Here is a 57,671-nt window from a genome sequence, read left to right as displayed (position 1 = left end):
TGCTGAAGATCGGCGAGCCGAAGGCGGGCGAAACCGTGGTCGTCGCGGCGGCGAGCGGCGCGGTCGGCGCCGTCGTCGGGCAGATCGCGAAGCTGAAGGGCTGTCGCGTGGTCGGCGTCGCGGGCGGCGCGGACAAATGCGCGTATGTGACCGACACGCTCGGCTTCGACGCGTGCGTCGACCATCGTGATCCGGCGTTTGCGGGCAAGCTGAAGGACGCCTGCCCGAGCGGCATCGACGTCTATTTCGAGAACGTCGGCGGCGCCGTATTCGATGCGGTGTGGCCGCTGCTCAACGACCATGCGCGCGTGCCCGTGTGCGGCATCATCGCGCACTACAACGACACCGCGCCGCCGGCCGGCCCCGACCGCCTGCCGGCGCTGGTCGGCACGATCCTGCGCAAGCGCATCCGGATGGAGGGTTTCATCATCCTCGATCACTATGCGACCGGTTATGCGCCGTTCCTGAAGGACATGAGCGAATGGGTCGCGCAGGGCAAGGTGAAGGCGCGCGAAGACGTGATTCCCGATCTGGCCGATGCGCCGGCCGCGCTGATCGGCCTGCTCGCCGGCAAGAACTTCGGCAAGGTCGTCGTACGCGTGGGCCCGGACGAGCTGGCGTGATCCGCCCAGCCTGTGCCGCATGCCGGCGTCGCGCGACGCCGCATGTGCGATTCTCGATTCCGTTTCGAAAGGAGTGAAACCATGGCGCTTTACGTGATGGCCTCGTTGTTCCCGAAACCCGAGCACGCGCAGGCCGTCGAGGCCGAATTGCGCAGCATGGTCGGCAAGACGCGCGCCGAGCCCGGCAACCGCCGCTACGACCTGTTCCGCGAAGCCGGCGACTCGCCGAACCTGCATCTGTTCGAGATCTACGACGACCAGGCGGCATTCGATGCGCATCTCGCCAGCGCATACTTCGTCGCGTTCCGCGACAAGTCCGCAGACTGGTTTGCCGCGCCGCCCGTGATCAAGGTGCTGTCCGGCATCGACGTGGCCGAGTAATCGAGTAACCGAGCAGCGGCCCGCTTTCGCCCGGGCCGCCCGCAGCAGCCGTCGCGCAGCGTGCGGCGGCGACGACGACACGGCGCGCCGGTCGCGCCGCTTCCCCCAATACCCCGGCCCCGGAGGCTGAATGCTTACCCTCAACATCAACGGCGAGACCCGTACGGTCGACGCCCCCGACGACATGCCGCTGCTCTGGGTCCTGCGCGATCTCGTCGGCCTGACCGGCACGAAGTTCGGCTGCGGGATCGCGCAATGCGGCGCGTGCACCGTGCATCTCGACGGCGTCGCCGCGCGCTCGTGCGTGCTGCCGGTCGCGGCCGTCGCCGGCCGGAAAATCACGACGATCGAGGCGATCGGGGCCACGTCGGCCGGCCAGAAGGTCCAGCAGGCATGGCGCGAACTCGACGTCGTGCAGTGCGGCTACTGCCAGTCGGGACAGGTGATGACGGCCACCGCGCTGATCGCGTCGAACCCGAACCCGAGCGACGCCGACATCGACGCCGCGATGGCCGGCAACATCTGCCGCTGCGGCACCTATCACCGGATTCGCGCGGCCGTAAAGCAAGCCGCGAAGGGGGCCTGATATGTCGCGAGGACTGATCGAAGCAGGTCGGGCCGGCGCGGGCGTGTCGCGCCGTTCGTTTCTCCGGCTCGGCGTGTCGCTCGGCGCCGCTGCGGGAGGCGGGCTGCTGCTCGGCTTCAGCGTGCCGGCGGCGGGCGACGATGCACGACGCTCGGTGATCGGCGGCGACGCCGCCGAACCGGCACCGGCCGGCGTATTCGCGCCGAACGCATTCGTGCAGATCGATCGCACCGGCAAGGTCACGCTGGTGATGCCGAAGGTCGAGATGGGGCAGGGCGTCTATACGGCGCTGCCGATGCTGATCGCCGAGGAGCTCGAGGTGCCGCTGTCGAGCGTCACGCTCGACCATGCGCCGCCGAACGAGAAGCTGTTCCTCGATCCGCTGCTGGGCGGCCAGCTGACCGGCGGCTCGACATCGGTGCGCTACGCGTGGGAACCGCTGCGTCGTGCAGGCGCGACCGCGCGCACGCTGCTGGTCGCGGCGGCCGCGAAGCAATGGAATGTCGTTCCGGCGAGCTGTCGCGCGGAGAACGGCGAGGTGCAGCATCCGCCGAGCGGCCGGCGCGCATCGTACGGGCAGCTTGCCGACGCCGCGGCGAAGCTGCCGGTGCCGGCCGACGTCGCGCTGAAGAAGCCGGCCGACTTCAAGCTGATCGGCACGCCCGCGAAGCGGCTCGATTCGCCGGAGAAGGTCGACGGCACCGCGCAGTTCGGGCTCGACGTGCGCCTGCCGGGCATGCTCTACGCGGTGATCGTGAACAGTCCGGTGTTCGGCGGCACGGTCGCGAGCGTCGACGATACGGCCGCGAAGCGGATCCCCGGCGTGCGCCAGGTCGTGCGCGTCGACGATGCGGTCGCGGTGGTCGGCGATCACACCTGGGCGGCCAAGCGCGGCGCATCGGCGCTCGTCGTGAAGTGGAACGAGGGCGCGGGCGCGAAGGTATCGACGAAGGACCTTTTCGCGGATCTCGCGCAGGCGGCGGCGAACGGCAAGGGCGCGGTCGCGCGCAAGGACGGCGACGTCGCGAAGGCGTTCGCGGACGCGAAGACGCGCGTCGACGCGGTGTACGAGCAGCCGCTGCTCGCGCACGCGACGATGGAGCCCGTGAACTGCACGGTGCACGTGCGCGGCGACGGCTGCGAGATCTGGGTCGGCACGCAGGTGCCGACGCGGGCGCGCGATACCGTGCAACGGCTCACGGGCCTGTCGCCGGATCGAATCGTCGTGCACAACCATCTGCTCGGCGGCGGATTCGGCCGGCGGCTCGAGACGGACATGATCGGCCAGGCCGTGAAGATCGGCAAACAGGTCGGCGCGCCGGTGAAGGTCGTCTGGACGCGCGAGGAAGACGTGCAGCACGACATGTACCGGCCGTGCTACCACGACCGGATCTCGGCCGGCCTCGATGCGAACGGCAAGCCGATCGCGTGGCAGCACCGGATCGTCGGCTCGTCGATCATGGCGCGTTTCGCGCCGCCCGCGTTCAAGGACGGCGTCGATCCCGACGCGGTCGAGGTCGCGGCCGAATTGCCGTACGACCTGCCGAACCAGCTCGTCGACTACGTGCGCCAGGAGCCGCGCCACGTGCCGACCGCGTTCTGGCGCGGCGTCGGCCCGACGCGCGGCACCTTCGTCGTCGAGAGCTTCATCGACGAGCTGGCCGCGCAGACCAAGACCGATCCCGTGCAGTATCGCCGTGCGCTGCTCGACAAGACGCCGCGCGCACGCAACGTGCTCGACGTCGCGACGAAGGCGGCCGGCTGGGGCAGCGCGCTGCCGAAGGGGCAGGGGCGCGGCGTGTCGGTGATGCATGCGTTCGGCAGCTTCTTCTCGATCGTCGTCGACGTCGCGGTCGACGACGGCGAGGTGCAGGTCAAGCGCGTCGTCTGCGCGGTCGACTGCGGGATGTTCGTCAACCCGAACACGATCGAGGCGCAGGTGCAGGGCGGCATCATCTTCGGGATCACCGGCGCGTTGTACGGCGAGATCACGATCGAGAACGGCCGCGTGATGCAGAGCAACTTCACCGACTACCGGATGCTGCGGATCAACGAGACGCCGCCGATCGAGGTGCATCTCGTGAAGAGCGGCGAGGCGCCGGGCGGGATCGGCGAGCCCGGCACGGCCGCGACGGCGGCGGCGGTAGCGAACGCGATCTTCGCGGCGACCGGCAAGCGGCTGCGCAAGCTGCCGGTCGGCAACCAGCTGAAGACGGCCTGATGCGGAGGACACGAACCATGCAAAATCTCGCTCAGACTCGCGCCGCCCGTGCGCTTCATGCATCGCTGGCCGTGCTCGCCGGCGCCTGCGCGCTGGCGGCCGGCACGCTTGCGCACGCAGCGACACCCGACGCCGCGCTCGTCGCGCGCGGCGCCTATCTCGCGAAGGCCGGCGACTGCGTCGCGTGCCACACCGCGCCGCGCGGCACGCCGTTCGCCGGCGGCCTGAAGATGGTCACGCCGATGGGCGCGATCTATACGACCAACATCACGCCCGACCCGGATACCGGCATCGGACGCTATACCGAAGCCGAGTTCTCGAGCGCGCTGCGCGCAGGCGTCGCGAAGGACGGCCATCATCTGTATCCGGCGATGCCGTATCCGTCGTATGCGAAGCTGAAGGACGACGACGTGAAGGCGCTCTATGCCTACTTCATGCACGGCGTCGAACCGGTAAAGCAGGCGAACCGGCCGTCCGACATCCCCTGGCCGCTGAACATGCGCTGGCCGCTCACGCTGTGGAACATGGTGTTCCTCGACACGACGCCTTACGCGGACAAGCCGTTCAAGGACGCGACGTGGAATCGCGGCGCGTACCTCGTGCAGGGGCTCGGGCACTGCGGGTCGTGCCATACGCCGCGCGGCGTCGGCTTCCAGGAGAAGGCGCTCGACGAAAGCGGCGCGGCGTTCCTGTCGGGCGCCGCGATCGACAACTGGTTCGCGTCGAACCTGACGGGCGAGCACAACACCGGGCTTGGCCGCTGGAACGAGGCCGACGTCGCGCAGTTCCTGAAAACCGGCGCGAACCGGCATGCGACCGCGTTCGGGTCGATGGTCGGCGTGATCAACCACAGCACGCAGGCGCTGACCGACGACGATCTCGGCGCGATCGCGCGCTACCTGAAAACGCTGCCCGCGGCGGGCGGCACGGGCGCGCCGCCGTACCAGTATGACCCGAAGGCGACGCAGGTGGTGCTCGGCCGGCCGGCGAACGATCCGGGCGCGAAGGTGTATAACGCATACTGCCTGCATTGCCACGGCGCGAACGGACAAGGCTACGCGCCGCTGCTTGCGCCGCTCGCCGGCAATCCGAACGTGCTGGAGCGCGATGCATCGTCGCTGATCAACGTGACGTTGAACGGCAGCGACACGCTCGTGATCGGCGGCGTGCCGTCCGCGTATCCGATGCCGGCGTTCTCGAACCAGCTGAACGACCGGCAGATTGCCGACGTGCTGACCTTCATGCGGGCCGGCTGGAACAACGGCGCGCCGGCGGTGCAGGCGGCCGAGGTCGCGAAGCTGCGCAAGGCGACGGCGGCCGCGCAGTGAGGATCGGCCTGCCGAAAGATGGACAACGGGCCGCAGTCCGGCGACGATGTCGGACTCGCGTGACGCCCCGTGACCGCGCTCGCGCGCCGCGCGCGACGCGAGAACCGGAGCACCGCGGGCGATACGCCCGCACCGTACGCCGCCGCGCACCTGGTGCGCCGGCGGCGTTCCCGATAACCGGCGTGCCTTCGTTCGCGACGGCGCGCTTTTTCGACGCAAAGCAGAGGTGTCTGGATGGCTAACGTGACTTATACGGATACGCAACTCCTGATCGACGGCGAGTGGGTCGACGCCGCGAGCGGCAAGACGATCGACGTCATGAACCCGGCGACCGGCAAGGTGATCGGCAAGGTCGCCCACGCGGGCATCGCCGATCTCGATCGCGCGCTCGCCGCCGCACAGCGCGGTTTCGAAGCATGGCGCAAGGTGCCCGCGCACGAGCGCGCGGCGACGATGCGCAAGGCGGCCGCGCTGGTGCGCGAACGCGCCGACGCGATCGCGCAGCTGATGACGCAGGAGCAGGGCAAGCCGCTCGCCGAAGCGCGCATCGAAGTGCTGTCGGCGGCCGACATCATCGAATGGTTCGCCGACGAAGGCCGGCGCGTATACGGCCGGATCGTGCCGCCGCGCAACCTCGGCGCGCAGCAGACGGTCGTGAAGGAGCCGGTCGGCCCGGTCGCGGCGTTCACGCCGTGGAACTTCCCGGTCAACCAGGTCGTGCGCAAGCTGAGCGCCGCGCTCGCGACGGGCTGCTCGTTCCTCGTGAAGGCGCCGGAGGAGACCCCGGCGTCGCCGGCCGCGCTGCTGCGCGCCTTCGTCGATGCCGGCGTGCCGGCCGGCGTGATCGGCCTCGTCTATGGCGACCCGGCTGAAATCTCGTCGTACCTGATCCCGCATCCGGTGATCCGCAAGGTGACGTTCACCGGCTCGACGCCGGTCGGCAAGCAGCTCGCCGCGCTCGCCGGGCAGCACATGAAACGCGCGACGATGGAGCTCGGCGGGCATGCGCCGGTGATCGTCGCCGAGGACGCCGACGTCGCGCTCGCGGTAAAGGCGGCCGGCGGCGCGAAATTCCGCAACGCCGGGCAGGTCTGCATCTCGCCGACGCGCTTCCTCGTGCACAACAGCATCCGCGACGAATTCACGCGCGCGCTCGTCAAGCATGCGGAAGGGCTGAAGGTCGGCAACGGCCTCGAAGAAGGCACGACGCTCGGCGCGCTCGCCAATCCGCGCCGGCTCACCGCGATGGCGTCGGTCGTCGACAACGCGCGCAAGGTCGGCGCGAGCGTCGAGACGGGCGGCGAGCGGATCGGCTCGGAAGGCAACTTCTTCGCGCCGACCGTACTCGCGAACGTGCCGCTCGAAGCGGACGTGTTCAACAACGAGCCGTTCGGCCCGGTCGCCGCGATCCGCGGCTTCGACAAACTGGAAGACGCGATCGCCGAAGCCAACCGCCTGCCGTACGGGCTGGCCGGCTACGCGTTCACGCGTTCGTTCGCGAACGTGCACCTGCTGACGCAGCGCCTCGAGGTCGGGATGCTGTGGATCAACCAGCCGGCAACGCCGTGGCCGGAAATGCCGTTTGGCGGCGTGAAGGATTCCGGCTACGGGTCGGAAGGCGGGCCGGAAGCGCTCGAGCCGTATCTCGTCACGAAGTCGGTGACGGTGATGGCGGTCTGACGGGGCGTGTGATTGCACGCACGCGTCGCGGTTCGTGCGGCGCGTGCGTTGCTTGTGGGTGGTTTGTTGGGCGCCGTTGTCGGGGGAAATGATGTCGCCCAATAGAATATTTTATTTTACATAACGTGAATTATCGTCGGATTGGATGTTAGAGCTTTTTAGTAATGTCCGGTTTGAGCTCGTTAGAAATGTCTGATCCCGGCTCCTGAGCCCGTGCCATGCTACGTGCTGGCATCGCCGGGAGCCCAACATGAACGGACGTGAACTAGTCACGGCAAGCATGCGCGAACTCGAACGGGTCAAGGTCATCGAGGCAGTCGTCGAGGGGCGCCTGAGGTGTGGTCAGGCGGCTGAGCGATTGCAGCTCAGTGCACGGCAGATCAGCCGGCTGTGCCGACGATATGAGGCGGCAGGTGTAGCTGGCCTGGTATCGGTCAAACGCGGGATGCCAAGCAATCGGGCGTTACCGATTGATTTGCGCGCGCGGGCTATGGCACTGGTGCGGGAGCATTACGCCGATTTTGGTCCGACGTTGGCCTGCGAGAAGCTGTACGAATGCCACGGCATCCGGCTTGGCAAGGAGACGGTGCGGCGCTGGATGTATGACGCCGGGCTATGGATTCCGCGCAAACAACGTCCGCCGAAGGTTTACCAACCGCGGGCGCGGCGCGCATGCCTGGGTGAACTGGTGCAGATCGATGGCAGCGAGCATCCATGGTTCGAGCAACGAGCGCCGCAATGTACGCTGCTGGTGTACGTCGACGACGCAACGAGCCGGCTCATGATGCTGCACTTTACGCAGACGGAGTCGACTTTCAGTTACTTTGAGGCGACGCGTTCTTACCTTGTGCGCCATGGCAAGCCAGTGGCGTTCTATAGCGACAAGGCCAGCATGTTCTACTGTAAAGGCCATACTGCGACGCCAGGCAAAGGCGTGACGCATTTTGGTCGAGCGATGTACGAACTGAACATCGACACGTTCTGCGCGAACAGCAGTTCGGCCAAAGGGCGTGTCGAGCGTGCGCACCTGACGCTGCAGGACCGATTGGTCAAGGAGCTACGATTGCGCGGGATCAGCACGGTGGCGGACGCCAACGCGTATGCGCCCGCCTTCATCGCCGCCTATAACGCTCGGTTCGCAAAGTCGCCGCGCAGCGACTTCGATGCACACCGGCCGCTGCGGGACGATGAGAATCTGGACACCCTGTTGACCTGGCGCGAAACGCGTTGCGTAACGAAATCACTGACGGTGCAGTACGACCGGGTGATCTACCTGCTGGAGGACACGCCGGCCAACCGCAGCTTAGTCCACCGGTATATCGAGGTTTGGGAGTATCCGGACGGGCGGATCGAACTACGGGCCGACGGTGCTGCCCTGCCCTATGTTCGTTACGACAGACTCTCGGAGATCGATCAGGGCGCGGTGATCGAGCATAAGCGGCTCAGGCACGTATTGCAGCTCGCTCAGGCGATTCAGGCGCAACGCGATAACCGGCGGATCTCGGGATCGCCCGTGGCGTTCCAGTGCGCACCGCGGCACCGTTACCCGGTACCAGGAAACAACGCTCATTCACGCAAACGGACGTCGAAGCGGCCATGCTAAGCCTCTCGCCTCAAGTACGCGAGACACACCAACTCGGCGGTCCGCGCGAGCACGCTGACCGGCCGTAAGCGCCCTGCCAGTTCAAATGCCGCCTTCCTGACACTCATCGGTCAACTGCGGAGAGACAGAAAACACACCACAAAGCCGGACATTTCTATTGAGCCAACAAGCAGACATTTGAATCTGGCCTCGACATGGATGTAGGTCCCAAGTTCAGATGTCGTGTTTCCGCTAAATAAAAATGTCGTGTTTTGGCTTGTAGGTTGATCGCCAACACCCCTCAGGGAGCGCCGGCGATGAACGTGACTGGGACGATCACCATGACGATGCGGGAACTGGACCGATTCAAGGTCATTCAGGATGTAGCCGACGGCAAGCTCAAGCCGTGGCGTGCGGCCGAACGGCTGGATTGGCCGCGGGACGGCAAAAATCCTGGACCGGTATATGCCTCAATTCCGAGACTCTTCCGGTATTCGACCGGGCATCAGCCCTTGCGCCTGTGCCCGGGACAGCCGGCTTTGAATGCGCGTTCCTGTCCTTCTGGATTCGACGCTACACGACGAACCGGATCGCGCTGTTCTCGATGGCAGCCTGGTTGCCGTATTGCCAAGTGATGTTGCGGTGTTCATGTCCGATCGGCAGACCCGAATAGATCGGCAGGCCGAAGCCGCCCAGCACGTCGACAAGCATCTGCTCGAGCGTGAAATCCGCGCCGTCCGGGATCGGGCAGCGCGTGAATTGCCCGAGCACGAACGCACGGGCTCCGTCGAACGCGCCGCTCAGACGCAGTTGCGTCAGGCTGCGGTCGAGCCGGTAGCCGAACTCCGTCACGTCCTCCAGCAGTACGATCGCGTCGCGTGAGCGAAGCGACCAGCGCGTACCCGCGACGCTCGCGAGTACCGTCACGTTGCCGCCGCACAAACGTCCCCGCACTGCACCAGGGGCGCCGGACAAATGCCGCAGACTCAACGCGGCGCGTTCGTCGCCGCTCAGCACAGCACGAATGTCGGCGCGCGTCGCGTCGTCGACCTTGGTCGCCAGACTGTGAAATGTCGGACCATGCAGCAAACGCAGGCCGGGCCGATCCGCGAGTGCGCAGAACAGTGACGTTGCGTCGGAAAATCCGATGATCGTCTTTGGCGTTGCGATCTCGTCGGGCAAGTGCTCAAGCAGATGCGCGCAACCGAATCCCCCGCGCGCGAGCCACACGATCTCGATCGACGGATCCATCAGGGCGCGCCGCAGGTCGTCCGCGCGCTCCTCGGCGGTACCGGCGAAATAGCGGTAACGGCTGCCGAGATGCGCGCCCGCCCTGACCTCGAAGCCCCAACTTTCGACGAGCGCAATGCCACGCGCGATGCCTTCCGGATCGGGCACGCCCGCAGGCGCGACCACGCCCACTACCTTGCGTCGCGATTCCATTCGATGGCTACCTTGATGATGGAGAACCTGCCGAATATACCCGACACCGCTTGCCAACGGCTCGGCCTTGCAACGCAGCGTGGTGCGCGCGGGGATGACGATCGCCGGCGTCCGCGAAACCGCTGCGTCGCCAGCGCCGCTTGAGAATCACCGTCGCAGCAAAAGCAAACAGCCCGTCAACCATTGATGCGTGGTGTACGGGCCGTCGCAGACCGGTTTGATTCTCCGGGAGCGATCTACAGCATCTCGAATGCGCCGCCTCAGGTCGTCACGGGAGTATCCGTGAAGAACTGCCGATACCAGTCGCGCAACTGAAACAGAGGCCCGTCACCGTCGCATAGCAGCGGCGCCGTTCTGTAGATCTTCCTGCGCCATAACACCACGTCCTGGTCGAAAGCGTCGTGCGCGAACTGTGCATACTGCCGCGCGATTTCGTCGGTATCCGGAAGACTCGGATCCCGTTGAATCTTTATGCCGTAGCAGACGTCCACATATTCAGTATCGACAGGCGTATGAATGTTCACCTGCTTGCTCGCGTACGTCCCGTCCATCGAGACATGCATCACCGCGGGCCCGTAATAGGTCGCTTCCGTCATGAGTGTCTGCCCGAGCGTCGGGTGGCCGCCAATCTTCGATCGCTGCGACGCGACGTGACCTTCGAAATTCACGGCGATCTCTTCGATCGGCGATCCGTGGACATACGTGAAGTGCGGCGCGTCCACCAGATTCTCGATAATCTCCTTGCCCTGGGTCCGCACCCGCCAACGCTTGAAATACCATCCGGTCCACCCTTGCTGCCCATTCATGGCCGGATCCACCGGTAGCTCCCACGTCGGAGGGCCGCCCGCCGGATCGAACCACATATGAACGATCTGGTTGACTTCGCGCACCCGGTAGGAAGCAAGAGCACCCTCCTTTGCCTTAATGGGTATGCGTTTGGCATACGGAACGTCGACGCAGGCGCCAGTCTGCGAGAACTTCCATTCGTGAAACGGGCAGACGATCGTGTCACCCACACAGCGGCCGTCGCCAAGATGGGCGCCCAGATGCGGACAGAATGCGTCGAGGATCGACACGATGCCGTTCTCACCCCGAAACGCGACATACTCGTTGCCGAAGTAGCTCAGCGACTTGATCTCGCCGACCTTGATCTCGTCCGAGAATAGTACTGCGAACCATCCTCGCGGATATTTTCCAGAGAAAAAATCTTCAGACACGTCCCCTCCTTTACTTGCTCTGACTCTCGGAGAACGAAAGCGCCGGAACAGCACGGACTTTCATCGCGAAATGCATCACGAACTGGTTCTAGTGAAATGCCAACCGCGAGCATAGCGAGTCGGCATTTGCGAAATGATTCTTGCGTAATTGGCCATCTTTTGATCCGATTTGATTAGGGGAAAATTTGAAGGTGAGCCTGACGCTGCGATACACTGAGACAAGAGTCTAGAGAACGCCGAACCTCAAGAAAATGAGTTTATTTGCACTCCAACATGCAAAAACGCACACCCGGCGCGGTTAAATGGGACGACCTGCGCTATTTCCTCGCCGTCGCAAAATCCGGTTCGTACTTGGCAGCTGGAAAGGCGCTCAGCGTGGACCGAACCACGGTCAGCCGGAGAGTCGATGTCCTGGAGAAAACCATCGGATGTCAGCTTTTTGTGCTGGACGACAGCGGGTTCCAACCCACCCCCGCTGGACGCGCAGTGCTTGCAGTCGCGTCTCAGATGGAGCAGGAAGCAAGCGTTTTGGCAGCAGTCATGCAGCGAACGCTAGGCGGTGTCGAAGGAACTGTTCGACTCGCAATGTCGGCCTCCCTTGGCGACATCTTCATCTCGGACATCGTCGCGTTTCACCAGCAGAATCCCTTCGTGAATATCGAGGTGAGCAATGTCAGTGATCCGCTCACACAGGTATTGGAACGACGTGCGGATATGGGAATCTGCGTATCGTACGAGCCGCCGTCCAGGGTCGACAGCGTGCCCCTCGGCGAAGTAGAGATCGCTGTCTACCGTGCTGTCGGGTATTGTGGTTCGGACGCACAGGAAACGTGGATCGGTTGGGGAGACGATATTCCCAAGCCGTTTGTCGACTGGCTCAAGGACTACGCGCCAGACGGTGCTCGCGTGAGCACAAAGGTCAATTCGTGGGACGCGCTTCGCAGTGCGGTCTTGTCTGGCGGCGGCATCGCGCCTCTATGGTGCATGCTCGCCGACCGGGAACCCGGACTCAAGAGAGTTTCACCGGATGCCCGGAAGCACTATTTGACGCTTTGGCTCACCGCCCACGAAAGTTCGAAACGGACAGGTGCGCAACAGGCGGCTTGGGTGTTTCTTGCCGAACGACTGCGTCGAAACCTGACTGCGATCGGGGCATCGTAGACTTCTCGCTGGACAGCATCGGCGAGCACGCGCACATTGCGAAGACCGTTGATAACCGCTTTTGCAAAACCGCCGCGAGATGAACCCGGCAACCGAAGCCGTCCCCTTGACCTTAAAGTTCCCTTCAAGGTTAGCCTCTTGCTTGTCGTCATTGAGACAAAGTCGCAAAGGCAAAGGACATGCAAACGATATTAGGGGCGAACGGCCAGATAGCAACCGAACTGGCCCGGGAACTGCGGCGCAGCGATACGGCCGACATACGCCTCGTGAGCCGCAATCCGCGCAAGGTCAACGCGACCGATACGCTGGTGTCGGCCAACCTGCTTGATGCGCGCCAGACCGCCGAGGCGGTGAAAGGCAGCGACATCGTCTACTTCACGGCCGGCCTGCCGCCGGACACCGAGCTGTGGGAGAAACAGTTTCCGGTCATGTTGAAGAACGCGCTGGATGCGTGCCGGGCGGAAGGCGCCAGGTTCGCCTATTTCGACAACACCTACATGTACCCGCAGGACAACCGGCTGCAGACGGAGTCGACACAGTTCGCGCCGGTGGGCCGCAAAGGCAAGGTGCGCGCAGCGATGGCCTCGATGGTGCTCGAAGAGATGGCACGCGGCGACATTCCGGTGCTGATCGGCCGCGCCCCGGAATTCTATGGCCCGGGCAAGACGCAGAGCTTCACGAACGCACTGGTCATCGACAGGCTCAAGGAAGGCAAGAAGCCGAAGGTGCCGTTGCGCGACGACACGCGGCGCACGCTCATCTGGACGCCCGACGCGAGCCGCGCACTCGCGGTACTCGGCAACACGCCGGACGCGTTCGGGCAAACCTGGCATCTGCCCTGCTGCGACGATCGCCCGACATACCGCGAGTTCGTCGACATGGCGAGCCAGGCATTCGGACAAAAGGCCGCCTATTCGATCGTCGGAAAGTGGGCCTTTTGGGTGGCGGGTGTCTTCTCCCCTCAAGTACGTGAAATCAGGGAGCTTCTGCCCCGTTACGAACAAGACAACCTGTTCGATTCCACGAAGTTCAAGCAACGGTTCCCCGAGTTCAAGGTGACGAGCTATCGAGCGGGCCTTGAAAAAATTCGACGGGAATGAGCGGAGGGACGGGCAACTTTTGGGCCGCTAAGCCGGCAAGCTGACTGAAGCCAAAATCACTCCGCTCCGCCACCACCCACAACGCCATCGATCTCGGTCCCGGCGATCCCGTACTTCGCCATGCGTGCCCGATGATCGGGCGACCCGAGATACGCGCGCAACTGCACGTTGACGGCTTGCAACAGGCCCTGGTTCTCCTTGCTGAAAGAAAATGCGCCCACCGGCGCCTTTCCGGACGCGTCCGGAGCATGCGCGACCGCCTCCAGTTCCGGATTCGCATCCGCAATGCGGCGGTTGCCGATCGCAGTCGCCGCAAACGCATCGATCTTTCCGGCCAGCAATGCGGCGACGGCATCGGGCTGATCCTTGAACAGAACGATCTGCGCATCGCCGACGCCCGCCGATTTCGCGGAATCGATCTGAACCTGTCCCGGGATCAGCCCCAGTCGCACGTCGGGCCGCTTCGCCACCGCATCGTAGCCGGTCAGCGCCTTCGGATTGCCGCGGCGGACCACGAAGCCGTCGCCGAGCGACCAGACCGGCAGACTGAACGCGACTTGCCGCGCGCGGGCGGTCGTCACGAAGATCGGCACATTCATGTCCCAGCGCCCTTCGCTGACGCCGGGCAGCAGTTCTTCGAACGCCGTCAATCGATGGTCTATGGTCGTCACGCCGATGGCTCGCAGCACCACGTGCGCGAGTTCGATGTCCGCACCGGTGGCGGATCCGTCGCCTCCCGTCCAGTAGAACGGCGGCTCCTCGACATACGCGAGACTGACTTTCATGATGTTCCTCCTGTAATCAGCGGGTCGATATTGCTCAGGCGGCCACTTCATCGAGCGCAGCGGAAAGCGCGGACAACGCATCGCCGAGGCGCTCGGGCGGCAAGTAGCCGAACCCGAGCCGGAACACGCGATCGCTTTCGCCGAACCAGCTACCGGCGGCAAGCTGCAGCGCGTACTCGGGCAGGATCGCCCAGACGCGTGAAACGGCATCGTCGTCCAGCGCATCGGCCCGCAGCCGCACGCAGCACATCGCGCCGGCATCCGGCCTTACCCATTCGATCCGCCGCGCCTCGCGAGCACACCAGTCGGCCAGTTCGTCGAGCGCGCGGGCAAGCAGGCGCCGCCGAGGCCCGAGCACCGCTTCCCGATGATCCAGCACGACTGCCGCGAGCGTCTCGTCGAGCACCGAACCCGAGATCACCGTGTTCATCTTGGCGACGATCAGCCTCGCGCGCAGATCCGGGTCGGCCACCGTGAGCCAGCCGGTTCGCAAGCCGGGCGCGCCGAGCGCCTTCGATACCGACGCGCCGGTGACGATCCGTGCGTCGAGACCGGCAACGCTGTCGATCACTGGCGCGTCGCCGTAGCTCGCCTCGCGATAGGTTTCGTCGACGAACAGAATGGCTTCGGGGGCGCGGCGCGCCATCAGCCCCAACAGTTTCTCGATATCGGCGTGCGAAGTCTGGACGCCGGACGGATTTTGCGGTGACGCAAGGCTGATTAGTTTCGTTTTCGGCGACAGGCTCGCCTCGATTCGCGCGAGGTCCAGCCGGTAGCCGCTTTCGAACGTCGAACGCACCTCCCGCACCGTCACGCCGGCGCCGAGCAGGCTGTCGCGGCACGGCGGGAAACACGGCGTGACGAGTACCGCCTCGTCGCCGGGACGGCAAACCTCGAATGCCAGCAAAAACAGTCCGAGCGCCGCGCCCTGGGTCGTGACGACCTGTTCGGCCGGAACCCTGCAACCTCGCGCAATCGCGTCGCGAAGTAGGTCGGCGCCGGCCGACTTGCTGTAACCGAGCTTGAGCGCGCGAATCGATTCGATGCCGGCCATGTCGAGCACTTCCCCGACCGTCAGGTCCTGTGACGTGCTCTCGGCCAGGTTGAACGGTCGGTTCACATCGAGCAACGAAATGATGTCGTTGCAAGGAAAGCGCCCTCTCCACTCGCCCGCCGTGGGTCCGTCACGTCCCGTCCGGAACGTCATATCGGAATCCTGACGAATCGTTTTCATGCGAATGTCTCCCGCTTGCTGTGAATATGCGGTGCCGCACGATCCGCTGCCTGCGGCTGCGCGCGCGAAGTATGCCGATTCCTATGCCATCACATCCGACGATGCGATTGCGACCCGTGCATCGTAGCGCGCCGGCAAAAACCATAACAGTCACAATTTCGTGAGGATGGACCATCACAATTCGACTTGTCGCGCGACGGATGACGGACCGATAATCGCGACGTGTCCCGATGCCAACCCACGCCATGGAAACGTCCTCTCCGTACCGCTACCAGCAGCTGGCCGATTTCATCGTCGGGATGGTCGACAAGGGCGCGCTTGCGCCGGGTACGCGCCTGCCGTCGGTGCGCGCATTCAGCGAACAGCATCGCATCAGCGTGTCGACGGCGCTGCAGGCGTACCGGCTGCTCGAGGATCGCGGCATCCTGGTCGCCCGGCCGCAATCGGGTTTTTATGTCGCGACCGCGCGACGCGGCACGCTGGCGTTGCCCTCGACGCCACGTGCGCGCGCCAGGGCGTCGACGGTGTCGATCAGCGGCGCCGTCGCGGGGCTGCTCGAACATGCAGCCAACTCGGCGCTCGTTCCGCTCGGATGCGCGGTTCCCGACCCCGCGCTACTGGAGTCGAAGCGGCTCGATCTGGCGCTGGCGCGCGTCGCGCGACAACAAGGCGTGCGCTACAACGTCTATTCCCCGCCGTACGGCGACCCGCGCCTGCGGCAGGAAATCGCAAAGCGTGCGATGCGGTTCGGGCACGCGCTTGCGCCGGACGACGTCCTCGTCACGAACGGCTGTACCGAAGCGCTGACGCTTGCCCTCAGCGCGGTGGCGCGGCCCGGCGACACGATCGCCGTCGAGTCGCCGACGTATTTCGGGCTGCTGCATACGCTGGAAGTCCTGGGCCTGAAGGCACTGGAACTGCCGACCGACCCGACACGCGGCATCGACATCGGCGTGCTTGCCGGCTGGCTCGAAACGGGATCGGTGTCGGCCTGCGTGCTGTCGTCGACCTTCAGCAACCCGCTCGGCGCGACGATGGCGGAAACGGACAAACGCGCGCTTCTCGAATTGCTGGCCACCCATCGCGTGCCGCTGATCGAGGATGACGTTTACGGCGATATCCACTTCGGCGGCAAACGGCCCACGCCTTTCATCGCGCTCGATGACGGCGCCGACACGATCTATTGCAGTTCGTTTCCAAAAGCCTCGCGCCGGGCTACCGGATCGGCTGGATCGCTGCGGGAAAACGCATGCAGCGGGTGATGGAGCGCAAGCTCGCATTCAGCCTTTGCTGCCCCGCGCTGGCGCAGGCGGCGCTCGCGGAATTTCTCGCGAGCGGCGCCTACGATGCGCATCTGCGGCGCCTGCGCCGCGTGCTCGAGGAGAATCTCGCGCGCATGACCGACGCGATCGAGTCGAGTTTTCCGCCCGCGACGAAGGTAAGCCGGCCCGCCGGCGGGTTCGTGCTGTGGCTCGAACTGCCGAAACGCTTCGATTCCCGCATGCTGTTCGACGAAGCACTCGAACACGGGATCTGCTTCGCGCCCGGCGACGTGTTCTCCGCGAGCCGGCGCTTCCGGAACTGCATGCGCCTGAGCGCCGCCTACGCGTGGAGCAGCCGCATCGAAAACGGCGTCCGCCAATTGGGACAACTCGCCGCCCGTCAACTCGATCGCTGACAATCGAGGACGCTGCCCGCGTGCGAATGCCATGCGAACACCGCCCCCCTTACCCCACAATCACCGTCTGCCCCGGATCGATCTGCGCGGGATTCTGCGCAAAACTCCGGTTGAGCTGCAGGATCTCGTCGAGCGCGACCTCGATCCGTCGCTCGCTCGTCATCTGCTGCTGTTCGTCGGCGGGCACCTTGGCGGCCGCGAGCAACGACGACTCGTGACGTTCCGCGATCGTCCACAGTGAATCGCCGGCGACGACGGTGACGGTCTGCGGCGTGGTCGTCGGCGGCTGCGCCGGTTGCGACGGCTGCTTCGACGGCTGCGCGCCGGGCGTCGTCGGCGTTGCGGACGTGCCAGGCCGTGGCGTCGCAGGCGTCGTCGGCACAGCTGGCACCGTTGCACCAGGCGCCCCCGACGGCGCCAACGACGCCCCCGGCGTCGGCGTCACACCGCCGTTCGTCCCCGTCGGCTTCGGCGAACCCGCCGGCGACTTGTCCTTGTCGTCCGACGTCGCCGCCACCACCAGATTGACCCCTTGCACGACGCCGAAAATCACCACCGGCGCCAGCGCGATGGCGGTCGGCACGCGTTCCATCCACGGCGTCGCATTCGGGAAATGCGTATTCAGGCGCCCGGCGCCCAGCAGGATGCCGGACGCCGTCGTCAACGCGCCGGTGGGGTCGCCCGTCATCATCGTGTGAATGCCGCTCGCGACGCTGGCGGCCGATGTCACGTAATCGCCGACCGCGCTCACGGTACGCGCGATCTGGCTGCGATTCTCCGCATTCACGCCGCGCAGGCTGCCCGCATAGACGATGCCCGTATAAGCGCCGGAGAACAGCCCGCCGAGCGCCTGCCCGCCGGCCAGCCAGTTTCCGTGCACGAGCGCCTCCGTCGCGTTCATCGCGACCGAGCCGGCATAGCCGCTGAGCGCGAGCAGTCGGCCGACGCGGCCGACCATGTGTCGCGGGCTGCCGTGATGCAGCAGCTTCAGCGACGTGCCGCCGACCACGCCCTGCATCTGCGCGAGCATGTCCGCGGCGATCGCCTTCGTATGCGTGACCGTGTCGTCGAACGACAGCAGCTTGTCCGCGTTCAGCTTGCGCAACTGCGCCGCCTTGGCCTTGCCTTCGCGCGCGATCTGCTCGAGTTGCGCACCGCGTCCGTCCACGTCGAAATGATTCGCCCGCAATTGCGTCTGCATCCCGTGCACGAGCCGGTCGACGACATGGTCGAACACGCGCGGGTCGCCGTTCTTCAGGCTCGCGACCGTACCGTGGTGCAGCGCCTGGAACAGCCGCCCGACCCGCATGCCGACAGACAGCGAATTGGTCGCCGTGCGCCCCGATTCCCGCCCGAGCGTGACCAGCCCGCCCACCCCGATGACATCGATCGCACCCGCCACCCCGATATCGACGGCGACCTGCTGCGACGACTGCGGCTTGTCGCCATCGAGCATCCGCTTGTGTACGCGCAGCGCATACAGCTCGGCCTGCCCGCGCTTGTCGTCGGGAATCTTCACCTGGCCGAGCTGCGCGGCCTCCCGGCGGCTCGCGCCAAGCGGCTTGGTGCCGTCGTTGATCAGCGCCGGCGCGCGCACCACCGAGCGCCAGTATTCGAGCGGCGCGTCGGCTGTCGCGACCTGTGCTTGCGACCGCGTGGTCACGCGCTTGGGCACACCGGCGCCGTACTTCGTCAGCCAGCGCTCGCCGAACGCGCGTGCGCGCTGTTCCGTGCCGTTGCGCGGCGCGTTGCCGTCGGCGTTCCAGAGCGGCGTCGCATACTCGATCGTCGCCTTGCGAGCCTGGTTCAGCAGCACGGTCGTGTTGCCTTCGTAGAGCCGCTTGCGCAATGCCGCCACGTCGGCCGGCGTCATCCCGTCCGCGGCGCCGATCCGTTCGACTTCCGCGAACAGCAACTGATGCTGGTTCGCGAGCGTCTGCCGGTCGACGCGCTCGAACACGCGCGTCAGCGCATCCGCGCCGTGCAGCCGGCCGATCACGTCGGGACGGCCGCGGTATTCGACGATCAGCTTCGCAAGCGCCGCGGTGAGCGGCTGGTTGCCGATGAAATCCGCGCCATGCGTGCCGTACGACAGGCCCATATGCACCCACTTGAGTGCGTCGCGCTCGAGCACCGCGCGCAGCAGCGTCTCGTGGCCGCCGCCCGGCACCGATTCCGGCACCGCGTCCCAGCCGTGGAACGTGACCATCACGTTCGGCGCGACGATGTCCGGGTTATCGTTCGCCCACTTTTCGAGCGCGCTGAAGAGCCGCACGTAGTCGTGATACGTATCGTTCGTACCCGACTGGAACCGGTAGTCGGAGCCGGACACGAGCGCACGCGACGGCGCGGTTTCGAGCCGGATCGCGAAGCCCGATTTCGCCGCCTCGTCGAGCCAGCGATGCAGGTGCGCCAGGTCGTCGAGCGCCAGCGGCTTGCCGTTCGAGCCGGGCGCGGGAAGAATCCTGCCGTTCTCGCCGTCGAAGACGGTATTTTCCTGCTCGCCGAGCGCATCCACGGCGCGCAGGAACTCCGGATCGTGCGCCTTGCCGAGCGCCGCCGCGAGCGAATGCGGATCGATCACGAGCGTGACGATCGGCATCACGCCGCCGTAGCGTTCGACGAGCTGCGTCATCAGCGCCGGATCGTCGCGCAGCGAGAATGCGCGCGCCATCGGCACCATCCGGTCCTGCAACTGCGGGTCGGAGCGCGTGAAGATCTGCCGGATCCGCTTGTCGGCGACGGTCGCCGCGCCGAAGCGGCGCGTGCGCGCCTGGAGCTTGCCGGGAATCGGCAGGAACCGCGACGCCGACGTCGACACGTCGCGCGCGACATACAGCTTGTTGAGCAGCGTGCGCCACATGCCCGCGTCGACCATCACGGCCTGCGGCTCGCCCTTCAGCACGAGGTTCACGTCGCCGGATCGCTGCGCCTGCTTGTTGAAGGCCTCGATCTGGTCGTGCGTCTCGAAGTAGTCGCCGGTTTTTGCGGCACCGTTGCGCAGGCTGTACTCGATGGCCGTGGTCGACGCGAGGCCCGGCTGGTACGGTTCGATCGACAGCGTCCGGGGCTTCGCGCCGGCGGACGGTGCGCCGCGACGCATCCGCTGCAGTTCGCCGCGCACGTCGTTGTAGGTCTGCCGCGTGCGCGCGGCCAGCGCGCGGAATGGCGCCGACTGCCGCCTGCGCGCCTCCGCGTCGCTCAGATGTTCGGCCAGCGCCTGCGCGCGCGTCTCGAGCGCCGCGATGCGCGTCGGCCGCGCAGCCTTCAGGAAGGCACGCGGCGGCAATCGCGTCAGCAGGAAATGAAGGTCCGCGCCGAAACGGTCGTCGCCGATCGGCATCTCGTCGAGCGACACACCGCGGTGACTCGCGTTGTTCGCGTGGCGAATGGCGTCGAACCAGCGCATCTCGCCGTCGCGCGCCGAGATCACGCCGACCGGATCGCCGAGTGCCTCGGCCACTGCGCCGTCGGTCCTGAACACGTAGACGACGTGACGTTTTCCGTCCACCGCGCCGTTGCGGATCGCGCTCAGCAGATGCTGTGCGTTGTTGCCGCTGAAGTCGATCGCATGGAATGCCGACGCGTCCGACGGCAGCAGGTGCGGATCGACGAGCGGCGACGTCGAAGCGGCGGACGCTTCCCCGCCCGCTTCCGCACCCGCCTTCGCGCGTGTCGGCGACCAGCGCACCGGCACGAGCGACTGGAACACGTCGCCGGCCTTGCGGCGCGGCGGGGTGTCGATGGCGGGGTCCTTCGCGGGCTTGAAGCCGCCGATGCGGTCGACGGTCTCCGGCTTCACGTCGCTGACCACGAAGCGGATCCCGCGGCGCGGCGAGCGGCCGACCGGAATCCCGCCGCGGCGCTGCCGCCGGAACACCGTGCGCAGATCCTGCTCGGGAATCTCGGTGTCGCCAAGCGGCGCCTTCTCGTAGTACTTCCATTCGTGGTTCGTATTGCGCGCCGCGTAACCGAGCACCTTGCCGGTCTCGTCGTCGACCACGTGAATCCAGCGGCGCTCGCCTTCGACCGCCGCCACCGCCTGCCGCGGTCGCTTGAAAACCGGCGCGTCGTGCAGCTTCGCCACGTCGGCGGCGAGCGTCGCGTCGATCGTGCGCCCCGACGCCGCAACGGACCACGACGACCGGCCATCCTGGCTCTTGATCTTCGACGGGCCGCCGAATCGCATCAGCTCGTCGTGCGCGACCGGCGATACATAGAAATCGTAGCCGCGGCGCGCGTTGCGCCCCTTCGCGCCGGTCTTCGCGAGCGCCTTGCGCAGCGCAGACGGCACGCGCCCGCCGTCCAGCATGCGCACCGGGCCCGGCACGCCATGCTCGTCGGTTTCGAGCACCGCGACGAACGTCGGCGACGCATGCTCGGCGTCCTTGGCGGGCCGCGCCGTGTGCTCGGTGATCAGCACCTGCGCGTTGCGGCCGAGCTTGCGCCCGAGCCCGTCGAGCGTCGGCGCGTGCGCGCCGTCGACCCGCGTCAGCGTGCGCCGCTCGAGGCTGTCGAGCCATGCGGCGGCCTGGGCCTCGCGCGCTTCGGCAACTGCGGTCGAGGTACCGCCTTCGGGCACGGCCGGTGCCGCCGCATGGCCGGATACGGTGGCCGGCGACGCGCCGGCCGGTTCGTTCGCAGCGCCTGCGAGCCGGCCGCCCGGCCCTGCCGCGCCGAGCGTCGGCCAGGTCGGGTTGCCGTCGGCCGCGCCGAGCGCACGCATCCCGCTCGCATGCACGGCCGCATAACCGTCGGGCAAGCCGCTGCGATCGACGCCGACGAGCCGGTACGACACGGCGCCGGTCGCCGCGTCGCGCGTACGCACGACATACGCATCGGCGCCGGCCGGCTTGAACAGCTCGCCGTCGGGCGTGGCAATGCGCACCGCATTCGCCGGGTCGTGGCCGAGCGTCGACAGCAGCACGGCATCGCTCGGCGCGGCGGCATCGACGGCCGCGCGGTTGGCGGCCACGCGCGCGGCGACGCGCTGCTGCGCCGTCAGCTCCGGCTGCACGAAGGCGGTTTCGTCCGGCAGCGCGTCGGCCGGCACGTACGCGTAATCGGCCGCCCCCGCCTGCACGGCATCGAATGCGCGTTCGAGATCGTCGTGACCGACACGCTGCGCACCGGGCGGCAATGCGCGTCGCTCGGCGGGCGACGGGTCGTGTCCCGCACGCGCCACCCTCGTCTCGGGTACCGTGCCGCTGAAGCGGAACCACCCGTCTTCGGGATCGATCGCGCCGAAGTCGGTGCCGCTGCCGAGCGTGATGCTGCCGTCGCGCGTCATGAATTCGACGCGCAGGTTCGTCAGGCCCGCCGCCTCGAACGCCGTCATCACGTCGTCGATGACGCGGGTCGGTTCGGGCTCGTCGAGGAAATAGCTCGGCCAGTGCTGGCTCACCGTGCCGCCGGCGCGCGTCACGCGGGCGGCGTCGCCGATCACGCCGGGCCGTTCGGCCAGCGCGCTGCGGAACGGATGATCGAGCGTCACCGATTCGAACGTCCCGTCCGGAATCGGCGTGAAATCGTAGGCCGGGTCGGCGAAGGTCGGGTCGGGCACGCGTGGCACGGTCGGGCGCGCAGCCGCATCGGGAATCGGTCGCGCCGCGCCGTGCGCGTCGGACGACGCTCCGGTCGACGCGCCGTCCGCGACGAGCGCGGGGCGCCCCGCGCGCGCGGGATCGCCGCGAAACACCTGCATCGGGAGACGATCGCGGTCGACCTGGCCGATCAGGCGCGTCTCGTGCACGGCCACCGAACCGTCGTGCCGAACCATCAGGATGTCGGGCGGCGCCCACACCGACGTCGGTCGCCCGGTCAGCTCGGACAGCCGCTGCGCAAGCGCCGTGGCGAACGTCGCGTTCGCGGCGCGCACCTGGCCGGGCGCGACGCGCAGCGGATCGTGCCGGGTCGAGCCGCCGAAGCACGAATACAAGGTCACGTCCTGCCCCGGCGCGAGATGCGGCGCCACCCGCGCGGCCACCTCGTCCGGCGTCAGCGGCCGGCCTTCGGGGCCCTGCATCACGTCGGCCGAGATGCCGTGACCGAACACCACGTGATGACCGGGCGGCGACATCAGCCCGCGCCGGCCGATCGCGTGCAGCCGGTCGCTTTCCGGCATCAGCATCGTATCGACCGGGCGCAGGAATTCGGGATGCAGTTTCGCGTCGATGCCCGTCACGTCGTCGAAGCCGGGCTGCAGCACGGACTGGCCATGAACCGTCGTCGTGACGATTCCTTCGTTGGCGATCCGCCGATCCGTATAGACGCCGCTGTCCGGCCGATAGGTTTTCTGCGGAATGCCGGACAGCCCGTCGTCCGGCTCCGCTTCCTGCGCCTCGCGCGCGGCCCATTCGTCGGCCTTGAAGACCCGGCCGGTGTCGACGTCGGCGAGCGGCGTCGGCACGTAGACGGGCGGTTCGGTCCCGTCCGGCTCCGCCGCGAGACGCGCAGGCGCGGGCCGCCGCGGTGTCGCTCCGGGCGCGCCGGCATCGCTGCGCCGCCCGCTGTCCGCCTGCGGATCGATCTGCTGCTCGATCGGGCGCACCGGCTCGACCGGCGCATCGCCATGCGCGGCCGCGCCGGGCACCGTTGCGCCGCGTTGGGCGAACACCGTCGGCGGATCGCTCGCGTCCGGCGCTTCGGGAATGTGCAGGTAGAGCCGCGTCGACACGTCCGGATCGTCGGCCGGCACGATGATCTTGTCGCTGTTCGGATGCAGGACCAGCGCACCGGTGCCGCGCACCGAATTGGACGCGATCGACGCGATCACGGGCGCCTGCAGTTCGTACGCGAGCTCCTGCGCGAACGGATAGTCGCCGGAACCGAGGTAGCAGCCGGTCAGCAGCACGCCGTTGCCCGCCGTATAGGCCGGATCGTCGAGCAGCTTGCGCGCGAACACCTTCGGCGGCATGCGCTCGCCGTCGAGCGTGACGGCGGTCGAGCTGTCCCATCTGACGTTCTGCGGCGTCGTGCCGTGCGACTCGACGATGTCGAAGCCCGACACCTTCAGGAACTGGCGCGCAGTCGGATGGCCGAGCAGGTTCACGACCTGCGAGCCCGGCACCGGCCGCAGCTCCAGCGGATTGAGCAGCACCGGCTGCGCGCGGCCCGGCGAGAACTTGCCGTTCGTATCGGGCTCGATCTGGAAGCGCGCGAGCCGGCGGTTCGGATCGGGATCGGCGCGCCGCCAGCCGGCTGCGTCGCCGCTACCGTTGCGGCCATACACGGGCGCCTGGATCAGGTCCGCGAATTCCTGCAGCAATTGCGGATCGGCGCCGCTGTGCGCGCCGTCGAGCGCGACCGGCACGCCCGGCGTATAGCCGTTCCACGCGAGCTGTTCGAGCGCGTGCGTCATCTCGAGCGCGCTCGCCGCGCGGCCGCTGCGCGGATTGACGATCGAGCCGCGCCTCGTCAGCACGCGCCACACGTACACGCCGAGCGGCACGCGCGCTTCGGCGGGTGCGTCGCTGCCGCCCCAGCGGTTCGAGACCGGCCGCGACGCGACGTTTTGCCAGTCGACCCGGCGCGGCGCGCCCTGCTCGACGATCGGCAGCCCCGGCGAGAAACGATAGGTGCGCGGCGCATACTGCACCGAATGGTCGGGCACGCCGGCCCGATCGGGCGCGCCGGGCTCCAGCACGATGCCGCTCGTATAGCCGGAGGCCGGGCTGCCGTCGCTGCGGGAGCGCGGCGAGCGCCACGCGACGAAGCCGCTCGCGCCGTATACGTCGACGCCCAGCACGTTCGCGAGCAGTTGCGCGAGCGGGCTCACGCGCGTGCCGGCGCCGCACGCATAGAGGATCACCGGCGACTTGCCGTCCCAGCCGCTGCGCCGGACCATGTCGGCCATCTCTTCGGCGCTGATCGCCTTGCCGGCCGCGTTCGCGAACGAATCGGCCCACGCATGCGCATACACCGCGAAATAGCCGGGCGGCACCGGCATCAGCGGCCGCTCGCCGGCCGGCAGCCGGTTCTCGGGTTGCGCCGGGTTGGTCGAATAGATCGCGAGATCGGCTTCGCGGCGCGGATAGGCGCCCCACTGCGTTTCGGCGAGGCCGAGCGGCGCATTGATCACGTCGACGCGCCGGCCGTCCTCGTAGCGGATCAGCGGCTTCGCAGGATCGAATCCGCGCGGATACAGCACGCGCAGCGGACGGTCGTACGCACCGTTCATCGACAGGTCGAGCCCGTTGCCGGCATCGTTCGCGGCGACACGTCCGAGGATCGCTTCGGGCGGCACCGCGCCGTCCGCGGCAAGTGCGCTGCGGTCGACCAGCGCGACCGCGTAGCGTCCCGCCACCACGCCGTCCTGCGCGACCATCAAGGCGTCGTGGAAGGCCGCATAGCGCGTCACGTCGATCGTGCCGTCTTCGTCGCGCACCGCCGCCGGGTCGTTGCCCGCGTTCGCGCGGCGCGCATCCGCGTTGGCCGCGCGCAGGTCGTCTCCGAGGTCGCCGCGCTCGGTCGCCGGCAGCCCGTCCTGCTCGGGCGCGCGCGCATTGCCTTCGGTGTCCTCGAGCGCATACACGTAGTACTCGATGTTCTCGAGCCGGTTGCCGCTGTCGAGAACCGATCCGACCACCTTGGAGAGAATCTCCGGATCGGCGGCGACATGCGCGGGAATCTCCCAGGACGCGGGGCGCGCGTTCGCCGCGGGCACGCCGGTTTCGTCCGGCGCAGTCGGCCCGGCCTCCTCGCCGGACAACGCTTCGCCAATGGCCGGCGTCGCTTCGCCGCCGGCCGCTTCGGAATCGGGCGCGAGCCGCAACGTGATCGCGTCGCCGTCGTCGGCGATCCCGTTCGAGCCCTTCGTGCGGCGCGCGCGCAGCCACGACGCGAATTTCGAGCCGCGGCCGGCATCGGTCGGCGCGAGCGGTTCACCGTCGTCGGCCGTCTCGCCGAAGCTGGCGGCCTGCTTCTCCGCGTGCTGCCACGGATTGCCGATCTCGCCGACCGCGAGCCGCTGGTTCACCAGCCCGTCCGACAGCATCGTGTGCATCACGTCGAGCGCCGTCGGCCTCGCGACCGGCGGCGTCGCGGGCGTCTTCGTGATCGCGCGGATCGGCCGCTCCATCAGCGTGTGCGAGCCGAGCCCCATCTGCGCGACGCCGATCCCGAGGTTCAGCAACTGCTGGGCGCGATCGGAATCGGACATCGCATCCCAGTTCTTGATCAGCGACGCGCCCTGGTCGAGCATCTGGTAGCCGCCGATCGCGCCGCCCGACACATTGAACACCGCGGCCGTGCGGCCGGTGGTCTGTGCGAGCGAATCGAATGCGTCGGCCTGCTGCGCGAAGCGGCCGAGGCCGGACAGCTCGGTCGCCGCGCCGTCGCCGCGCGACGCCAGCGTCAGCATGTCCGACATTTGCCCGGTCGTGCGCAGCAGCGACGACGCTTCGGCGAGCGACTTCGCCGCGAAGCCGAGCCCGCCGCCCGCCATCCCCGCGCCGCTGCCGATCAGGCTGAGCCAGTCGCCGCGCGCCTGCGCATTGCCGAAGCCGATCGACTGGCCGTGTTCGCTGAGGTTGTGCAGGTCGCCGATCGCGGTCGGCACGCCGACCGCCATGCCGGTGCCGACCGCCGTCCACGCGGCGACCAGCAACGGCGCGGCCACCGTACCGATCCCGCTCGCGACCAGCACGACGCCGCCGGCCGCCGCGAGGATGCCGGTGCCGATCTCGAGCACGTGCTCGAAGCGCTGCCAGCCGGTGGTCACGTGCGCGGACTGCGTGTCGTATTCGACCGGGCCGCCGGACGCCGGGCCGATCGTCAGGTTCTTCGGGATATACAGCGTGCCGTCGTCGGACAGCGCGTTGTTGTGCCGGTAATCGTCGATGTCCTTGTATTCCCAGCCGCGATCGTCGATCAGCCGATATTCGTTCGGACTGCCTGCGACCTGCACCTTGAACAGCGCGCTCGGGTTCGCGCCCGAATCCTTCGACACGTAGTAGATCGGCACGAGCGACACGACCGGGTGATCGCCGCCGACCTTGCGGATATGGTCGACGACGGTCTGGATCATCTGCGTCGCGGCCGAATTCTGCGCGTACAGCGACTTGTCGTTCACGGCCGTGCCGTTCAGCAGGTGCCCGTTGCCGACGATCATTTGCTCGAGCAGCGCCATCGACGGCACGTCGTTCGCATCGGTCGGCACCGCGCCCGGGTCGTCGGGCTGCATCCCGAGGCCCGCGCCGACGAAGTTCGTCAACTGGTTGGAGCCGGCCGTGAACGTATACGACTTGTCGTCGAAATTCTTCTGGAAATCGCTGAAATACGCCTGCAGCTGCTTCGACGGATCGGCATTGAACAGCTTGTAGCTGGCCGTCGCGGCCTGCTGGTTGCGCGTGTTCTGCGCATGCTCGGTGCCTTGCTGGTAGCGCAGCTGGAAGTCGTTCGCGAAGCCTGCGCGAAACCGGTCGTCGCCCTGCATCTGCGACAGCAGCGCCTTCGACAAGGCCGGATCGACGCCCGACGCGAGCGCCTGGCGCACGCCGTCGAAGCCATATCCCGGGTCGCTGCCGCGCAGCGTGTAGATCAGCGTCCTGGCATTGCCCTTGTCGTTCAGCAGCCAGCTCGCGACGTCGTCCTCGCGCTGCACGGGCACGCCGCTCGCGGTCGGCTGCTGGTCCGCGAGCCCGACCGCGACGCTCAGCCCCTTGTAGAACTCGGTACCCTGCCCGTACGGCTGCGGCGTGCCCGTGTTGTTCTGAAACCACTTGTCGTTGAAATCCTTCTCGACCGTGTCGAGCACGACGCCGGCGAATTCCGGCGGCGCATCGGCGAGGATGCCCTGCATCCACTTGCCGGCCTTGTCCGCGTTCATCGTGCCGTCGTTGCGCGCCTGCACGCTGGCCGTATCGGTCGCGCTCGCATCGGGCTTCTTCATCAGCGGATCGATCTGCGCATGGATGAAGCTCGCGTTGAAATGCGGCTGGCCGGCCTGCGTCCACAGCGTCTGGCGCTCGTCCAGCGAGAACGACGCATCCATGTTGGTCTTCAGCACCTTGAGCGCCGCGCTGGCGCCGCCGGAACCCTGCATCGCCAGGTCGACCTGCTGCTTCGTGTACTGCAGCCGCACGTCGGGCGCGGCCGCGAGCAGCAGCTGGATCTGCTTCTGCGGGTCGCCCTTCGCCTTCGGATCGACATGCGCCATCGCGTACTGGAACACGCCCTGCTGATCGAGCTGGTCCTTCAGCGCCTTGGCCTGGGCCGGGTCCTTCACGTTGGCCGGGTTCACCTCGACGCCCGTCATCTTGACGAACGCCTCCGCGAGCGGATTCTGCTGCGCGAGCGCCTTTTCCTGCGGCGACAGCGTCGGATCGTTCGGATCGACGGTCTGCCCGGTCTCCTGCAGCAGCGCGAACGTGACCGGATCGGACTGTGCGAGCTGCTTCATCTGCGGCGACAGCGACGGATCGTCGGGATTGATCGTCGCGATCGTGCGCTTGAGCTGGCTTTGCTCGCCCAGCACGTCGACGAGCCCGGAGTACCACATGCCGTCGTGATTCTGCTTCACGGCGGCGACAGCCTGTTTCTGCTCGTCGGCCGTCACGTAGTTCAGCGCGGTATCGTCGCCGCCCATCACCTTGTCGTACTGGCTCTGCGCCTGCGACATCTCCTGCGTGATGTCGGCCTCGTCGGCCCGGCGCAGGCCGCCGGGCTCCTTCTGCCACGCCGCGTAATCGGCCTTCGCGTCGTTCAGGCGCAGCGTCGCGGCCGACACGCTGTATTCGTGGCGCAGCGCGTTGGTCAGATCGGTGTAGGCGCTGTCCTGATTCGCGTCGGCCGTGCTCGCCGCCTGGCGAAGCTGCGCGCCGGTCTCGGGATCCGCGCGCCGCACGCCGCCGGGCAGGCTGTTGTACTGCGTCAGATCGGCATGCGCATCCTGATCGTGCTGCGCCGCGAGCGCAAACTGGAACGCCTTCTCGTTGGTCGCGCGCTGCGGCGCCGATTCGGCCGCGACCGACTTCTGCGCCGCGTCGACGACGTCGCCGAGCACCGGATCGTTCGGCGAAGCCTTGCGCAGATCCGCCGCGACGCCCGCGATCGCCTTGTTGGTATCGCCGCCGCCGTCGGCAGCGACGCGCATCTGGTTCTCGACGGCGGCCTGCACCGCGCCCCACGCGGACTCGGCCTTCTTGACCTGATTGTCGAGGTCGGCCTGCGACGCGCCCTGATCGTGCAGGCGCTTGAGCGTGGCCATCTCGGCCTGGGCCAGCTGGAGCAGGCGCTGCGTCTCGGCCTGCGCCGCCGCGAGGGCCTTCTGTTCGGGCGTCTGCGCAGGCGGCGCGCTGCTCGCGCCATTGCCGTTCGCCGGGTCGTTGTCATTGTGCGGCGGCGGCACGTACGTCGATCCGCCCCCATCCACAGCCATCAACACCATGTTCGTTCTCCCGCCGCCTGCGTGATGCGCCGCGGAAACGGCGGGCAGCCACGCGCAATGGTCCATTGTGCCGAACGGAAATCGGTCGAAAAGGCGTGAATTACGTAGTTGCCGGGGCGATCGCGCCGCCTGGGCAGGATGCGCGCTACGAACGGCGAAGCGGCGGCGACCGGTCGAATCGCGTGCCGGCGCGCACGCCGATCGTGTCGGTCGGCAAGTTTTGCCGGTTGCCGCCGGCCAGGTCATGAATACAGGCTCACCCGAGCGCCGCATTCTGGTGTACGTTCCGTACCAGTTCCCGGTCAGCCCGCGCGACGAACGCCCATCGCATGCACTACCATCCCGACGATCTCTACCGCCTGTTTTCCGGCGTGCCGACGCTCCGGCTGAACCGTCCCGCGCCGGCCGAGTCGTTCCTGCACGCCGTCGTCGCGGCCGGCGACGAGCTCGCACACGTGCTGCGCGACTATCCGCACGTCCGCTACGAACCGCTCGACTTCCACTATCTGTGCCATCAAAGCCTGTGCGCGCTGGACGATGCGCTGCTGGACGACCTGACACAGGATCCGAATCCCGGCGGATGGCGCGGCGCGCACTGGGCCGCGCTGCTGGTCGCGTTGTCGGGCGACGCGCGCCATCTGCCGCATCTCGACAAGGTCAGGCGCCATCGCGGCGTCGAGTGGGCGGCCGGGCTGGCCGATGCCGCCGTACACCCGGACGCGTCGTCCGCGCGATCCGGCTGCGCACGGCTGATCGTCGACCTTCGGCGTCAGCTCGCGTCGCTGCCGCGCGTGGCCGTGCGCCTGCGCAGGCAGCCGCCAGCGGACGTCCTGGCCGCTACGGCGGCAGCCGTGCGCGCCGCGTATCGACGCGGCGACGTCGCGGCGGCACGGGCGCTCGCCCGCGGCTAGGCCTGCAGCGGGCTGCCCTGCACGGCCTACTCGACGTTGTCCGACACGTCCGTCATCCGGATCATGTGCGGCCGCACGCCGTCGTCGTCGGCGAGCGCGACCTCCTTCGGATGAATCAGCGCCTCGAGCCGCGCCTTGGTCGCGATGAACGCCGGCGAATTGACCTGCGAATAATCGCGCGGCCGCGGCACCGGCACCTCGATCAGTTCCTGCACCGCTCCCGGATTCGCCTTCAGCACGAGGATCCGGTCCGCCAGGAAAATCGCCTCGTCGAGATCGTGCGTGATGAACAGAATCGTCACGTCGATGTTGCGCCAGATGTCGAGCAGGTGCGTCTGCATCCGTGCGCGCGTCTGCGCGTCGAGCGCGCCGAACGGCTCGTCCATCAGCAGGATGCGCGGACGGTTCGCGAGCGCGCGGGCGATCGCCACGCGCTGCTTCATCCCGCCCGACAGCTGGTGCGGATACACGTCGGCGAAACGCGCGAGCCCGACCAGATCGAGCCACTGCAGCGCTTCACGCTCGGCCTCGCTGCTGCTGCTGCCGTTCATCCGGAGACCGAACATCACGTTCTTCTTCACGGTGAGCCACGGAAACAGCGTATAGCCCTGGAACACCATCCCGCGGTCGGCGCCGGGGCCCTGCACGGGTTTGCCGTCCAGCAGCACTTCGCCGCTCGTCTGCGCATCGAGCCCGGCCAGGATGCGGATCAGCGTCGACTTGCCGCAACCGGACGGGCCGATCACGCACACGAATTCGCGCCGGTGCGTGCGGAAGCTGATGTCGTCGAGCGCGACGCACTCGCCTTGCGGCGTCGCGAAACGCTTGCCGACATGGCGCACGTCGAGGATCACGTCGCGGGCCTTCAGCCGTTCGAAGCGCTCGCGCACCGCGTCGGACTGAATCAGGTAGTCGGGAACGGCTTGCGGATTCTGCATGATGCCCTCTTCGGAAATCGGTCGATGGATCTGGGATGCGGGATATGAGTCGACGGGCGTCATGCTTTCAGCGTGCGATCCCACGGAAACAGCCTGCGGCCGAGCAGCCCGAGCACGATGTCGGTGCCGAGGCCGATGATGCCGATCATCAGGATCGCCGCGTACACGTTGTCGAAATGCTGGTAGCGCGCCTGCTGGCTGATGTACCAGGTGATGCCCGAGCTCGTGCCGACGAGTTCGGCAACGATCAGGTAGGTCCAAGCCCAGCCGAGCAGGATCCGCTGGTCGCGATACAGGTCGGGCAGCACGCCGGGAATCACGACGTGCGTGAGCAGCTTGAGCTTCTTCGTGCCGAGCGTCATCGCGGCCTCGAACAGCCCGTATTCGAGCTTGCGCGTCGTGTTCGCGATGATCAGCACCTGCTGGAACAGCGTCCCGATCACGATGATCGCGATCTTCGGCGCGTCGTAGATGCCGAGGATCGCGACCATCAGCGCGCCGAACGCGGGCGCGGGCAGATAGCGGAAGAATTCCAGGAACGGCTCCTGCAGCCGCGCGAGCGCACTGAAGGTGCCGCAGACGATGCCGAGCGGCACGCCGATCGCGGACGAGATCACGAAGCCCCAGAAGATGATCCGGATGCTGTGCCACAGGCTCTCGTGCAGCCATACGCCGTCGCGCGACGCGGGCGGCGTCGTGAATGCGGTATAGAACGCGCGCAGCACCTGGTGCGGCGCGGGCAGGTAGACCGGATTCGCGCGCACGCCTTCCGGCACGGCTGCATGCGTCGCGCGCGCATGCGCGAGCTCGTCGTCGAACACCTCGCGGTCGATCTGCATGCCGGTCTGGAAATAATCGACGCTTCCCGGATTCGTGATGCGCATCTGCGGATGCCAGACGAACGGCACATAGCTGATCAGGCACCAGGCGGCAAACGGCAGCAGGAAGGACGCGAGGCCGAGCGTCCATTTGCCGCGTGTCGTCAGTTCGCGGCGCACGGCCAGCCATCCGGTCGTGTTGCGGGTCGTTGACATGGGAATCTCCGGTTCGTTTCGGGTGCCGACCGCGCGACGCCCGTGGCATCGCGCGGCCGGGCGTTCATTGCAACGCGTCGCTCGCGGCGCGGGCGCGGTAAGCCCGCCAGCCGCCGAAACGCGTGATGTCCGTCGCCTCGTCGAGCGCCGCGCTTTCGCACAGGAAGCCCTGCACGCGCGCGCCGTCCGCGAGCGTCAGCGTGCCGATGCCGAGCGGCGCCGCGATGCCCGCGACGAAACTGCCGTACGCAGCGACCGGCATCTCCCAGACCTCGACCGCGATCGGCGCGCCGCCGTCCGCCACGCGGACGAGCCCCGGCCTGGCGACGCCGCCCGCGGAGGCCGCGTCCGACAGCGCGTAGAGACGATAGGCCGGCGCGGTCGTCGTCGCGGCGACGAAGCGCGCACCGCGCTGCGTGAGCTGCCCGTTCAACGGCTCGCCGCGCAGATGCGCGCCGACGACGGCCACGCGCACGACGCCCGCGCCGGCGTCAGGCGCCGCGCCGTTCGACGCCCGCGCAGCGTCGGCAGCCGGATCCCCGTCGCCCCATGCCTGTGCCAGATCGAGCAGCCGCGCGTCGTCGTGCGCACGGCCGACGAACGTGATGCCGAACGGCAGCCCCGCATGCGGCCCGGTATCGCAGCAGCCGGCCGGCACCCCGATCGCCGACAGGTCGAGCAGGTTGACGAAGTTCGTGTAGTAGCCGAAGCGCGAATTGACGCCGATCGGATCGGCTTCGAGCGCGTCGACGGTCGCGGTCGTTGCCGAGGTCGGCATCACGATCGCGTCGAGCCCGTCCCAGGCGCGGGCAGCCTCGACGCGCAGCGTCGCGAGCCGGTCGAACGCGGCGAACGCGTCGGCCGCGCTGAAGCGCGCGGCGCCGCCGACGATCGTGCGAATCACCGGATGCAGCGCATCGGGTTCGCGCGCCGCGAATGCGCCGAGCGCGGCCAGCCGCTCGGCGACCCACGGGCCCTCGTAGAGCAGCCGCGCGACGGCCAGGAACGGGCTGAAATCGATCTCGACGATCCGCGCGCCGGTCGCCCGCAGGCGGACGAGCGCCGCATCCCATGCGGCGCGGTACGATGCGTCGCCGAAGAACTCGAGCTGATCGGCACGCGGCACGCCGAAGCGCGACTGCCCGAGCGCCCGCGCCGGCTGCGCGCGCAGTCCGTCGGCGCCCAGCAGCGGCTGCCACGCGCGGCCGTACGGATCGCCTTCGGTCACGCCCTGCGCGGCGGCGAACACCGACCGTGCGTCGGCCGGCGAATGCGCGAACACCGACACGCAATCGAGCGACCGGCAGGCCGGCACGACGCCGAGCGTACTCAGCACGCCGCGGGTCGGCTTGAGCCCGACGAGCCCGTGGAAGGCGGCCGGCACGCGCCCGGAACCGGCCGTGTCGGTGCCCAGCGAGAACGTCGCGACGCCGAGCGCGACGGCCACCGCCGACCCGGAACTCGATCCGCCCGATGCATAGCGCGGATCGAGCGCATTGCGGCACGCGCCGTACGGCGAGCGCTGCCCCGACAAGCCGGTCGCGAACTGGTCGAGATTGGTCTTGCCGACGGGAATCGCGCCGGCCGCGATCAGCCGCTCGACGACCGGCGCGCTGCGTGCCGGCGTGTATGCATAGGCCGGACAGGCCGCCGTGGTCGGAATGCCGGCCAGGTCGATGTTGTCCTTGATCGCGAACGGCACGCCGTAAAGCGGCAACGACGCGAGGTCGCGCCCGGCCAGCGCATCGGCATAGGCGGCCATCTCGGCGTGCGTCAGCGGCCGGATCCACGCGTGATGCGGATCGCCGGCGTCGAAATGCGCGGCGATCGCGTCGACGAGCGCGTGCGGCGTCAGGTCGCCGGCCTCGTAGCGCGCCCGCAGCGCGGCGATCGAGCGCAGCTCCGGCAGCAGCGAACGTGGCGTCGTGCTCATGCGACCTCCTCGGCGGCGCCCGCCTTCAGCACCATCAGCCGCTGGCCGGCCACCACCGGCGCACCCGGCGCGCAATCGATCGTCTCGATCATGCCGTCTTCCGTTGCCGTCACCGCCACCTCCATCTTCATCGATTCGACGATCGCGACGACCTGCCCTTCGGTCACGCGCTCGCCGGGTTCGACCAGCACCTTCCACAGGCTGCCCGACACGTCCGCGGCAATCGCGCGCTGCGTCTCGTCGAGCGTGCCCGCCCCGCGCGCCGCCTGCGCGTCGCCCTGCTCCGGCTCGCCGACGTATTCCGCGTGCCCGGCCGCCCGCCAGCGTTCGCGCTCGGCTTCGAACGCGCCTTGCTGCGTGGCCTTGAACGCGGCGATCGAATCCGCCTCGTCGCGCAGGAAGCGGTTGTACGCGCCCAGGTCGAACACGGAATCCTCGATCTTCAGCGCCGCACGGCCCGCGACGAAATCCGCGCGCAGTGCGGTCAGCTCGGCCTCGCTGACTTCGTAGAAGCGGATCTCGTCGAAGAAGCGCAGCAGCCACGGCTTGCCGGCTTCGAATTCGCGCGTGGTGCGGTGGCGGTTCCACATCTGGACGGTACGGCCGACGAACTGGTAGCCGCCCGGCCCTTCCATCCCATACACGCACAGATACGCGCCGCCGATGCCGACCGCGTTCTCTGGCGTCCAGGTGCGCGCGGGGTTGTACTTGGTCGTCACGAGCCGGTGCCGCGGATCGATCGGCGTGGCCACCGGCGCGCCGAGATAGACGTCGCCGAGCCCCATCACCAGATAGCGCGCGTCGAACACGATGCGCTTCACGTCGTCGATGCTCGCCAGCCCGTTGATGCGCCGGATGAACTCGATATTGCTCGGGCACCACGGCGCATCGGGCCGCACCGACTGCATGTAGCGCTCGATCGCGACGCGCGTCGACGGGTCGTCCCACGACAGCGGCAAGTGCACGATGCGGTTCGGCACGCGCATGTCGGCCACGTCGGGCAGTTCGCGCTCGGCGGCCTGCAGATGCGCGAGCAGCGTCGCGAGCGGCAGCGTCCGCGCGTCGAACTGGACCTGCAGCGAACGGATTCCCGGCGTCAGGTCGAGCATGCCGGGCAGCCGGTGGGCGTCGAGCCAGCACATCAGCGCATGCACGCGAAAGCGCAGGTTCAGGTCGAGCATCGGCGGCCCGTATTCGACCAGCACGTTGCGATCGCCCGAGCGCCGGTAGACGACGCCGATGCCGCCGCCGGCGGATGGGTCGCGATGCAGCACGCAATCGTCCGGCGCGCCGGCCGGGGCGGCATGAGGGGCGGCCGGCACGCGGGCGCGGACGAACTGAACGGTATCGCCCGGGCGCAACTGGCCGAGCTTCCACAGTTCGTCGCGCACGACCGTCACCGGGCACACGAAGCCGCCGAGGCTGGGGCCATCCGGGCCGAGGATCACGGGCATGTCGCCGGTGAAATCGACCGCGCCGATCGCATACGCATTGTCGTGGATGTTCGACGGATGCAGGCCGGCCTCGCCGCCGTCCGCGCGCGCCCATTGCGGCTTCGGGCCGAGCAGCCGGACGCCGGTCCGGCTCGAGTTGTAGTGGACTGTCCACTGCGTGCCGTAGAGCATCGCGATGTCGTCCGGCGTGAAGAAGTCCGGCGCGCCGTGCGGGCCGTCCAGCACGCCGAGCGTCCACGCGTGCGTCAATACGGGGACGTCGGCGGCGGCCAGCGTCGCGCCGGCGTCGCCGCGCCCCGCGTCCGCGTGCAGGTGCAACACGTCGCCCTTGCGCAGCGCGCGCCCGGCGTGGCCGCCGAACTGGCCGAGCGTGAAGGTCGCCTTGCTGCCGAGATAGTCGGGCACCTGCAGTCCGCCTTTCACGGCCAGGCACGCACGCACGCCCGCGCCCGTCACGCCGCCGAGCTTCAGCACCGCCCCCGGCCGTGCACGCAGCACCTGCCAGAACGGTGCGGGCTCGCCGTCGAGCGTGGCCGCGAGCGGCGCGCCGCCGAGCACGAACAGCGTCGCGGTGTTGAAGCGCAGCGTCGCGCCGACCATCGTGAATTCCAGCCCGGCCGCGTCGCGCGCATTGCCGAGCAGCGCGTTCGCCAGGTCGAACGCCCGATCGTCCATCGGACCGGACGGCGGCACGCCGACGCTCCAGTAGCCGACCCGCCCGGGCGCCTGCTGCACGGTGGTCTGCACGCCGCCGTCGAGCACGTCGATCGTGTGCGGCGCAAACGCGAAGCGCGACAGGAACGCCGTCGTCGGCGCGCCGCGCGCGAAGGTGTCCGAGCCGGCAATCGCGCGCAGGTAGTCGAGATTGGTCTCGATCCCGTACAGCTCGGTCCGCGCCAGCGCGGCCTGCAGCGCGGCCAGCGCCTCGCGCCGCGTATCGCCGCGCACGATCAGCTTCGCGAGCAGCGGGTCGTAATGCGCGCTGACTTCGGTGCCCGCCTCGATCCAGCCGTCGACGCGCACGTCGTCCGGAAAGGCGACGTGCGTGAGCACGCCCGCGCTCGGCAGGAACTGCTTGTGCGGATCCTCCGCATAGAGCCGCACCTGGATGCTCGCGCCGCGCGGCGCAACGGCGAGCGTGTCGAGCGGCGGCAGGTCGCCTTCGGCCTGCAGGATCATCCATTCCACGAGATCGATGCCGGTGACCGCTTCGGTCACGCCATGTTCGACCTGCAGCCGCGTGTTGACTTCGAGGAAATAGAACTGCCGCGTGCTCGCGTCGAACACGAATTCGACCGTGCCGGCCGACGCGTAGCCGACCGCGCGGGCCAGCCGCACCGCGCTCGCATGCAGCGCGTCGCGCTCGGCGTCGGTGAGGTCCGGCGCAGGCGTTTCCTCGATCACCTTCTGGTTGCGGCGCTGCACCGAGCAATCGCGTTCGCCGAGCGCGATCGCGTTGCCGCGGCCGTCGCCGAAGATCTGCACTTCGATATGCCGCGCGTGTTCGACGAATTTCTCCAGATACACGCCGGCATGCGCGAAGTTCGCGTTGCCGAGCCGCACGACGGACTCGAAGGCCGCCTCGAGCTGCGCGGCGTCGCGACACAGCGACATGCCGATCCCGCCGCCGCCGGCCGTGCTTTTCAGCATCACCGGATAGCCGACCGCAGCGGCTTCGGCGAGCGCGGTCTCGACGTCGTCGAGCAGGCCCGTGCCCGGCAGCAGCGCGACGCCCTGTGCGGCCGCGAGCGCGCGTGCGGTGTGCTTGAGGCCGAACGCGCGCATCTGGTCGCCGCGCGGCCCGATGAAGCGCAGGCCCGCCGCTTCGCAGGCATCGGCGAAGCCGGCATGCTCGGACAGGAAGCCGTAGCCGGGATGCACGGCCTGCGCACCGGTCGCGCGCGCGGCGGCCAGGATCGCCGCGACGTTCAGGTAGCTGTCGGCCGCCGGCGCGGCGCCGACCCGCACGGCTTCGTCGGCGAGCGTCACGTGGCGCGCATCGCGATCGGCATCCGAGTAGATCGCGACCGACGCAATGCCGAGCCGCTTCAGCGTGCGAATCACGCGGCACGCGATTTCGCCGCGGTTCGCGACGAGGACTTTGGCGAATCTCATGGGGCCTCCCGCCGGATCGCCGCGACGGGCGTAACGCGCAATGCCAGGCGCTCGTTCATGCCGCCTCCCAGATCGTCAGACGCACGGGCGTCGGGTTGTAGCCGTTGCACGGGTTGTTCAGCTGCGGGCAGTTCGAGATCAGCACGGTGACGTCCATTTCCGCACGCATCTCGACGTACTTGCCGGGCGCGGAGATGCCGTCCTCGAACGTCAGCCTGCCGGCCGGCGTGACGGGCACGTTCATGAAGAAGTTGACGTTGCCGACGAGGTCGCGCTTGGTGAGCCGCGCGCCCGCACCGCATGTGCAGTGCGTAATCGCATTAAGGAAGCTGTCGCGGCAGTTGTGCATGTGACGTTTGTCGAGCGCATAGCGCACCGTGTTGCTCTCGGCCGCGCACGCGCCGCCGAGCGTGTCGTGGCGGCCGCAGGTGTCGGCGACGATCGTCGCCATCGCGTTGCCCCGGCTCGACAGCAGCACGCTGCCGGCGCTCAGATACAGGTTGCGCTGCGCGCGGATGGTGTCCTGTGCGCTGTAGCGCTCCTCGGGGTCGTCGGACCGGTAGAACAGCGTATCGACGGCCTGGTTGCCTTCGAGGTCGAGGATCCGGAATACCTGTCCGCGCTTCAGGTCGTGCAGCCACGGTTCGCCTGCGTTGAGCGTGACGTCGTGGATCGCGTCGCGCGGGTCGAGTCGGCTTTCGATGATCGGCATGGTCCGGCTCCTTACGCGAACAGGCGGTCGGTGTTGGCGAAGCCGCGCACGTTCTCCGCGCACGCGCGGCGGCACGGATCGTCCTCGGGGGCGGCGGCGTCCGCCGGATACGCGCGATAGGCGATCAGCTTCACCGGCTTCGGCGCATAGTCCGCGCGCGGATCGAGCGGATGCGGCGCGGTCGAGAATGCCGCGAGCGTATTCATCTCGAAGCGCAGCTCGACGGTGCTGCCGGCCGGCGAATGACCGGTCACGAAATCGAGCGTGCCGTCATCCGCCGTCCGGAGCTTGCTGAAGAAATTGACGTTCGCGACGAGGTCGCGCGCCGACAGCCCGTATTTCGCGAGTTCGAGCACCAGGCTGTCGCGGCCGTTGCGGATCATCGCGTTGCGATCGGCCTGGTAAGTCGTCGTGCCGTACTTGTGCGCGAACAGACGTGCATCGCCGACGCCGCCGAGCGGATCGTGCCAGCCGAGCGTGTCGGCCGTGATCGACGCGATCACGCGCCCCATGTCCGTGTAGAGCACATGGCCGCGCGTCAGGTGCGCGGTGTGCTGCGCCTTCAGCGTATCGGCCATGTTGTAGCGTTCGAGCAGGTCTTCCTGGCGATGAAACACGGCGGACAGGTTCGCGCCGCCTTCGACATCGACGATGCGCAGCGCGAGACCGCGGCGCAGGATGCCGGACCAGTGGGTTCCGGCGGGAATCAGCGTTTCCCACGCGACGTGCGGCGGTGGGGCGAGGACGGCTTGGGGGCTCGGCGACATGACGGCTCCGTGGTCGGTTGGACAAAAGGCGTGAGAGGGCGACCGAACGACATCGCGACCTCCCGGGCTTTTATCCCTCCGTGGAGCCTCGCCGTTTCCTCGAAGCGAGGCGAAGGCAAGACCGGATTGCTCTCGGACCAGCCATCGTGCGGCGCGAACGCCGCACGACCGGAACCCTAGCGATCCTGAAGATGATGCAAATTGCTTCGCACCTCTCGGGCCACGATCAAGCGAGTTGCGTGCCAGCCTCGACGAAACGACCGCCCCGCGCGGTGCGGCGGCCGGCGCGCGCGCCGCGGGCGCGACATGGCAGCGGTCATTTGCCCTCGCGGCGGGCGTGCCGCGCACCAGGCGAACGCGTTGCCGCACCGCTGCAGTGCGTGCCGTGCGCGCTTGCACGGCATGATCCGCCGTGGCACGGGCATTGCATCGATCGATGCCCCGTCACCCAAGATCGGCCCGTTCATGAACAAGCTCGACCTGCTCCGGCGCGCGCTGACCGCGCTGTTCTCCGCCCGCTTCATCGAACTGCAGCGCGCCGCGCGCCGCCGCTGACCCGCCCTTGTCGCACGTCGTTGGCACGGTTCTCGCTCGGCATGACGCCGAGAGGTGCGGCGGCGTCGCATCTTAGGGATGCTAGGGTTCCGGTTCATCGAACGTCTGGTCCGAGAGCAGCCCGGCACGTGTTCACCCGGTCGCGAGAGCGGGTAGGCGCGCGCTACACGGCGGGACAAAAGCCCGGGAGATTGGCGATGGCAACGGCCGTCGCGCCTCTCCGTGGCCGCTTCGTTCGTTCCGCATCCGCAGGAACCGGCCACGCGGCCGGACCGTGCCCCCGCATGGTCCGTATCGACGATCCCGATCCCGGTCTCCTGGAGAAACACGATGAACCGTCCCGCCCCGGCACTGCGCCGCCTGCTGTCCTTTGATTCCATCCGTCACGCACTGGGCGCCGCCGCCACGGCCGCGACGCTGCTCGTGGCGCCCGCCGCGCACGCGGCCGCGCCGCTGAAGATCGGCTACAGCGACTGGCCCGGCTGGGTCGCATTCCAGGTCGCGCTCGACAAGGGCTGGTTCAAGGAGGCCGGCGTCGACGTCGATTTCGAGTGGTTCGATTACTCGGCCTCGCTCGACGCGTTCTCCGCGGGCAAGCTCGACGCGGTCGCGGCCACCAACGGCGATGCGCTCGTGACGGGCGCGTCCGGCGCGAAGAACGTGATGATCCTGTTGACCGACTATTCCGCCGGCAACGACATGATCGTCGCGAAGCCGCCGCTGCGCAGCGTCGAGGCGCTGAAAGGCAAGAAGGTCGGCGTCGAACTCGGCCTCGTCGATCACCTGCTGCTCGAAACCGCGTTGCAGAAGCACGGCCTGAAGGACGGCGACGTCACGCTGGTCAATGCGAAAACCAACGAGTTGCCGCAGGTGCTCGGCTCGTCGGCCGACATCGCCGCGGTGGCCGCGTGGCAGCCGAATGCCGGCGAGGCGTTGAAGCGGGCGCCGGGCGCGCGCGCGATCTTCACGTCGGCGGATGCACCGGGTCTGATCTACGACGCGATCACGGTCGCGCCCGCGAGCCTCGCCGCGCGCCGCGCGGACTGGGCGAAGCTGATCAAGGTCTGGTATCGCTGCGTCGCGTACATCAACGATCCGAAGACGCAGGCCGACGCGGTCAGGATCATGTCCGCACGCGTCGGGCTCGCGCCGGAGCAATACCTGCCGCTGCTGAAGGGCACGCACCTGCTCGACGAGGCGGCCGCGAAGCGCGCCTTCCGCAAGGGCGACGGGCTCGATTCGATCTACGGCTCGACGCGCAACGCGAATGCGTTCAACGTGCGCAACGGCGTGTACAAGCAGTCGCAGGACGTCGACGCGTATATCGATCCGCGCCTGGTGGCGCCGCACTGACCGAAAGCAGGCCGGTGTCGCGGACGGCAGGCGATCCGTGCTTGCCGCGACACCCTTTGCCGCGTGTCCCCGCCGGCCGCATGACGGCCGGCTTCTCCCCTCCTCCCCCGCGATTCTGCTCGATTCCGCAGAAGACCTTTCCTGTGCAGCGCCTTAATCGTCGGCCGCGCGATCTCCAATAATGGCCGCTCGATTCGCCGGCCACCCCACCGGGCCGGCCAAACTACAAAAACTCCTATGCATTCCTACCAAATGAAAAAGCACGGCGGCGCATGCGTCGCGGGGACCGTCATTGCCGCTTGCCTGACCGGCGTCGCACCGGGCGTCGCACACGCACAGAGCAGCGTGACGCTGTACGGCCTGATCGACACCTCGCTCACCTATGCGAGCAACCAGCGCACGCACGGCGCGGGCTCGCCGGGCAGCGGCGCGTTCGCGATGACGAGCGGCGCACTGAACGCGGCGCGCTGGGGACTGCGCGGCCGCGAAGACCTCGGCGGCGGGATGGCCGCCGTGTTCGCGCTCGAGAACGGGTTCTCGGGCACCAGCGGCGCGCTGTCGCAGAAAGGCGTCGACCTGTTCGGCCGGCAGGCGTGGGTCGGCGTCGGCTCGAAGACGGCCGGCACGCTGACCTTCGGCCGCCAGTACGACCTGATCCTCGATTTCGTCACGCCGCTCGGCGCGTCGGGGCCCGGCTGGGGCGGCAACCTCGCGGTCCACCCGTACGACAACGACGACTCGAACCGCAACATCCGCATCAACAACGCAGTCAAGTACACGAGCCCGACATATCGCGGGCTGACCCTCGGCGCAATGTACGGCTTCTCGAACACGGCCGGCGCGTTCTCGAACAATGCGGCGTGGAGCGCCGGGCTCGCGTATGCGAACGGGCCGCTGAAGCTCGGCGCGGGCTACCTGAAGGTCAGCCGCGACCGCAACGCGGCGAATCCGAACGGCGCGCTGAGCACGGTCGACGGCTCCGCGACGATCACGGGCGGCAACCAGCAGATCTGGTCGGTCGCCGGGCGCTACGCGTTCGGCCGCCATTCGGTCGGCGCGAGCTGGTCGCACTCGACCACCGACGGCGTGACCGGCGTGCTGCAGGGCGGCAGCATCGCACCGCTGAAGGGCGAATCGCTGGTGTTCGACAACTTCACGGTGGACGGGCGCTACTTCGTCACCCCCGCCTTCACGCTGGCCGCCGCGTACACCTTCACGATGGGCCGCTTCGACACGCGCACCGGCCAGACGCGGCCGAAATGGAATCAGGTCGTCGCACAGGCCGACTACGCGTTCTCGAAGCGCACCGACGTCTACCTCGAAGGCGTGTACCAGAGCGTGAGCGGCGGCAACGGCAACCCCGCGTTCAACGCGACGGTCTGGACGCTGACGCCTTCCGCCAACAGCAACCAGGTCGTCGTCGCGCTGGGCATGCGACACAAGTTCTGACCGCCCGCTCCGGCAGGCTGCGCGAGCGCGAGCGGCGCAAACATCGGCGCGAGTGCCGGTTCGACGCAAAAAATGCGAAGAAACTGGTCACGTTGTGACATTTTTCCTAAGCTGTTTGCAGCGGCACCGTCATCGGTCGCGCCGATCGCCACACTCTTTCATATCTCGTGTCGTCGGCTTACGAATCCGCGTCGGACGATGCGACGGGCATGCCCCCGCTTTCAACGCAGTCAACCGCAGGAGAAAACGATGAGCAAAACGAACCGGTATGCGGTCATTGCAGCCCTTGCGCTGCTGGGCGGTTGCCATCACGCGGCAAAGACGCCCGAGAATGCCGGCATGGCGCCGGCGCCGTCGAGCGAGACGGTCGCGACGGTGACGGCCGACGATCTCAACAACCCGAACAGCCCGCTCGCGAAGCGCAGCGTGTATTTCGACTTCGACAGCTACTCGGTGAAGCCCGACTACCAGTCGCTGCTGCAGGCCCATGCCGACTACCTGCGCAGCCATCCGGCGCGGCACGTGCTGATCCAGGGCAATACCGACGAACGCGGCACGTCCGAATACAACCTCGCGCTCGGCGAACGCCGCTCGCAGGCCGTGATGAGCGCGCTCGAAACGCTCGGCGTGCCCGCGTCGCAGCTCGAAGCCGTGAGCCTCGGCAAGGAAAAGCCGGTCGCGCTCGGCCACGACGAGGATTCGTGGGCGCAGAACCGCCGCGCCGATCTCGTCTATCGTTGATCGCATGCCGGCCGGGCGCGGCAGCACGATCAGGCGGATTCCGGCGTCATGCGCGCCAGCCGCCGATGCAGCCAGTGCGACATCACGGCCGACGTGACGATCGCATCGAGGATCGCAATCCCGTCGATACCGCCGATCCGGTCGGATTTCAGCAGGACCATCAGCAGCAGCGCGTAGCCGACCATCGCGCCGCCGCCGACGATCGTCCCGAGCGGCACGAACCAGCGTCGCCGCAGGCGCGTACCGATCGCGCCCATGATCGCGCCGGTCAGCATCGCGGGCAGGAAATAGCCGAACGCGAACGAGACGAACAGCACCATCGGCACCATCGCCGCGACGATGCCGACGGTGTCCCACGACGGGCCGTCGATCACCGACCATGCGACCAGCATCACGGCGGGCCAGATGACGGCGGCGACGAGCGGGCCGCCGACGGCGAACGACAGGCAGCCGAACCGCACGGGGCGGAACGGACGCGGCGACTTGCCCGGCGGGCACTCGGCGGTGGCACTCATGGTTGTTCTGGTCCGAATCGGAATGGCGGCGTGCGCAGTGTAGCAAGTCGCCGCCCCGTGCCCGCGATCGCGCACCGTCACGCACGGCGGCGCCCGCACGCGCAAGTCGAAAAAAACATGGAATAAATCGCGGTCCCGAAGCGTCTTGTCATCGCGCAACCGCCCGGTTCGCTTGAACCGTCCCTTACAGGCGGCCTGCGCATCGACAGGAGATCGACATGAAATCGGCAAGCTTCGTCGCGCTGCTGATCGCGGCGCTGGCGCTGCTGCTGCAGGCGGGATGCACCTCGCCCGGCAGCGGCGCGTCGCAGGGGCCTGCCGTCGGCCGGTACGGCGGCGGCGGTTCGGGTGGAGGAAGCGGTGGCGGAGGGGGGGGAGGTGGCGGCTACTGATGCGCCGATGCCGGCGCGCGACACGCCGCGCACGACCGCCGGAAACCGGCCCGTCGCGCGCGGCGCACCGCGCTGCCGCGCTCAGCGCATCGCCTTCACGTCGGCGGGCGTGACGCTCGCGGGCTGGCCGCCCCAGGTCGCCCGCAGGTAGTTCGCGAGCTGAGCGACTTCGTCGTCGCTCAGCGTGCGCGCGAAGCCCGGCATCCGCTGCATGTTCTCGACGCCGGCGAACTTCTGTTCGTCGATCCCGTCGAGCACCGCGACCAGCAGGTTGCGCGGATCGGCCTGGCGCACCGTCGAATTGCCGTTCATCGGCACCGCGACGTGCGGCTTGCCTTCGCCGTTGAAGCCGTGACACCCCGCGCAGACCGCGAGATACACGGAACGGCCGGCCGCGAGCTGCGCGGCGTCGGCCGACACGGGCTTCACCGGCTGCGGCGCGGGCGGCGTGTCGCCGAGCAGGTAGACGGACAGCGCGCGCAGGTCGTCCTTCGCGAGGGTTTGCGTGCTCAGGTGCACGACCGGGTACATCTCGCCGAACGCCGAGCCCTGCGGCGCGATGCCGACGCCGAAGAACGTCTGCAGGTCGGCGCCCGTCCAGCCGCGCGCGGCGAGGCCCGCCGGCGTGATGTCGGGCGCGGCCACGCGGCCGAGCGCGGCGCCCGCGAACGGCTTCGCGCTGTCGAGCTGGCCCGTGAACGCGCGCGGCGTATGGCACTCCGCGCAGTGGCCGAGCGCACCCGCGAGATAGCGGCCGCGCTGCCAGTCGGCGGATTGCCCGGTCGACGCGTCGGGCAGGCCGTCCTTGAGGAACACCATGTCCCAGAACACCATCCCGAACCGCAGGTTGTACGGGAACTTCAGGTCGTGCGCGCGGTTTTCCTGCGCGACCGGGCGGACCGTCTTCAGGTACGCGTACATCGCGTCGGAATCGGCGCGCGTGAGCTGCCGGTACGACGTGTACGGCATCGACGGGTACAGCCGCTTGCCCGGCGCCTTGCCGTCGTGCAGCGCGGCGTAGAAGTCGTCGGCGCTCCAGTTGCCGATCCCGTGATCCTTGTCGGGCGTGATGTTCGAGCCGTAGAACGTGCCGAACGGCGATTCGAGCGGCGCGCCGCCGGCGAACGGCGCGCCGTCCTTCGCGGTGTGGCACGCGGCGCAGTCGGCGGCCTTGACGAGGTAGCGGCCGCGCGCGACCTGGTCGGCGCCGGGCGCGCCCGACGCGGCCGTCGACGCCGGCGCGTCGTGACCGCCGCAGGCGGCGAGCGTCAGCGCGGCGGCGGCCGCCAGCGCGGACCAGGCGGCGACGCGCGCGACGCGATGAGCGAGTGTGCGTTTCATGCGGACTCCTTCACGAGTCCCGGCGTATTCATCACCACGTCCTTCACGGCTTCGTAGTAGCGGACGTAACCCGTGCAGCGGCACAGATGCGCATCGAGCGCGGCGGTGATCGTGCGTTCGACGTCGGCCTTCGCGACCGGCTCGCGCTTCAGGCGCTCGATCAGCACGGTCGCCGCGTTGACGAAGCCCGGCGTGCAGTAGCCGCACTGGAAGCTGAAGTGCTCGAGGAACTTCTGCTGAATCGGCGACAGCTCGACGACCTCGCCCGCCTCGTTGCGCTTCGCGTGGCCTTCGATCGTGCGGATCGAGCGGCCGTGGAAGAAATGCGCGCCGGTGATGCAGGTGCGCATCTCCTCGCTGGTGCCGTCCGGCTGGTCGACGATCACGACGCACGCATGGCAGATGCCCTGCCCGCAGCCGAGCCGCGAACCGGTCAGGCCCGCGTATTCGTGCAGGAACTCGATCATCATCAGCCCTTCGGGCACCTGCATCGGGCCGACGGACTTGCCGTTGATCTTCACCGACAGCGGCTTCTGCTGGAACCGTACGAGCGGACGCTCGACGGCGGCGGGCGCGGCGGCCGGGGTTTGCGCGGCCGAAGCCGCGTCCGGCGCGGACGCGCCGGTGGCAACCGCGCCGGCGCTCGCGGCCGACGCGGCGGTTTGGGCGGTCGTCATGCGAGCACCTCCTGAATCTTTTGCGGGGTCACCGGCAGATCGGTGAAACGATGGCCGATCGCGTGCGCGAGGCCGTTCACGATCGCGCCGACGACGGGAATCATCACCACTTCGGCGACACCCTTCGGCGGATCGGTCTCGGACAGCGGCGGCAGCACGTCGCCGGTCTGCGTCCACACGGCGACGTCGGACGCGCGCGGCAGCTGATAGCGGTTGAAGTTCCACGTGCCGTTGCCGGGGCCGTCCTCGTACAGCGGCAGGTATTCGTGCAGCGCGTGGCCGATGCCCATCGCGAGGCCGCCCTGCAGCTGGCCCGACACGAGCTGCGGCGAAATCTGGTTGCCGCATTCCATGATCGAGTGGTGCGTGAGCAGCTCGACCTTGCCGGTCGCCTCGTGCACGGCCAGCTCGACGAGCGTGCCGACCGCCGTGTAATACGTGACGGCCGCGTTGTTGCGGCTCATCGGCGGGATGAACACGCGCTTGCGGTCCAGCACGCGATAGCCGTTCGCGGTCGGCGGCAGCGTGCCGCGCATCGCGGTCGCGCCGGCCGGCGCGGCGGTGCCCGGCACCGGTCCGTTGTCGGCGCCCGACTTCGGCGCGCCGATGCGCAGCGACAGCCCGTCGATCGGCAGGCGCTCGACGGCGCCGCCGATCTCGAATTCGGCGTCGGTCCACTGCCAGCGGTTGAACACGTGCACGACGGCGCCGGTCGGCAGGCCGAGCGCATGCGCCTGCTTCGCGAGCTGCTCGAAGCTCAGCGGTTCGAGGCCGTCGGCGGTCAGCTTGCCGTCGACCCAGCGCGCATCCTCGATGCGCACCGTGTACGGCGCGGCCTGGCCGCCGCCGAGGCCGCGCGTCCAGATCGACATCGCCGCCGGCCACAGTCCGTAGCGGAACACGGCGCGCGCGGCTTCGCGCGTGCTGTGCGTGAAGTAGTACGCGGAGTTCGTCGCGCTCGACGGCGACGCATAGCTCGGCGACCAGCGCGGGTTCGCGCTGAGCCGATCCTGGTCGGCCTGCGACATCAGGTACGGGTCGCCGCTCGTCTCGACCGGCAGGTCCGGCCAGTCGGTCACCGCGACGCGCACGTCGGTCGCCGGACGGCCGAGCCATTTCGCGACCGCGACGGCCTGCGACGTCGACATCCCGGTGCCGATCTCGGCGGCCGTGTGATGCAGCGTGACCTTGCCGTTCTCGTCGAATTCGACCTTCGCGAACGACGCTTCCGCGCCGGTGCCGAAGTCCTTCTGCACGCAGGCGAAGCCCACGCCGTAGCGCTTGCCCGGGTTCGCGGCCTCGAACTCGGCCTTGCGCGCGACGCGCCGCGTCCACAGCGGATGCTGCTTCGCGCGCTCGAGCACTTCGTCGATGCGCAGCGCACCGGCGGGAATCGCGCCCTGCGTATTCTTCATCCCCGAACGCAGCGCGTTGCGCAGCCGGAAATCGATCGGATCGAGGTTCAGTTGCGCGGCGATCTCGTCGACCGCCATTTCGGTCGCGGCCATGCTCTGCAGCGTGCCGTAGCCGCGCGCGGAGCCGGCGTCGATCGCGCGCGACGCGATCGCGACCGAGGCCAGGTCGCTCTTCGGGAAGTAGTAGATCGATTGCGCGGCGGTCGCGCCGACCATCGCGACCGACGGCGAGAAGTTGCAGCGGCCGCCGCCGTTCGCCTCGAAGTCGCCCTTGAACGATTGCAGCAGGCCGGTGTTGCGGTCGACCGCGATCCGGTAATGCATCTTGAATGCGTGCCGCTTCAACGAGGTCTGGAACTGCTCGTAGCGGTCGTTCGCGAAACGCACCGGGCGGCCGTCCGCATACAGCGCGCAGACGAGCCCGTAGAACGGCACGTTGCTGTGATCTTTCGAGCCGTAGCCGACCGTGTAGCACGGATGCACGAACAGCTTCTTCACCGGGAAGCGGCATTTCGCGACCATCGCGGCGGCGTTCTCGGCCACCTCCAGCGGCGACTGGCTCGCGACGACGAGATGCAGCGACTGCGTCGCAGCGTCGTACCAGCAGTTCGCGTTGTCGGGCTCGAGCGCGGCCGTGTCGATCGACTGCGTGTTGTACTCGCGGTCGAACACGAGCCAGTCGGCCGACGGACGATCGAGCTCGCTGGCGATCTGCGCGGCGAGGAACATCCCCTGCTCGTCGAGCTTGCCGTGCTCCTTGCCGTCCGGCCACACGGGCTGGTGCTTGCGCATCTGGCTCGGGAAGATCGGCGCGTCCTTCAGGCTCGAATAGACGTCGTCGTCGTAGGCGGTCTTGCCGCCCACGCGCACGTAGCGGAACGTGCCCCACGGGTCGCGCTCGAGCGGGCCCGTGGCCGCGCCGTAGCGGATCACGTCGTCGCGGAACTTGAGCGCGTTCTTCGCGAAACGGAAGCGCGCGAAGTCGTGGTAGATCAGGATCGCGACCGCATGGCCGAGATACGCGGGCGTCTTGCCCGCCGGCAGCAGCATGTCCTCGCCGTAGAACGTCGGGAACGCGACGCCGTCGCGCGCGAGATCGTCGGCCGTGACGACGCGGTCGGGCTTCAGGTCGTCGCCGAGCAGCGACAGGTCGAAGCCTTCGTAGGTGCGGTCGGCCTGCGTGACGCGCAGGATCAGCGCATGCGACTGCTGCTGCGGCCAGTGCGGCATGTCGGCCGCGCGCACGTCGCGGGCGAACACTTTCGAGCCCGTGACCTTCGCGATGCCGTCGATGCGGAATTGGGGGATGCCGGTGACGCTATCCCATTTGACCGGCGTGAGGAGTTTTTCTTCGAAGAGCGCCGCGAATGCGCGGCTGCCGAGGGGCGCGACATAGACTGCGACGCCCGCCAGCACGCTGGCTTTCAGAAAACCCCGCCGTGACAGGCCGTGGTTTTTCATTGGGGGGAACCTCCTGAGCGGCTCGGACGGCGATCGGGTGTCGCGACGTTCGGAGCGGCGCGCATTCTGGCATTGTTTCCGATATATCGCCTATAGTATTTCCCGCATGAAATACTTATTGAATTTCTTATAACCGGATTCAGTCGGGCTGCGGCGGGCGGTCGCGGGTCCCCATCAACGCGCGCCGGCAGGTCGGCGCATCGGCTTCGACGATCGGGGGATGCCGCCGCCGACCGGTCTCCTTTCGGCCGATGCACATCGTTCCGTCGGCAACGATCCTGCCTTCGCGGCGGCGAATGCGCAAGCCTTTCGCAGCCGTGGTTTACGAGACTGGCGGCGCTGCTCCGCGCCGCCGGCGTTTCATGGTAATGTCGTGCGCATCCGGCTTGCCGGCGCTTCCGTCCTGTGCCGTGCGGGCGCCGGCAGCCATCGCGACAATCGCGACATCGTGCCGAGGTCAAAAAACCATGGCAGTCAGGGCGTCTCTCCTGAACTCCGTTCTCGCCACTCCCCCTTCCGGTAATCACCGCGTGACGGCCGCGTTGCGTCCGTCGATGCTCATCACGCTGTTCGAGGACGTGCGCCCGATGGCGCTGTCCGGAGTCGCCAGCGGCTTCGTCGCGGCGATCGCGCTGCTTCGCCTGCATCAGCTGTGGTGTCTCGCCTGGCTGGTCGCCGACGTCTGCCTGCTCGCCACGCGGCTTGCGATCGCCAGCGCGTATAACGCGCAGCGCGACACGGGCGACGATCGCGCCGAATACTGGGCGCTGCGCTACGCGCCCGTATCGCTCGCCGCGTGCTTCGTGCTCGGCCTCGGCGTGATGGGCTGCGTGAGCGCGGTCGACGTCGAGCTCGGCACGCTGTCGGTGATGGTCGCCGGCGGCGTGTTCGGCGGCATCGCGTCGCGCAACTCGGCGCTGCCGCGGCTCGCGATGACGCAGGTCACGCTCGGCGTGCTGCCGATCGGCGTCGGCGCGCTGCTCGCCGATCGCCCCGGCGCATGGCTGCTGCTGCCGCCGCTCGTCATCTACCTGGCCGCGATGCGCACGGTCGTGCAGCGCCACTACCGCGTGCTCGTCGCGCTGATCGCGGCGCGCCAGCGCAACGCCGAGCTCGTCGCGCGCTTCGACGCCGCACTCACCTACATGCCGCACGGACTGTGCATGATCGACGGCGACCGCCGCGTGATCGTCGCGAACCGGCGCACCGCGCAACTGTTCGGCTCGCCGCGCGAGATCATGCTCGATGCGCCGCTGCCCGACGTCGTCGCCGCGCTCGGCGCCGATGCGGCCGCGCCGGACGACAGCAGCCTCGCCGCGCGGTGTGCGGACTGGCTGAGCCGCGAACCGTCGCCGTTCGACATCACGCTCGCGGACGGGCGACAGCTCGAACTGACGCGCCACCGCGTCCCGGACGGCAACGCGGTGATCATCGTCGAGGACGTCACCGCGCGCCGCCTCACCGAGCGGCACATTCGCCACCTCGCGCGGCACGATGCGCTGACCGGACTGCCGAACCGCCACGAACTGCATGCGGAACTCGGCCGGATGCTGGCGCAGCGATCGCCGCTGCCGGACGTCGCGGCGGCCGTCATGTATCTCGATCTCGACGGCTTCAAGGCGATCAACGACCGCTTCGGCCACCAGGCCGGCGACGAGGTGCTGATGCAGGTCGCCGAGCGGCTCGGCCGCACGCTGCTGAACGGCGAACTCGCGGCACGCATCGGCGGCGACGAATTCGTCGTCGCGATCGACGGCACGACGACGCACGCGTGCTCGACGCTCGCCGCCGAGATCATCCGGCAGATCTCGGCGCCGTACACGCTGTCGATCGGCGAGACCGTCAGCTTCGGGATCAGCATCGGCATCGCGCTCGACGACGGCCGTCGCTCGCCCGACGAGCTGATCCGGCAGGCCGACAGCGCACTGTACGACGCGAAATCGGCCGGCAAGGGCATGTACCGCTTCTATTCGAACGGCAGCCGCCGCGTCGCACCGGCCACCGCGAATTCATAGCCGGCCGCACGGCGCGCGCCGGCTCTCGGCGGTTTCATTTCCGCAACGTTTTTCGCTTTCGCCGTGCGGCCGCGCGCGGCGATGTCACGTGACGTGTTCCGTAACATCGCGGCCGATCGCCCGCGACGTTCGCCGCAGAAGCCTGCAGGATCAATGCAGCGCGCCGCATTTCACGGCTGGCATCCTTATTGCTCACTGACAGGAAACAGGTTGTCAGGGAGCCCCACATGAATACCGTCGAAGTCATGAGCCGCACCGATACGATCGACGAACTGGACGTCATCGACGGCGCGTCGCTGATCCGGCGACTCGTCTCCGTGCGGCGCACGCCGGTGCGCGAAGCCGCCTGCGTCGACAATCCGCCGCTCACGCTGTACGGCGCGTTCCGTCAGGGCGTCGCCGATTACGCGGCGCGCCGCGCGAATCCGTATCGCGCGGGCAGCCGCTTCTGGGCATTGTGGGAAGAAGGCCGTCTCGAAGCTGAAACATCGGGGCGCTGACGCGCACGCGGCATCGCCTGCGGGGCAACGGATACAGCGACGGCGGGCGACAGGCCGCGCAGGACGCGGCGCACGCACCGGGCGATCCGGCGCGCGGCCGCCGTTTCCCGATAAGATGGCGGCTCTCCGTTCATCGCACGATGCCGCCATGACCGCCCCCACCTCACACCGAAACCCCATTCACTGCGAGATCGATCTCGACGCGCCGGGCAAGCATGCCGGCTACCTGCGTCTGCCGCACTCGGTCCATCGTTCGGCCTATGGCTGGCTGCCGATTCCGATCGCATCGATCCGCAACGGCGACGGCCCGGTCGCGCTCGTGATGGCCGGCAACCACGGCGACGAGTACGAAGGCCAGATCATCGTGTCGCAGCTGATGCGCGAGATCGAGCCTGCGATGGTCAGCGGCCAGCTGATCCTGCTGCCGATGGCGAACTTCCCCGCGGCGGATGCGGGGCTGCGCGTCTCGCCGCTCGACGACGGCAACCTGAACCGCAGCTTCCCCGGCGATCCGGCCGGCACGCCGACGCAGATGATCGCCCACTACATCGAGCATGCGCTGCTGTCGCGCGCGCAGTATCTCGTCGATCTGCATTCGGGCGGCAGTTCGCTGTTGTATCAGGGCGGCAACATGCTCGCGATCGATCCGCTCGATGCGGACGAGGCCGCGAAGCTGAACGGCATGCTGGTCGCGTTCGGGCTGCCGAATGCGCTGCTGCACGCGCCGAATCCCGTGCACTCGGCATCGGCCGCGCGCCGGCAGGGCGCGATCTCGATCGTCACCGAGCTGGGCGGCGCAGGCATGGCCGATCCGTCGCTGATCCGGATGGGCCGCCAGGGGCTGCTGCATTACCTCGGCCATATCGGCCTGCTGCGCGGCGCGCTGGTGCCCGATGCGCCGCCGACCGTCACGCGCTTCCTGCGCGTCGACGGCGACCGGCATTTCGTCTATGCGTACGAGCGCGGGCTGTATGAGCCGCTCGTCGAACTCGGCGACCAGGTCAAGGCCGGGCAGCCGGCCGCGTGGGTGCATTTCCCCGATACGCCGCTGCGCGAGCCGGTGCTGCACCGGTTCAAGGGCGACGGCGAAGTGGTATGCAAGCGCGTGCCCGCGCAAGTGCAGCGCGGCGACTGCCTGTTTCAGCTCGCGGAACCCACCGACCCGCCGAGCATCGGCCGATAGGGCCGGTTCCGGACCTCTCCTTTCCCCGTGCTGTCTGCCCTGTATGGCGGACGGCACGCGTGCGCCATTAACCAACTTGACAAATTAACCTATTTGGTTACACTCGCGCATGGATACACATGGAAAAGAGAACGCCGCACTGCAAGCTGCCGCGCGTCAAGGCGCTGATCGAGGCCGGCAAGGTCCGCCTGACCGCAAGCGCGGTCATCGGCGCCCGCCAGATGGGCTTCACCGAAGCGGAAACGATCGACGTGGTGAGGGCGCTGACACCGTTCGAATTCCACAAGAGCATGACGACCTACGCCGACCACACGATCTGGCAGGACGTCTACCGGCCTTGCACGATGCGCGGCGACGTGTACCTGAAACTGACCGTCGTCGACGATGTGCTGATCGTGTCTTTCAAGGAGCGATGAAATGAAATGTCCTGCATGCGGTGCCGCCAAGCTGATCCGCGACACGCGCGACATCCCGTACACCTACAAGGGCGAATCGACCGTGATCCCGCACGTCACAGGCGAGTTTTGTCCCGCGTGCGGCGAGTCGGTGCTCGACGTCGACGAGGCGACCCGTTTCGGCGAAGCGGTGTCGGCGTTCAACCGGCAAGTGAACGCGACGCTCGTCGATCCGAAGTTCATTGCGACGGTGCGCAAGAAGCTGAAGCTCGATCAGCGCGAGGCGGCCGAGATTTTCGGCGGCGGCGTCAACGCGTTTTCCCGCTACGAGACCGGCAAGACCAATCCGCCGCTGGCGCTCGTGAAGCTGCTGAAGATTCTCGACCGTCATCCGGATCTGCTCGACGAAGTGCGCGCGGCATAAACGACCTGCGCCACATCCCCCCGCTTTCGCTGCAAGCCTTCTGACGCTTCGCGCGAAATCCTTATCGAAATTGCTTCGTTCGTCTTCGTGCGCCGCCCCGCTAACGTATCCGAAACGGCGGCGGCCCGCCGAATGCATTGCACCGCACACAGCGGCCGCCGCCATCACGACAACCGCGTCGCGATGACGAACGAAACGGCCGGGCCGCGCGCCTGCCTCGTCCGCATCGCGCGCCTTTCGCGATGCCCATGGCCACGACCGACCGCATCATCGACACGACCCCGCTCGACGCGCGCGCGCAGCCGCTGATCGACGCGCTGATCCACGAGTATGCGACGCGCTACGACGCGTACCGCCCCGACAGTCGCGCGTCCGCGCGCGAAGAACTCGCACGCTATCCGGCCGAGCTGTTCGCGCCGCCCGAAGGCGCCTTCGTGCTGCTGCTGCGCGACGGCGAGACGATCGGCGGCGGCGCGTTCAAGCGCTACGACGCGCAGACGGCCGAACTGAAGCGCATCTGGACGCATGCCAGCCTGCGCCGTCAGGGGCTCGCGCGGCGCATCGTCGAAGCGCTCGAACTGCGCGCGGTGCAGCAGGGCTATCGCCGCGTCTATCTGACGACGGGCTTTCGCCAGCCCGAAGCCTGGGCGCTCTACGACCGCACCGGCTATACGCGGCTGTTCGATGCGTCGATCGCCCCCGAAGTGCTTTTCCATCTGCGCTTCGGCAAGGATCTCGTCGATCCGTCGCGCACCTCGACGCTCGCCGACCTGTGGGCGCCCGCGCCCGAACCGGCGCTGCCGCGCTGAACGCCCCGCTTCCCGCCCGACTCCGCTTCCGACCACAACGACTGGACGTCTTCATGCCACGCACCGCCCGCCTCTCCTCCCGCGCAGTCCGCACGCTGGCCGCCGCGCTGGTCGGCCTGACGGCATTCGCCGCGACCGCCGCGACCTTCGACCTGAGCCCCGAGCAACGCGATCGCCCGCGCGGCGTCGCCGATCCGGCGGTCGAGCGCGCGGTGCCCGCGTCGTTCCGGTTCGCCGCGCCCGATACGCTGACGATCGGCATCTCGCCCGCCCTGCCGCCGATCAGCTCGTACGCCACCGATGCGCGCACCGTGATCGGCTTCGATGCGGATGTGGGCCAGCTCGTGTCCGACGCGCTCGGCCGCAAGCTGAAGATCGTCGCGCTGTCGTGGCCCGACTGGCCGCTCGCGCTCGAGTCGGGCAAGGTCGATGCGGTGATCTCGAACGTCACGGTCACCGAGGAGCGCAAGCAGAAATTCGATTTCTCGACCTACCGCAAGGATCAGCTCGGCTTCTACGTGCGCAACGACAGCAAGATCCAGTCGATCCGCGAACCGAAGGACGTCGCGGGGCTACGCATCGTCACGGATGCGGGCACCAACCAGGAAAAGATCCTGCTCGCATGGGACCGCGAAAACGTCGCGCACGGCCTGAAACCCGTGCAGATCCAGTACTACGACGACCAGGCGATGCGGATCGTCGCGGTGCAGTCGGGTCGCGCGGACGCCATCTTCAGCGTGAACTCGGTACTCGCGTACCAGAGCGCGCAACAGGGCAAGACGCGGCTCGTCGGCACGGTCAGCGGCGGCTGGCCGCGCGCCGCCGACATCGCGATCGCGACGCGCAAGGGCAGCGGCCTCGCAGAGCCGCTGACCGTCGCGCTGAACGGGCTGATCAGGAACGGCCGCTACCGGCAGATCCTCGATCGCTGGAACCTCGCGTCCGAAGCGATCGACCAGTCGCGCACGAATCCGCCCGGCCTGCCGAAGATCTGAGCGCCCTCCTTCCCGACCTTCACGTCCGACGCCCGATGACCACCCGACGACCGATTCCCTTCGGCCTGATGCTGCAAGGCGCAGGCAGCCACATGAACGCATGGCGACACCCGAGCAATCCGCCCGACGCGAGCATCAACCTCGATTTCGCGATCGGCATCGCGCGCAAGGCCGAAGCCGCCGGCATCGCGTTCGCGTTCGTCGCGGACGGCCTCTACATCAACGAGAAGTCGATCCCGCACTTCCTGAACCGCTTCGAGCCGCTGACGGTGCTGTCGGCGCTCGCGGTCGCGACAAGCAAGATCGGGCTCGCCGGCACGATCTCGACGTCGTACAGCGAGCCGTTCACGGTCGCGCGCCAGCTCGCGTCGCTCGACGCGATCAGCGGCGGCCGCGCGGGCTGGAACGTCGTGACGACGCCGCTCGAAGGCACCGCGCTGAACTTCGGCAAGACCCATCCCGATCATGCGCTGCGCTACGAGATCGCCGACGAATACCTGAGCGTCGTGCAGGGGCTGTGGGACAGCTGGGACGACGACGCGTTCGTGCGCGACCGCGCGACCGGGCGCTTCTTCGATCGCGCGAAGCTGCACACGCTCGATCATCGCGGCCGCTTCTTCCAGGTCGCGGGGCCGCTCAACATCCAGCGCTCGCCGCAGGGGCAGCCGGTGATTTTCCAGGCCGGGTCGTCCGATGCCGGCATCGGGCTCGCGGGCAAGTACGCAGACGCCGTGTTCACGCATTCGCCGTCGCTCGACGAGACCGCCGCGTTCGCGCAGCGCGTGAAGCAGAGCGCGGTCGAGCACGGCCGCCGCGCCGACGACGTGAAGATCTTCCCCGGCATCGGGCCGATCGTCGGACGCACGGCCGCCGAGGCCGAGGACAAGTACCAGGCGATCCGCGATCTGCTGACGATCGACGAGGCGCTCGCCTATCTCGGCCGCTTTTTCGATCACCACGATTTCACGCAGTATCCGCTCGACGCGCCGTTCCCCGAACTCGGCGACCTCGGCCGCAACAGCTTCCGCTCGACCACCGACCGCATCAAGGCCGACGCGAAGCGCGACGGCCGCACGCTGCGCGAGACCGCGCTGGCCGTCGCGACGCCGCGTCCGAACTTCATCGGCACGGCCGAGCACGTCGCCGACGAACTGATCCGCTGGTTCGACGCGGGCGCCGGCGACGGCTTCATCCTCGGCTTTCCGGTCCAGGCGCAGGGCGTCGACGATTTCATCGAGCTGGTCATTCCGGCGCTCGAGGCGCGCGGCCGCTATCGGCGCGAGCTGCCCGGCAGCACGCTGCGCGACCACCTCGGCCTGCCGCGCAAGGCGAGCCGCTACGCGCAGCCCGATCCGGCCCGCGAGCCGGCCGCCGAAACGCACGCCTGACCGGCTCCGGTCACGCCATCCGATCAGCCGAGGCGCCGCGCGATCGTGCGGCGCGCCGGACGACCCATTCAAGGAGCCTGCCTCGCCATGAGCGACACGACCCATCTCGGCGGCACACTGCCGCCGCTCTCTTCCTCCGGCCCGCGCGACAGCGGCGCGCGTTTGCGGATCGTGCCGGCGCGCCACCGCTCGAGCGCCGTCGGCACCGTGCTCGCGCTCGCGCTGATCGCGGTCGCCCTGCATTCGCTCTTCGCGAACCCGCAATGGGGCTGGCCGGTATTCGCCGAATGGTTCCTGTCGCCGCCCGTGCTGTCGGGCCTCGCGCGCACGCTGGTGCTGACGCTGCTCGGCGCGGTATTCGGGCTCGTGCTCGGCGCGTTCGTCGCGCTGGCGCGGCTGTCGCGTTCGCGCCTGCTCGCGGCCAGCGCATGGACCTTCATCTGGCTGTTCCGCTCGATCCCGCTGATCGTGCTGCTGCTGATCCTGAACAACCTCGGCTATCTGTACGAGCACGTGCGGCTCGGCGTGCCGTTCACCGGCCTCGTCTGGTTCGACGTGCCGACCACCGACCTGATCAGCCCGTTCGCCGCGGCCGTGCTGGGCCTGACGCTGAACCACGCGGCGTTTTCCGCCGAGGTGATCCGCGGCGGCATTCTCGCGGTCGACCAGGGTCAGCTCGAGGCGGCCGCCGCGCTCGGGCTGCCGCGCGGCCGGCAAACGGTGCGGATCGTGCTGCCGCAGGCGATGCGCGCGATCCTGCCGACCGCGTTCAACGACCTGATCTCGCTCGCG

39 protein-coding genes, 2 pseudogenes and 2 riboswitches (2 of these 43 cut by a window edge) are annotated in these 57,671 nt (G+C 68.2%); of the genes and pseudogenes, 26 read left to right on the top strand and 15 right to left on the bottom strand.

Going from position 1 to position 57,671, the window contains the following annotated elements:
* The 7 genes and pseudogenes from WS57_RS06510 to WS57_RS06480 all read left to right on the top strand — a co-directional run.
* A protein-coding gene (locus WS57_RS06510; protein WP_069243917.1) for an NADP-dependent oxidoreductase crosses the window boundary here: on the top strand, positions 1-623 show its 3' portion. It extends 421 nt beyond the left edge of the window; the window shows 623 of its 1,044 coding nt (coding positions 422-1,044); its start codon lies off the left edge, out of view; its stop codon occupies positions 621-623.
* A gap of 81 nt (positions 624-704) precedes the next feature.
* Complete coding sequence (locus tag WS57_RS06505) at positions 705-1,004, top strand: putative quinol monooxygenase (RefSeq protein WP_040129210.1); 300 nt, start codon at positions 705-707, stop codon at positions 1,002-1,004.
* A 130-nt stretch (positions 1,005-1,134) separates the two neighbouring features.
* Complete coding sequence (locus tag WS57_RS06500; protein WP_059515489.1) at positions 1,135-1,590, top strand: (2Fe-2S)-binding protein; 456 nt, start codon at positions 1,135-1,137, stop codon at positions 1,588-1,590.
* A gap of 1 nt (position 1,591) precedes the next feature.
* Entirely contained in the window at positions 1,592-3,811 is a 2,220-nt protein-coding gene (locus WS57_RS06495) for a xanthine dehydrogenase family protein molybdopterin-binding subunit (protein ID WP_069243916.1), read from the top strand.
* 17 nt (positions 3,812-3,828) lie between these two features.
* The gene (locus tag WS57_RS06490) at positions 3,829-5,139 is read left to right on the top strand and encodes a cytochrome c (protein WP_069243915.1); all 1,311 of its coding nucleotides are present in this window, start codon (positions 3,829-3,831) and stop codon (positions 5,137-5,139) included.
* A gap of 234 nt (positions 5,140-5,373) precedes the next feature.
* Positions 5,374-6,819, top strand: a complete 1,446-nt coding sequence (locus WS57_RS06485) for an NAD-dependent succinate-semialdehyde dehydrogenase (protein ID WP_009690093.1) — start codon at positions 5,374-5,376, stop codon at positions 6,817-6,819.
* Between the two features lie 250 nt (positions 6,820-7,069).
* Positions 7,070-8,490, top strand: a pseudogene (locus WS57_RS06480) (ISNCY family transposase).
* A 484-nt stretch (positions 8,491-8,974) separates the two neighbouring features.
* On the opposite strand, the gene WS57_RS06475 reads toward WS57_RS06480, so the two are convergent.
* Complete coding sequence (locus WS57_RS06475) at positions 8,975-9,844, bottom strand: LD-carboxypeptidase (protein WP_069243914.1); 870 nt, start codon at positions 9,842-9,844, stop codon at positions 8,975-8,977.
* A gap of 260 nt (positions 9,845-10,104) precedes the next feature.
* A complete protein-coding gene (locus WS57_RS06470) occupies positions 10,105-11,061 on the bottom strand; it encodes a Rieske 2Fe-2S domain-containing protein (protein WP_069243913.1) in 957 nt (318 codons plus the stop codon).
* A 273-nt stretch (positions 11,062-11,334) separates the two neighbouring features.
* On the opposite strand from WS57_RS06470, the gene WS57_RS06465 reads away from it, so the two are divergent.
* Together WS57_RS06465 and WS57_RS06460 are read left to right on the top strand one after the other, a co-directional pair.
* Positions 11,335-12,222: a LysR family transcriptional regulator gene (locus WS57_RS06465; protein ID WP_069243912.1), complete on the top strand. Its 888-nt coding sequence runs from the start codon at positions 11,335-11,337 to the stop codon at positions 12,220-12,222.
* A gap of 179 nt (positions 12,223-12,401) precedes the next feature.
* On the top strand, positions 12,402-13,322 hold the full coding sequence (locus WS57_RS06460; RefSeq protein ID WP_069243911.1) for an SDR family oxidoreductase: 921 nt from the start codon (positions 12,402-12,404) through the stop codon (positions 13,320-13,322).
* A 56-nt stretch (positions 13,323-13,378) separates the two neighbouring features.
* On the opposite strand, the gene WS57_RS06455 is transcribed toward WS57_RS06460, so the two are convergent.
* Together WS57_RS06455 and WS57_RS06450 are read right to left on the bottom strand one after the other, a co-directional pair.
* Positions 13,379-14,107 (bottom strand): transporter substrate-binding domain-containing protein, encoded by a 729-nt coding sequence (locus WS57_RS06455; protein WP_059517090.1) that lies wholly within the window; start codon positions 14,105-14,107, stop codon positions 13,379-13,381.
* A gap of 34 nt (positions 14,108-14,141) precedes the next feature.
* Positions 14,142-15,341 carry a pyridoxal phosphate-dependent aminotransferase gene (locus tag WS57_RS06450; RefSeq protein WP_059517092.1) on the bottom strand — a complete coding sequence of 400 codons (1,200 nt, stop codon included), beginning with the start codon at positions 15,339-15,341 and terminating at the stop codon, positions 14,142-14,144.
* 230 nt (positions 15,342-15,571) lie between these two features.
* Here WS57_RS06450 and WS57_RS06445 point away from each other — a divergent pair.
* Positions 15,572-17,019: pseudogene (locus WS57_RS06445) on the top strand (PLP-dependent aminotransferase family protein).
* Between the two features lie 49 nt (positions 17,020-17,068).
* Here WS57_RS06445 and WS57_RS06440 read toward each other — a convergent pair.
* Complete coding sequence (locus WS57_RS06440) at positions 17,069-29,407, bottom strand: LWXIA domain-containing protein (protein WP_069244348.1); 12,339 nt, start codon at positions 29,405-29,407, stop codon at positions 17,069-17,071.
* 329 nt (positions 29,408-29,736) lie between these two features.
* On the opposite strand from WS57_RS06440, the gene WS57_RS06435 reads away from it, so the two are divergent.
* Positions 29,737-30,318, top strand: coding sequence for a hypothetical protein (locus WS57_RS06435; RefSeq protein WP_059517096.1), 582 nt, complete (start codon positions 29,737-29,739; stop codon positions 30,316-30,318).
* A 26-nt stretch (positions 30,319-30,344) separates the two neighbouring features.
* Here the strand turns inward: WS57_RS06435 and WS57_RS06430 are convergent, their stop codons facing one another.
* The 6 genes from WS57_RS06430 to WS57_RS06405 all read right to left on the bottom strand — a co-directional run bounded on the left by WS57_RS06430 (position 30,345) and on the right by WS57_RS06405 (position 39,271).
* On the bottom strand, positions 30,345-31,256 hold the full coding sequence (locus WS57_RS06430; protein WP_069244347.1) for an ABC transporter ATP-binding protein: 912 nt from the start codon (positions 31,254-31,256) through the stop codon (positions 30,345-30,347).
* Positions 31,257-31,315: 59 nt separating this feature from the next.
* Positions 31,316-32,290 (bottom strand): ABC transporter permease, encoded by a 975-nt coding sequence (locus WS57_RS06425; RefSeq protein WP_069243910.1) that lies wholly within the window; start codon positions 32,288-32,290, stop codon positions 31,316-31,318.
* Between the two features lie 64 nt (positions 32,291-32,354).
* The gene (atzF, locus tag WS57_RS06420) at positions 32,355-34,223 is read right to left on the bottom strand and encodes an allophanate hydrolase (RefSeq protein WP_069243909.1); all 1,869 of its coding nucleotides are present in this window, start codon (positions 34,221-34,223) and stop codon (positions 32,355-32,357) included.
* Positions 34,220-37,792, bottom strand: coding sequence for an urea carboxylase (gene uca / locus WS57_RS06415; RefSeq protein WP_069243908.1), 3,573 nt, complete (start codon positions 37,790-37,792; stop codon positions 34,220-34,222). Before uca ends, atzF begins: the two co-directional genes overlap by 4 nt.
* 55 nt (positions 37,793-37,847) lie before the next feature.
* On the bottom strand, positions 37,848-38,504 hold the full coding sequence (locus WS57_RS06410) for an urea amidolyase associated protein UAAP2 (RefSeq protein WP_059517103.1): 657 nt from the start codon (positions 38,502-38,504) through the stop codon (positions 37,848-37,850).
* 11 nt (positions 38,505-38,515) lie between these two features.
* Positions 38,516-39,271, bottom strand: coding sequence for an urea amidolyase associated protein UAAP1 (locus WS57_RS06405; RefSeq protein ID WP_009694011.1), 756 nt, complete (start codon positions 39,269-39,271; stop codon positions 38,516-38,518).
* Positions 39,272-39,328: 57 nt separating this feature from the next.
* Positions 39,329-39,462, bottom strand: a riboswitch (guanidine-I (ykkC/yxkD leader).
* 202 nt (positions 39,463-39,664) lie between these two features.
* Here WS57_RS06405 and WS57_RS37825 point away from each other — a divergent pair.
* The 4 genes from WS57_RS37825 (at position 39,665) to pal (ending at position 43,369) form a co-directional block, all read left to right on the top strand.
* Positions 39,665-39,826 (top strand): hypothetical protein, encoded by a 162-nt coding sequence (locus WS57_RS37825; RefSeq protein WP_208610290.1) that lies wholly within the window; start codon positions 39,665-39,667, stop codon positions 39,824-39,826.
* 70 nt (positions 39,827-39,896) lie between these two features.
* A riboswitch (guanidine-I (ykkC/yxkD leader) is annotated at positions 39,897-40,018 on the top strand.
* 138 nt (positions 40,019-40,156) lie between these two features.
* Positions 40,157-41,179, top strand: coding sequence for an ABC transporter substrate-binding protein (locus WS57_RS06400; protein WP_059517106.1), 1,023 nt, complete (start codon positions 40,157-40,159; stop codon positions 41,177-41,179).
* Between the two features lie 237 nt (positions 41,180-41,416).
* Positions 41,417-42,628, top strand: coding sequence for a porin (locus WS57_RS06395; protein ID WP_059605751.1), 1,212 nt, complete (start codon positions 41,417-41,419; stop codon positions 42,626-42,628).
* 249 nt (positions 42,629-42,877) lie between these two features.
* Positions 42,878-43,369 carry a peptidoglycan-associated lipoprotein Pal gene (gene pal, locus WS57_RS06390; protein ID WP_009694006.1) on the top strand — a complete coding sequence of 164 codons (492 nt, stop codon included), beginning with the start codon at positions 42,878-42,880 and terminating at the stop codon, positions 43,367-43,369.
* Positions 43,370-43,398: 29 nt separating this feature from the next.
* Here pal and WS57_RS06385 read toward each other — a convergent pair whose 3' ends face one another.
* Complete coding sequence (locus WS57_RS06385; RefSeq protein WP_009694005.1) at positions 43,399-43,884, bottom strand: hypothetical protein; 486 nt, start codon at positions 43,882-43,884, stop codon at positions 43,399-43,401.
* 218 nt (positions 43,885-44,102) lie between these two features.
* Between WS57_RS06385 and WS57_RS37560 the strand changes: the two genes are divergently transcribed.
* Entirely contained in the window at positions 44,103-44,276 is a 174-nt protein-coding gene (locus WS57_RS37560; RefSeq protein WP_009694004.1) for a hypothetical protein, read from the top strand.
* An 81-nt stretch (positions 44,277-44,357) separates the two neighbouring features.
* On the opposite strand, the gene WS57_RS06380 is transcribed toward WS57_RS37560, so the two are convergent.
* Genes WS57_RS06380 through WS57_RS06370 form a run of 3 tightly spaced genes read right to left on the bottom strand, consistent with a single transcriptional unit; the run spans position 44,358 to position 49,170 of the window.
* Positions 44,358-45,617 (bottom strand): cytochrome c, encoded by a 1,260-nt coding sequence (locus WS57_RS06380; RefSeq protein ID WP_069243907.1) that lies wholly within the window; start codon positions 45,615-45,617, stop codon positions 44,358-44,360.
* Complete coding sequence (locus WS57_RS06375; RefSeq protein ID WP_040129179.1) at positions 45,614-46,294, bottom strand: (2Fe-2S)-binding protein; 681 nt, start codon at positions 46,292-46,294, stop codon at positions 45,614-45,616. The genes WS57_RS06380 and WS57_RS06375 overlap by 4 nt, the downstream gene beginning before the upstream one ends.
* Positions 46,291-49,170 carry a xanthine dehydrogenase family protein molybdopterin-binding subunit gene (locus WS57_RS06370; protein ID WP_069243906.1) on the bottom strand — a complete coding sequence of 960 codons (2,880 nt, stop codon included), beginning with the start codon at positions 49,168-49,170 and terminating at the stop codon, positions 46,291-46,293. Before WS57_RS06370 ends, WS57_RS06375 begins: the two co-directional genes overlap by 4 nt.
* Positions 49,171-49,390: 220 nt before the next feature.
* Here WS57_RS06370 and WS57_RS37555 point away from each other — a divergent pair, with 220 nt between their 5' ends.
* From WS57_RS37555 to WS57_RS38245, 10 genes are all read left to right on the top strand, one after another.
* On the top strand, positions 49,391-49,693 hold the full coding sequence (locus WS57_RS37555; RefSeq protein WP_167361706.1) for a hypothetical protein: 303 nt from the start codon (positions 49,391-49,393) through the stop codon (positions 49,691-49,693).
* A complete protein-coding gene (locus WS57_RS06365; RefSeq protein WP_059605742.1) occupies positions 49,638-51,185 on the top strand; it encodes a sensor domain-containing diguanylate cyclase in 1,548 nt (515 codons plus the stop codon). The genes WS57_RS37555 and WS57_RS06365 overlap by 56 nt, the downstream gene beginning before the upstream one ends.
* 227 nt (positions 51,186-51,412) lie before the next feature.
* Positions 51,413-51,685: a hypothetical protein gene (locus WS57_RS06360; protein ID WP_009688345.1), complete on the top strand. Its 273-nt coding sequence runs from the start codon at positions 51,413-51,415 to the stop codon at positions 51,683-51,685.
* A gap of 148 nt (positions 51,686-51,833) precedes the next feature.
* Entirely contained in the window at positions 51,834-52,868 is a 1,035-nt protein-coding gene (locus WS57_RS06355; protein ID WP_040129175.1) for a succinylglutamate desuccinylase/aspartoacylase family protein, read from the top strand.
* A gap of 119 nt (positions 52,869-52,987) precedes the next feature.
* Positions 52,988-53,284 carry a type II toxin-antitoxin system MqsR family toxin gene (locus WS57_RS06350; RefSeq protein ID WP_006413131.1) on the top strand — a complete coding sequence of 99 codons (297 nt, stop codon included), beginning with the start codon at positions 52,988-52,990 and terminating at the stop codon, positions 53,282-53,284.
* Between the two features lies 1 nt (position 53,285).
* The gene (locus WS57_RS06345; protein ID WP_059517116.1) at positions 53,286-53,687 is read left to right on the top strand and encodes a type II toxin-antitoxin system MqsA family antitoxin; all 402 of its coding nucleotides are present in this window, start codon (positions 53,286-53,288) and stop codon (positions 53,685-53,687) included.
* Positions 53,688-53,935: 248 nt separating this feature from the next.
* Entirely contained in the window at positions 53,936-54,496 is a 561-nt protein-coding gene (locus WS57_RS06340) for a GNAT family N-acetyltransferase (RefSeq protein ID WP_040129170.1), read from the top strand.
* A 53-nt stretch (positions 54,497-54,549) separates the two neighbouring features.
* A complete protein-coding gene (locus WS57_RS06335) occupies positions 54,550-55,491 on the top strand; it encodes an ABC transporter substrate-binding protein (protein ID WP_040129168.1) in 942 nt (313 codons plus the stop codon).
* Between the two features lie 35 nt (positions 55,492-55,526).
* Positions 55,527-56,879: an LLM class flavin-dependent oxidoreductase gene (locus WS57_RS06330; protein ID WP_059517118.1), complete on the top strand. Its 1,353-nt coding sequence runs from the start codon at positions 55,527-55,529 to the stop codon at positions 56,877-56,879.
* An 87-nt stretch (positions 56,880-56,966) separates the two neighbouring features.
* On the top strand, positions 56,967-57,671 hold the start of the coding sequence (locus tag WS57_RS38245; protein WP_081337585.1) for an amino acid ABC transporter permease/ATP-binding protein. It continues 1,071 nt past the right edge of the window; the window shows 705 of its 1,776 coding nt (coding positions 1-705); the start codon lies at positions 56,967-56,969; the stop codon falls past the right edge of the window.

The sequence above is a fragment of the Burkholderia pseudomultivorans genome, assembly GCF_001718415.1.
Taxonomy (GTDB): Bacteria; Pseudomonadota; Gammaproteobacteria; order Burkholderiales; family Burkholderiaceae; genus Burkholderia; species Burkholderia pseudomultivorans_A.
Note: the sequence above shows the minus strand (reverse complement) of the source record. Positions and strands in the feature narration are given on the sequence as shown.

Excerpts from the sequence above, each read along its gene's own strand:
- WS57_RS06450 (WP_059517092.1), bottom strand. The coding sequence starts at position 15,341 with ATGAAAACGATTCGTCAGGATTCCGATATGACGTTCCGGACGGGACGT.
- WS57_RS06335 (WP_040129168.1), top strand. The coding sequence starts at position 54,550 with ATGCCACGCACCGCCCGCCTCTCCTCCCGCGCAGTCCGCACGCTGGCC.
- WS57_RS06455 (WP_059517090.1), bottom strand. The coding sequence starts at position 14,107 with ATGAAAGTCAGTCTCGCGTATGTCGAGGAGCCGCCGTTCTACTGGACG.
- WS57_RS06355 (WP_040129175.1), top strand. The coding sequence starts at position 51,834 with ATGACCGCCCCCACCTCACACCGAAACCCCATTCACTGCGAGATCGAT.
- WS57_RS06425 (WP_069243910.1), bottom strand. The coding sequence starts at position 32,290 with ATGTCAACGACCCGCAACACGACCGGATGGCTGGCCGTGCGCCGCGAA.
- WS57_RS06460 (WP_069243911.1), top strand. The coding sequence starts at position 12,402 with ATGCAAACGATATTAGGGGCGAACGGCCAGATAGCAACCGAACTGGCC.
- WS57_RS06370 (WP_069243906.1), bottom strand. The coding sequence starts at position 49,170 with ATGAAAAACCACGGCCTGTCACGGCGGGGTTTTCTGAAAGCCAGCGTG.
- WS57_RS06400 (WP_059517106.1), top strand. The coding sequence starts at position 40,157 with ATGAACCGTCCCGCCCCGGCACTGCGCCGCCTGCTGTCCTTTGATTCC.
- WS57_RS06395 (WP_059605751.1), top strand. The coding sequence starts at position 41,417 with ATGCATTCCTACCAAATGAAAAAGCACGGCGGCGCATGCGTCGCGGGG.
- WS57_RS06380 (WP_069243907.1), bottom strand. The coding sequence starts at position 45,617 with ATGAAACGCACACTCGCTCATCGCGTCGCGCGCGTCGCCGCCTGGTCC.
- WS57_RS06440 (WP_069244348.1), bottom strand. The coding sequence starts at position 29,407 with ATGGTGTTGATGGCTGTGGATGGGGGCGGATCGACGTACGTGCCGCCG.
- WS57_RS06350 (WP_006413131.1), top strand. The coding sequence starts at position 52,988 with ATGGAAAAGAGAACGCCGCACTGCAAGCTGCCGCGCGTCAAGGCGCTG.
- WS57_RS06490 (WP_069243915.1), top strand. The coding sequence starts at position 3,829 with ATGCAAAATCTCGCTCAGACTCGCGCCGCCCGTGCGCTTCATGCATCG.
- WS57_RS37555 (WP_167361706.1), top strand. The coding sequence starts at position 49,391 with ATGCCGCCGCCGACCGGTCTCCTTTCGGCCGATGCACATCGTTCCGTC.
- WS57_RS06505 (WP_040129210.1), top strand. The coding sequence starts at position 705 with ATGGCGCTTTACGTGATGGCCTCGTTGTTCCCGAAACCCGAGCACGCG.
- WS57_RS06435 (WP_059517096.1), top strand. The coding sequence starts at position 29,737 with ATGCACTACCATCCCGACGATCTCTACCGCCTGTTTTCCGGCGTGCCG.
- WS57_RS37560 (WP_009694004.1), top strand. The coding sequence starts at position 44,103 with ATGAAATCGGCAAGCTTCGTCGCGCTGCTGATCGCGGCGCTGGCGCTG.
- WS57_RS06465 (WP_069243912.1), top strand. The coding sequence starts at position 11,335 with ATGCAAAAACGCACACCCGGCGCGGTTAAATGGGACGACCTGCGCTAT.
- WS57_RS06475 (WP_069243914.1), bottom strand. The coding sequence starts at position 9,844 with ATGGAATCGCGACGCAAGGTAGTGGGCGTGGTCGCGCCTGCGGGCGTG.
- WS57_RS06385 (WP_009694005.1), bottom strand. The coding sequence starts at position 43,884 with ATGAGTGCCACCGCCGAGTGCCCGCCGGGCAAGTCGCCGCGTCCGTTC.
- WS57_RS06495 (WP_069243916.1), top strand. The coding sequence starts at position 1,592 with ATGTCGCGAGGACTGATCGAAGCAGGTCGGGCCGGCGCGGGCGTGTCG.
- WS57_RS06340 (WP_040129170.1), top strand. The coding sequence starts at position 53,936 with ATGGCCACGACCGACCGCATCATCGACACGACCCCGCTCGACGCGCGC.
- WS57_RS06410 (WP_059517103.1), bottom strand. The coding sequence starts at position 38,504 with ATGCCGATCATCGAAAGCCGACTCGACCCGCGCGACGCGATCCACGAC.
- WS57_RS06360 (WP_009688345.1), top strand. The coding sequence starts at position 51,413 with ATGAATACCGTCGAAGTCATGAGCCGCACCGATACGATCGACGAACTG.
- WS57_RS06330 (WP_059517118.1), top strand. The coding sequence starts at position 55,527 with ATGACCACCCGACGACCGATTCCCTTCGGCCTGATGCTGCAAGGCGCA.
- atzF (WP_069243909.1), bottom strand. The coding sequence starts at position 34,223 with ATGAGCACGACGCCACGTTCGCTGCTGCCGGAGCTGCGCTCGATCGCC.
- WS57_RS06500 (WP_059515489.1), top strand. The coding sequence starts at position 1,135 with ATGCTTACCCTCAACATCAACGGCGAGACCCGTACGGTCGACGCCCCC.
- pal (WP_009694006.1), top strand. The coding sequence starts at position 42,878 with ATGAGCAAAACGAACCGGTATGCGGTCATTGCAGCCCTTGCGCTGCTG.
- WS57_RS06345 (WP_059517116.1), top strand. The coding sequence starts at position 53,286 with ATGAAATGTCCTGCATGCGGTGCCGCCAAGCTGATCCGCGACACGCGC.
- WS57_RS06430 (WP_069244347.1), bottom strand. The coding sequence starts at position 31,256 with ATGCAGAATCCGCAAGCCGTTCCCGACTACCTGATTCAGTCCGACGCG.
- uca (WP_069243908.1), bottom strand. The coding sequence starts at position 37,792 with ATGAGATTCGCCAAAGTCCTCGTCGCGAACCGCGGCGAAATCGCGTGC.
- WS57_RS06485 (WP_009690093.1), top strand. The coding sequence starts at position 5,374 with ATGGCTAACGTGACTTATACGGATACGCAACTCCTGATCGACGGCGAG.
- WS57_RS06365 (WP_059605742.1), top strand. The coding sequence starts at position 49,638 with ATGGCAGTCAGGGCGTCTCTCCTGAACTCCGTTCTCGCCACTCCCCCT.
- WS57_RS06375 (WP_040129179.1), bottom strand. The coding sequence starts at position 46,294 with ATGACGACCGCCCAAACCGCCGCGTCGGCCGCGAGCGCCGGCGCGGTT.
- WS57_RS06405 (WP_009694011.1), bottom strand. The coding sequence starts at position 39,271 with ATGTCGCCGAGCCCCCAAGCCGTCCTCGCCCCACCGCCGCACGTCGCG.